Here is a 57,671-nt window from a genome sequence, read left to right as displayed (position 1 = left end):
TGCAATAACATAAAGCCGATAATGGTTTTGATGGTGCCTTTGATAACTACCGTCGCGCTCTTTCTGAGCAGGATGTAACCGAGCATGGTCACAATACCCAGCAGCAGCGGTGCGTTGGTCATTACCTGATTAAAAAATACGGTAAAGAGTGTGTAGAGCATTTCCATAAAACTCTCCGTCTGACCTTGTTTAATCTTTTTGGCGCTAACGTTGCGCTGAAAAGTGAGGGACAGATGCACCCTAATGCTCACATCGAATCAGGTAAAGATTCACAATGATTATTTGTGAGCAGTCTCGCAAGTTATCGTCATGTCGGAAATGTTCACCCAAAAGCCATAAATCCTCTTTTTATTTATATTTCAGCTTATTAACTGAAACTGGCTTCTATAAAAACGTTCTTCATGCGCATTATCTTTTAAGAATCCGTTGTCATCCCGATCAGTAAATCTTCGTTCAAAGTCATTGTCATGACGATATTTCGGTGATAACTTCCGCACAAACAAATCACATATAATCATCAAATGATTTATTGTGACACTTACATCACACTGATATGACGATGAGGGAACACCATGAGCAAAGTAGAAACGATCAGCCGCGAATCCTGGATCCTGAGCACTTTCCCGGAATGGGGCACCTGGTTAAACGAAGAAATTGAGCAGGAAAAGGTCGCGCCGGGCACCTTTGCCATGTGGTGGCTGGGCTGTACAGGGATTTGGCTGAAATCCGAAGGCGGCGCGAACATTTGCGTGGATTTGTGGTGCGGCGTCGGCAAGCAAAATCACAGCAGCCCGCTGATGAAAACCGGCCACCAGATGCAACGCATGGCCGGTGTGAAGAAGCTGCAACCCAACCTGCGCACCACGCCATTCGTACTTGATCCCTTTGCGATCCGCGAGATCGACGCCGTGTTATCCACGCACGATCACAACGATCACATTGACGTTAACGTCGCCGCCGCCGTCATGCAGAACTGCGCCTCCGACGTGCCGTTCATCGGCCCGCAAACGTGCGTGGATCTGTGGATGAGCTGGGGCGTGCCCGCTGAGCGATGCATCGTGATGACGCCGGGGAAAGTCGTGCGTATCAAAGATGTGGAAATTCATGCGCTGGATTCTTTCGATCGCACGGTACTCATCACCCTGCCCGCCGACCAAAAAGCCGCAGGCGTTCTGCCGGACATGATGGATCAGCGGGCGGTGAACTACCTGTTCAAAACGCCGGGCGGGAACCTGTATCACAGCGGCGATTCGCACTATTCCAACTATTACGCCAAACACGGTAATGAATATCAGATAGACGTGGCGCTCGGCTCCTACGGCGAAAATCCGCGCGGCGTGACCGATAAAATGACCAGTGTCGATATGCTGCGCATGGCGGAATCGCTGAACACCAAAGTAGTGATCCCGTTCCATCACGATATCTGGTCGAATTTCCAGGCCGATCCGCAGGAAATCCGCGTACTGTGGGAGATGAAGAAAGACCGCCTGAAATACGGTTTTAAGCCGTTTATCTGGCAGGTCGGCGGCAAATTCACCTACCCGAATGACAAAGACAATTTCGAATATCACTATCCGCGCGGGTTCGAGGATTGCTTCACCACAGACACCGATTTACCCTTTAAATCATTCCTCTAAAACGTTGTGCGATCAGGCGGAGGGGATTCACTCCGCCTCATCATAAACAATGTTATTGCCATTACTGCTCGTTTATAATCACGCGGTAATCATTCTGATTCGATTTACTCGCGGAGCCACCATGACTGAGCCACAACGCCACAATGCCATCCTTGATCTTTTGCAGCGTCAGGGCCAGATTTCTGTCGCTGATGTGATTGATCACTTTGATATTTCTCCGGCGACAGCGCGTCGTGACATCACAAAACTCAATGAATTAGGCAAATTACGCAAAGTGCGTAACGGTGCCGAAGCCGTCAATCAGCCGCGTCAGAACTGGACACCGCTGAATATCCACCAGACCCACAATCTCAATGAAAAAATGCGTATCGCCAAAGCGGCAGCTGAACTGTGCCAGCCGGGCGAAAGCGTGGTGATTAACTGCGGTTCGACGGCGTTTCTGCTCGGGCGCGAAATGTGCGGGAAAGACATTCAGGTAATCACCAACTATCTGCCACTGGCCAATTATCTGATTGAGCAGGAGCACGACAGCGTGGTCATCATGGGTGGGCAGTACAATAAAAGTCAGTCGATCACCCTCGCCCCGCAGGACGGCGACGCCAGCCTGTATGCTGGCCACTGGATGTTCACCAGCGGCGCGGGGCTGACGCCAGATGGCCTCTATAAAACCGACATGCTGACGGCGATGGCCGAGCAGAAGATGCTGAATTATGTCGGGAATCTGGCGGTGCTGGTCGATAGCAGCAAAGTCGGCCAGCGTGCCGGCATGTTGTTCAGCCGCACCGAACAGATCGACGTGCTGATCACCGGCAAAGAAGCCAGCGCTGAAATCATCGGGCAGTTGCGCGAGAAAGGCGTGAAAGTGGTGCTGGTTTAACGGATACCCGCGCAGTTTGTCTGGTCTTGATCGGCGAATAGTTAGGTAGAATGCGCGGATAACTGACGAATGAGGCCCGGCCAAATGGAACAATTTGAAGCAATCAGCGTGGAACAAGCGCACACCCGTCTGACATCAGGCGAAGCAGTGATGGTCGATATCCGTGATCCGCAGACATTCGGCGCAGGTCATGCACCCGGCGCATTCCACCTGAGCAATGACAGCATGCGTGCCTTTATGGATCAGGCCGACGCCAAAAAACCGGTCCTGGTGATGTGCTACCACGGCATCAGCAGCCGCGGTGCGGCGCAGTTTCTCATCGGTCAGGGTTTCGAATCCGTCTACAGCGTTGACGGCGGTTTTGAAGCCTGGTCAAAAACCTTCCCTCAGGATATCGAAGCCTGATTTTCCGTTGTTTTAACCGGCGCAGACGCACTTTCCTTTATAACCAGCCCGATCGGTCTGCGCCTAAAATGTTCTTAAGCGGAAAAAGCTACACATCTTCAGTCTTGATATAATTTCCTTCTACCAACGACAGGATTTCAAGATGAAACATCTGAACACTTCACGTTCTTTAGGGATGCGTACCCTCGCCGTTCATGGCGGCCAGCAGCCCGATGCCCAAACGGGCGCCATCGCGACGCCAATCACGGCGTCTTCTGCATTTTCTTACCCCGATTTTGACAGCGGCGCGCGCCGTTTCAGCGGTGAAGAGCCGGGCTACATGTACAGCCGCTTCGCCAATCCGACGGTGACCGTTTTCGAGCAGAAACTTGCGGCACTGGAAGGCGCTGAAACCGCCGTGGCCTGTGCCAGCGGCATGGCGGCGATCAGTGCCACCTTGTTTGCCCTGCTGGTGCCGGGCGATGAAATCATTCATATCGGTACGCTGTACGGCGGTACCGAAGGCGTGGTGCGTAATCTTCTGCCGCGTTACGGTATCAAACCGGTTCATGTCGCGAACGTCGCCGAACTGGAAGCCGCATTCACCAAAAACACTAAAGTGGTGCTGGTCGAGACACCGGCAAATCCGGGGCTGGATATCGCGGATCTGGCGCAAATCGCCCGTCTGTCGAAAGCCGCAGGGGCAGTGAGCGTCGCCGACAACACTTTTGCGACACCGTACCTGACGCGCCCGCTCGAGCTGGGTATTGATATCGTTCTGCACTCGGCGACCAAGTACATCAGCGGTCACGGCGATGCGACCGGTGGCGTGGTCGCCGGTGCAGCGGCGCTGATTACGCCAATCCGCACCCTGAGCCTGAAACAGTTCGGTGGTTGCCTCAGCCCGTTTGAAGCCAGTTTGCTGATCCGTGGATTGAAAACGCTGCCGCTGCGCGTCGAAGCCAGTTCACTGAGCGCGCAGGCCGTGGCGGAATTCCTCGACGGACACAGTGCGGTCGACACTGTCTTTTATCCGGGACTGAAACAGCATCCGGGCCATGCGGTGGCCTCGCAACAGATGAAACTGTTCGGCGGGATTATGGCCATCGAACTGAAAGGCGGGCTGAACGCCGCACGGACGTTCCTCGATAAGCTGAGCATCATCACGCAGGCCGTGTCTCTTGGTGATACGGATTCGCTGGCCTGCCACCCGGCATCCACCACCCACAGCGCCGTCGCACCGGAAATCCGCCGTCAAAGCGGTATCACCGACGGACTGGTTCGCATCAGTATCGGTATCGAAGACACCGACGACCTGATCGCCGATCTGGAACAGGCACTGGAAGGCCTGTAAGGTTAATGATTGCAACATCGTTCAACCGCGATGTTGCATCAAATCCCGATCCATCTCACACCCGCGTTATTTTTTTCTTTTCCGCTGGCTTCACAGCATTTGTAAATTCCCCTCCTTTTACTGACTGACGTTATAATCGACTTCCCGTACGCTGGCAGATAAGGTATTGCCCTAAAATGACGGCAACAAATCAAACCATTAGGGAAATCGATTAACGCTATGGTGCGCATTCTTAACCTGAACAACCCTCGTCTCGCTCAGGCGTTTGTCGATTACATGGCAACGCAGGGATTTACGCTGACGATGAAACACGAAAGTCAGGAAGTACAGATCTGGCTGGATGACGAATCCCGTCTGGAAGAAGCCGAAAAACAGGTTGCACTGTTTGTCCGTGATCCGCTGCATCCGCGCTATCAGGAAGCCAGCTGGAAAACCGGCAAGGCGCAGCCGCATTTAAAGATGTCGCACACGCCATTCCTCAAAAGCCTGCGCAGCCGCGCCGGGCCGCTGACTATTGGCATGATTGTGCTCAGCCTGGCGGTGTTTATCCTGCAACAGCTGGTCGGTGATGCTTTGGTGATGAGCTGGCTGGCATGGCCGGACAGTTCACGCGTTTTCCAGGTCTGGCGCTGGTTTACCCCGGCGCTGATGAATTTCTCCTTTATCGCGCTGCTGATTAATCTGGCGTGGTGGTGGTATCTGGCCAGCCAGATTGAGATGCATCTGGGCAGCGGCAAGCTGTTTACGGTCACGATCGTTTCAGCTCTGATCAGCGGATGGGGCCAGTCGATGGTCAGCGGCGCCTGGTTCGGCGGTCTCTCCGGCGTGGTGTACGCGCTGATGGGTTACGCCTGGCTGACCGGCCAGCTGAAACCGGAAAGCAAGTTGTATGTGCCCGGCGGGCTGCTGGTGATTTCGCTGATTTTTATGTTTATCGGGTATGCTACGGGCGGCGCTGCCGTGTCCAATGCTGCACACGCGTTTGGTCTGGGTCTTGGCCTGGTGATGGCATTTGTTGATACGCGCGCACCGCGCAAAAAAAGCAAGTAGGGGATTCGGGTGAAACAAACACAACGCCATGATGCGATTATCGATTTAGTCCGCCAGCAGGGATATGTCAGCACCGAAGAGCTGGTCGAGCACTTCGCCGTCAGCCCGCAAACTATTCGCCGTGATCTGAACGATCTGGCTGAACAGAACAAAATCCATCGTCATCACGGCGGCGCGGCACTGCCGTCGAGTTCGGTGAACGCCGCGTATAACGACCGTAAAGTGATGTGGTCGGAAGCGAAAGCGCGCATCGCCGAACGCGTCGCCAGCCAGATCCCCGACGGTTCGACGCTGTTTATCGATATCGGCACTACGCCGGAAGCCGTGGCGCACGCACTGCTCAATCATAAAGATCTGCGCATCGTCACCAACAACCTCAACGTGGCGACGCTCTACAGCGCGAAAGATGACTGCCGTCTGTTCCTCGCCGGAGGCGAAGTGCGCGCCCGCGACGGCGGCATCATGGGCGAAGCGACGCTCGACTTCATCTCTCAGTTCCGCCTCGATTACGGCATTCTCGGCATCAGCGGCATTGATATGGACGGCTCACTGCTCGAATTCGATTATCACGAAGCACGAACCAAGCGCGCGATTATCGAAAACTCACGCTGCGTGATGCTGGTGACTGACCACTCCAAGTTCGGGCGTAACGCGATGGTGAACCTGGGTAAAATGGATTTGATCCACTATCTGTTTACCGACAAACAGCCGCCGGACAGCGTGAAGCAAATCATTGACAAGTACGACGTCCAGCTCGAACTCTGCTGATTTACCTGCCCCTGTGGAGCGTCGCGCTGGCGCTCCTGCTTTTTCTTCTTCCCCATCCCCTGCCCTAAACGAACAATTTCGAAAAATTCCACGCACGACCGCGTTCGGTTTCTTTCCCTTCTCCTCATTTTGCGCGAAACCGACACAAAAATGTTACCTTCATCACGCATAATTGTTTTTATTTGGTTAACGCTTGGCTTGTTTGTCGATTCTCGATTACAATCGTGAGCGAAAACGAACATAAAAGAGCTATTGCGAACATCTGGAGGAAGATGACGTGGAAACCAAAGACTTGATCGTAATTGGTGGCGGTATTAACGGTACCGGCATCGCAACAGATGCAGCTGGCCGCGGGCTGTCTGTACTGCTGCTTGAAGCGCAAGACTTGGCCTGCGCGACCTCTTCGGCCAGTTCTAAATTGATTCACGGTGGCCTGCGCTACCTGGAACATTACGAATTCCGTCTGGTCAGCGAAGCGCTGGCTGAACGTGAAGTACTGCTGAAAATGGCACCGCACATTGCCTTCCCGATGCGTTTCCGTTTACCGCATCAGCCGCACCTGCGCCCGGCCTGGATGATCCGCGCCGGCCTGTTCCTGTATGACCATCTGGGTAAACGCACCAGCCTGCCGGCCAGTAAAGGCCTGAAATTCGGCAGCGAGTCGGTGCTCAAACCTGAGCTGACCAAAGGCTTTGAATACTCAGACTGCTGGGTTGACGATGCGCGGTTAGTTGTCGTTAACGCGCAGGAAGTGGAAGAACGCGGCGGCGAAGTTCGTACCCGCACCCGCGTAACCCGTGCATGGCGTGAAGACGGTTTGTGGATGGTGGAAGCCGAAGATATCGACACCGGCAAAACCTTCACCTGGCGTGCCAAAGGTCTGGTGAACGCCACCGGGCCATGGGTAAAACATTTCTTCGACGACGGCCTGAAGCTGAAATCGCCGTACGGCATTCGTCTGATCAAAGGCAGTCACATTGTGGTGCCACGCGCGCACAATCAGCCGCAGGCGTACATTCTGCAAAACGAAGACCACCGTATTGTGTTTGTGATCCCATGGCTGGATGAGTTCTCAATTATCGGCACCACCGACGTGGAATATCACGGCGACCCGAAAGACGTGAAGATCGACGATAAAGAGATCGGCTATCTGCTGAAAGTGTATAACGATCACTTTAAGAAACAGCTGACCACCGAAGACATCGTCTGGACATACTCCGGCGTACGTCCGCTGTGCGATGACGAGTCTGATTCACCGCAGGCGGTCACCCGCGATTACACGCTCGACGTTCACGATCTGGACGGTAAAGCACCGCTGCTTTCCGTGTTCGGCGGCAAACTGACGACCTACCGTAAACTGGCGGAACATGCGCTGGAAAAACTCGGTAAATATTATCCGAAAGCCGGTCCGGCGTGGACCAAAACAGCCGTCCTGCCTGGCGGGAAACTGAATGGCGATCGCGATACTTACAGCGCCAATCTGCGCAGCCGTTTCAAATGGTTGCCGGAATCGCTGGCACGCCGTTATGCCCGCACCTACGGCAGCCAGACGGAGCTGTTCCTGTCAGATGCCACCAGCATTGAATCGCTGGGCGAAGATTTCGGTCACGGATTCTACGAGGCGGAGCTGCGGTATCTGGTGGAAAAAGAGTGGGTAAGCGAACTCGATGATGCGATCTGGCGCCGTACTAAACTCGGCATGTGGCTCGATAAAGCGCAGCAACAGCGCGTCGCCGAGTGGCTGCAAACGCATAAACAGCAGAAAAGACATTTGTCACTGGCATCGTAGTTTGCCCGTGTGCGAATCTACAATCCCCGGCCATTGTGTCGGGGATTTTTTTTATCTGCTTTTAAACTCAAATACTGCCGCCCGCCGAAATCGTAAACCCGACATCCACCATGCGCGGGACGACGTTTTCGCCGCGCAGTCTGGCCAGCAGGCGTTCGGCGGAAATCTGCCCCATTCTTTCTCGCGGCGTCAGGACGCTGGCGAGCGGCGGCTCCATCGCCTGTCCCATGTTGTGGCCGTGGAAACCGGCGATTGCCATTTGTGACGGAATACGCAGCCCCTGACGCTGGCACTCAAAGAATGCGCCTGCCGCAAGGTCGTCGTTGGTGCAGAAAATACTGTCGATTTGCGGCCAGTCTTTTTGCGCCTGACGCAATAATTCCGCGCCCGCGCTGTAGCTTGAGGAACGGCTGGTCATCACGCTGTACGGCTCAAGACCGGATTCGCGCATCGCCTGCTCGTAGCCCTGCTGTTTGATGATCGTACGTTCATCCTGACGTGCGCCGAAATAGACCACGTGACGATGCCCGCGCGCGATGATCTGCTGGGTCATCTGCCGTGCGGCTTCAAAGTTATTGAACCCGACCGCGAGATCGACGCACGGCGAGACGCAGTCCATCATCTCCACCACCGGAATACCGGCAACTTCGATCATTTTCAGCGTACGCGCGGTGTGATGGCGTTCGGATAAAATCAGCCCGTCGATATTGTAGGAAAGCAGCGACGTCAGCCGCTGTTCTTCGCGTTCCTGACTGTAGCCGTAGTGCGCCAGCATGGTCTGGTAGCCATGAATATCAGTGACGCTTTCAATGCCGCGCAGCACTTCGGCGAACACCTGGTTGGTCAGCGAGGGCAACAAGACGCCGATGGCGCGGCTTTTGGCGTTGGAGAGAATATCCGGGGCGCGGTTAGGGATGTATCCCAGCTCATCGAGCGCCGCCGAAATCTTTTCCTGCAACGCGCCGGAAACCTGTTCGGGATTGCGCAAATAACGGCTGACCGTCATTTTGGTGACGCCCACTTTATCGGCAACATCCTGGAGTACGGGTCTTTTTTTCTTCATGACAGTCAATGAGATGCGGCCGGTGAAAGAGTGAGGGATCAGAAGGTTATGTTAGCAAACATTCGCGCAGGCGGGTATCCGTTGCTGCGCGACATGCGAGGTGGATCAGGCCGGTAAACTGAGCTGGCCGCGAACCGGTTCGCCGGTGTTCGCTGAGAACTGTCCGGCCAGTAACGCCATCGCCCGTTGCGCCAGCGTTTCCAGCGGCCAGGCGATCGCCGGGATTGCAGACGCGCCCGGCGGCAGCGTGCTGTCGAGACTGAAGACCATCACCGCCTGCGGCACGTTACGCCCAAGCTGCGCGAGCTGACGCAGTGCGTCCTGCGCGGTGGCATCGTCCGGCACCAGCAGCGCGTTAAACGGCACATTTTGCGCCAGCAGTTGCGTCAGTGCCTGATCGCCACTGTGCACCAGCCGCCGGTCGTAAGGCAGTAAAAACTTCTCCAGCGCCAGATGATAACCCTGAAGGATTTGCCCCGCCGCATCGCTGTTTTCAAAATTGATCAGCGCGATCTGCCTGCGCCCCTGCTGTAGCACGTACTGACAGGCGGTTTCGGTGGCGAAGCTGCGGTCAAAATGAATGCTGCGCCCGGAGTCCGCATCCAGGCAGTCAATAGTGATGACGTTGTCAGGCAGCGCCGGAAGGGCAAAGCGCGCGCCGATCACAATCATCGCGTCACACAAACCACGCCCGATCTCATCCACGGAATGCGAGAGGCTGGCGGCGTCGGTGGCGAATCTGAGCAGTAAATACTTCTGATTGAGTCGCAGTTCTTTTTCCAGCGCATGCAGGTAGCCGGTGCTCTGATTGATGTTTTCCGCCGCGCAAATCACGCCGATGCAGCCGGTAGACTGCGTCGACAACGACTGCGCGATCATGCTCGGTTTGTATTGCAGCGCTTCCACCGCCTGCATCACCGCCAGGCGGCTCTCCTCTTTTACTCCGCGGCTGCCACTCAGGACACGGGAAACCGTCGCTTTCGACACGTTAGCCAGCCGCGAAACGTCGTTAATGTTTGCCATGTCGTTCCTTGTTTAACCGCGTTATCTGTTAGTCGAAGCCGTGTTCGGCGGCGACCTTCGCGAACCATTCGCCGCTTTTTTTCACCGTGCGTTTTTGCGTGTCGAGATCCAGCTGCACAAAGCCATAGCGGTTTTTGTACGCATTCATCCATGACCAGCAATCGATAAACGTCCACATATGATATCCGAGACAGCCACTGCCTTCCTGCAACGCGCGATGCAGCCATTTGAGATGCCCGCTGACGAACTCAATGCGGTAATCATCATCGATCCGCCCGTCCTTCTCAAAACGCAGCTCATGTTCCACGCCCATGCCGTTTTCAGAAATAAAACAGCGCGGATTACCGTAGTTTTCACGCAGGTTGGTCAGAATATCGTAGATGCCCTGCTCGTAGATTTCCCAGCCACGGTGCGGGTTCATCTTACGCCCCGGCATGACGTAGTTGTCAAAGAACCATTCCGGCATGAACGGGCTTTCCGGATTCACCATACTGTCGCGGCACTGAATGCGGCGTGGCTGGTAATAGTTGATGCCGAGCAAATCCACCACGCCCTGTTGCAGCAACGCTTTATCGCCATCCTGACAGGCCGGAAGCTGATCGTGCTTTTTCAGCAACTCTACCAGTTCTTGCGGATATTCACCGCGCAGCGCCGGATCGAGGAAGCTGCGGTTAAACATCAGATCGGCAATGTTCGCGGCTTTGAGATCCGCCGGGTTCTGTGAGCGCGGATAAGACGGCGTCAGGTTAAGGATAATACCGATTTCGCCGCCCTGCTGACGGACCCGATAAGCTTTCACCGCCAGCGCATGTGCCAGCATCGTGTGATAAGCCACGGTCGCTGCACGTTTGAAATCCACCACATTCGGATAATGGAAATCATACAGGTAGCCGCCTTCCACCGGCACAACCGGCTCGTTGAAGGTAAACCAGTGTTTCACGCGGTCGCCGAACAGTTCGAAGCAGGTATCGGCATATTTCTCATAGGCATGGACCACCTCGCGGTTTTCCCAGCCACCGATTTCCTGCATCGCCATCGGCATGTCGAAATGGAACAGGTTGATGAACGGCTGCACGCCCTGCGCCAGCATTTCATCGATCACCTGATTGTAGAAGGTGACCGCTTCTGGGTTCACCTCACCGCGCCCGTTGGGGATCAGGCGCGCCCACGAAATCGAGGTGCGGAATGTGTTGTGGTTCAGCTGCTTCAGCAGCGCGATATCCTCGCGCCAGTTTTTATAAAACGTCGATGTGTCCTGCGGCCCGACATCGCCATGAAAACGCGTCGGTTGCTGCGAATACCAGTGATCCCAGACCGTGGCGCTTTTGCCGTGGCTGAGGGTTTCCCCTTCAGTTTGCGGCGCAGAGCTGGCACTGCCCCACCAGAATTCTTTTGGAAATTGATATTTCATCGTCATCCTCGCTGTCCGTTAGCTTTTAGCTGTTTGCTGGCACGGCGTTACCCGCCGTTTGTGTAGTAGCCTTTTCCGCTTCCTGTTTCAGCAACGTACGTTCGTAGGCTTTCAGGAACGGGTAATACATTACTGCCGATAACACCATACAGAAAAGACACATAATTACCGGGCTGAACGCCCAATTTGCGGCCCATGACGCACCAATTGGCGCAGGCGTCGTCCAGGGCGTGAGCGACACCACCTGCGCGACCAAGCCAAGTTTGGTGGCGGTATAGGCGAAGACGGCGTTGAGCATCGGTACCAGTGTGAAGGGCAGGAAAAACACCGGATTCATGATAATCGGCGTACCGAACAGAATCGGTTCGTTGATGTTAAAGAAGCTCGGCACCACGCCCATTTTGCCAATGGTGCGCAGATGCACGGCCTTGCTGCACAGCAGTAAAATCGCCAGCGGCAGGGTCGAGCCGACGCCACCAATCAGCAGATAATGATCCCAGAAACCTTGCAAATAAATGTGCGGCAGCGGTGCGCCAGCCTGTAACGCGGTCTGGTTGAGCGCCAGATTGGTCATCCAGAACGGGTTCATGATGCCGGTGACAATCAGCGCGCCGTGGATCCCGGCGAACCACAGAACCTGACAGATAAATACCGAGATCAAAATCGCAGGCAGGGAATCCGACGCGGATACCAGCGGCGCCAGCAGATGCATGATGGCTTCAGGAATGATCATGCCGGTGGTGGACTGAATAAACAGGTTCAGCGGATGCAGCGTAGCGACAATCACGATAACCGGGATCAGAATTTCAAAGGAGCGCGCCACGCCGGTCGGGACTTCTTTCGGCAGGCGAATAGTGATGTTGCGGCGTTTGAGCAGCGCATACACTTCGGCGGCATAAATGGCGGTCAGGATGGCAGTGAAAATGCCTTCGCCGGAGAAATACTGGGTGGAGATTTGTTTGTCATGATACGGCGCAGCGACCAGCAGGAAGGCCATAAACGCCAGCAAACCGGTCATGATCGGGTCGAGTTTATAATGCTTACCGAGACTCGCACCGATGCCGACCGAGATGAAAAACGTCATCACGCCCATGCTCAGATACCACGGCAGCATCAGCTGTTCGCGGTATTTCAGCGACAGATCTAACCAGCCGCGCGCGAAGCTGTTGGTGGTATCGGGCGAAAAAGGCGGGAAGATGAACACCAGCATGAACGAGCCGATGATCATAAACGGCAGCGCGGCGATAAAGCCGTCGCGGATAGCAATCACGTGCCGTTGCTGGCCGACGCTTCCGGCCAGCGGCGTGATGTGCTTTTCGATGACGTTGACCATCGCCTGATAGAGACCACTCATACGCGGCTTCCTTCCTGTGCAATCAGCCCGTAAGCGAAGTCCAGCACGTTATCACCGCGCTGCATGCCGTAATCCATCATGTTGATGGTTTCGACCGGAATATTGAATTCAGCCGCTCTGGCGGATAAGTCGGCCTGCATGTAACGTACCTGCGGCCCGAGCAGCACCACCTGATAATCACGGAATTTCTCGTCAAACTCGCTGGCACCGAATGCTTCGATCTGCACTTCCTCACCGCGTTCAGCCGCGACCTCTTTCATTTTGCGAACTAACAAACTGGTCGACATACCCGCCGAACAACAAAGCATGATTCTTTTCATTTTGCTTTTCTCCCAGATGATGGATGTTCTGCCCGTTTTCTCTTGCTGAGGGTATTTGAGTCTCTTTGGAAACCGGTTTCCATGGGTGAAAGAGCGGAATGAGAGCGTGCTCATAAAATCGGGACTGGTTCGCATCAGGCTGTGAAAAGCATCACGAAGTTGAATAAATTATCAGCACGTCCTGGGATAAAGGACTATGCCGGACGGCCAGCGTCAGAGAGCAGACGTAAAAAAGGCGACCGGAGTCGCCTTTTGATTGGACACTATTTTCAGACCGGTGGCAGATCGAACAGCAGGATTTCACTGTCTTCATCGGCATGCACGGACAGCGCCGTTTCATCCCAAATCGCCAGCGCATCGCTTGGTCCGGCTTTCTGGCCGTTAATCGACACGGTGCCTTTCACCACCTGGATCCAAACGCGACGTTCTGCCTGAATCTGATACACAGACTGTTCGTCTTTTTTCAGCGCCCAGCGTGACAGTTCCATATCCTGGAACACTTTCAGCGAACCTTCGCGGGCATCCGGCGAAAGCACCAGCTGACGGCCTTGTGGCGCGTCGAACATACGCTGTTCGTAACGCGGTTCCAGACCTTTTTTGTCAGGAATGATCCAGATCTGATACAGATGCAATTTACGGTCTTTATTACCGTTGTACTCGGAGTGAGTCACGCCGGTACCAGCACTCATTATCTGGAATTCACCCGCCTGAATTTGCTCTTTGTTGCCCATGCTGTCCTGATGTTCCACGGTGCCTTCGAGCACGTAGGTCAGGATTTCCATGTCTTTGTGCGGGTGTTTACCAAACCCTTGTCCTTCGTCGATGAAGTCTTCATTGATAACCCGCAGTGCGGAGAAGCCCATGAAGTTCGCATCATAGTAATCGGCGAAAGAAAATGTGTGCCAGCTTTCCAGCCAGCCGTGACTTGCGTGACCGCGTTCTTGTGCTTTGCGTAAGTAGATCATGTTCAACTCTCCTCAATGTTTTCTCTAGTCTAGTCAACGGCCGGGAATAAGAAAGCGTAAAAATCTCACTCCTCTGTTCAAAAAATATGAACAAATGCAGATGGCTAAATTCAAAGGAATTGTTGGAGATTTAAGCGTTAACAGGAGAGGTTTTTCCCAAAATAGTTCGTGTTGGGAGAAGGCGGCAAGCGAGAGAGCCCTCGGGCGCATAGATTACTCTGTGAACGGGGTAAACGCGTGCAGCCAACGCACTACCGGCACGAGATATGAGGGGAAAAGGGCAAAAAAAAAGCCAGCACCCGGCTGGCTAAATAATACTGGAAGCAATGTGAGCAATGTCGTGCATTCATGGGGACCCGTTTGACCTTGGTGTGAGGCCATCCCCGGAACGCATGGCAATAATAATCATTATCATTCGCACTTGTAAAGCATTATTTTTAATCACACGCAGGATTGACACTTTTTCAATTCCTGATAAATCTAGAGGATATTCAAACAGTAACCACAATAAAAGGAGTGTCGCTATGAGCGAAATCGTTATCCGCCACGCAGAAACCACGGACGCAGAAGCGCTTCAACACCTCTACGCTCAGGTTCCCGTGTACAGCGACACTCTCCAGCTTCCGTATCCGCCTGCCGCCCTATGGGAAGGCCGTCTGGCTAATCCGTCACCGAACCGCTTCGCGCTGGTGGCCTGTATCGACGGCAAACTGGTGGGCAATCTGACGCTGATGGTCGAAGAGCCCTGGCGACGCCGCCACGTAGCCACGTTTGGCATCGGCGTAGATACCGGTTTTCAGGGAAGAGGCGTGGGCAGCAAACTTGTCGCGGCCGCGCTGGACCTGTGCGACAAATGGCTGCATATAAAACGCGTCGAGCTGACGGTGTATGCCGATAACGAGGGGGCGATCGCGCTGTATAAGAAGTTTGGTTTCAGCGTTGAAGGGCTCAGCCCGTGCTATGCGCTGCGTGACGGCGATTACGTCGACACGCTGCATATGGGCCGTATCCGTTCGTATTAATCGGTTTTGACACAGGCGCTGGCTTTCTGCGGGGACTGGCTTAACAGCAACCGCAGAACCAGCGCCATGGCGATAAAGACCAGCAACGCCGAGCCCAGGTAAATCGCATCAATCCCCGCCTGCGCCATCAGAATGCCCGCCAGAGGCCCGGTCACGCCCAGCGATAAATCCAGGAATGCCGAATAGGTCGCCAGCGCACTGCCCTGATTTTCCTGCGGCAATTTTTTGACAGCCACCACGCCCAGCGCAGGAAACACCAGTGAGAAGCCCGCACCGGTGAGAAACGCGCCGCCCATTGCCACCGCAGACGTCGGGGCGAAAAACACCAGAATCAGCCCGATGATTTCTACACCAAAGCACAGCAGAGAGACACGCAGTCCGCCGAAGCGGTTGATACAGTTGGGGAACAGCAGCCGCATACCGACAAAGGCCGCACTGAAAAAGGTCAGGGAAAACGCCGCGCCCGACCAGCCTTTGGCGTCATAAAACAGCGTAATGAAGGTGGCGATCACGCCGAAACCGGTAGACGCGAGGCCAAGCGCAAGCCCGTAAGGCAACACTTTGCCGAGCACCTGACGAAACGGGATCTGCGACGTGGCTTTCCCCGCGACCGGCGTTTTACGCCATGCTGCCAGCAGCGCAGTCAGCGCTACCGCAATGATGCACACCGAAAGCAGCGTCAGGCCGCCGAGGCTGAAAATCCACACGCCAAGCGGCGCACCGATAGCCATCGCACCGTAAGTCACCACCCCGCTCCACGAAATCACTTTGCCGATATGCAGGGAGCCGACCACACCAATGCCCCACAGTGTTGAGCCGGTTCCGGCAAAACTTTGCCCTGCGCCCAGCAGCAAACGCCCGACGCACAGCAGCGCCAGACTGGCTGCCGGTGATGCATCAAACCACAGCGCCAGCAGGTAAAACACGCCGCTGAGCAGGCACCCGCTCAGCCCGAACATGACGACTTTTTTTGGCCCGACTTTATCGGCATAACGCCCGGCGTGCGGGCGACTCAGCAGCGTCGCGAAGTATTGCAAACTGATCACCAGCCCTGCCCAGAACGCGCTGTAACCAAGATGGTCATGCACGTAACCCGGCAAAATCGCCAGCGGTAAACCGATGGTCAGATAGTTGGCAAAATTAAACACCAGAATCGAAAGAATACGCAGTGTGGTCTTTGAGGAAGGGGCAGGAGAAATCTCGGGCGAAGCGGGACCAGGCATGGAAATCAGCGTCTCACGAAAGAAGGTTTAGCCGTTATAAGAAACCGCGCAGGAGCGTTGACTTTATGGGTATTTGGCTATTTTCGCAACAGATTGAACCGCCGTTTTATTCAGCCTTCCTCTTACTGCCACAAAAGTGACACATCGCTGTCACACGCGCTGCTTATGGTCGGATTACTTCAACCGGAGGACATCCTATGTTCAGCATGGATACCCTGTTTCAGGATCTCGACCCGCAGCACAAAACCCCTTCCTGGCAACGCCGTCTGTTAAAAACCCTGTTCCGCGAGAAAGAATTTCACCGCTTTGCCGACCAATATCAGCACCTGAAAGGGATCGATATGGTCGAGCAGGTGCTTGAGCAGTTTAACATTCGCTGTGAACTGACCGAACGCGACCGCGAGCAGATCCCAAGCTACGGCCCGGTAGTGGTCGTGGCGAACCATCCGATTGGTACCCTCGACGGCCTGGCGCTGCTGCATGCTGTAGCCTCGGTGCGCCCGGACGTGAAAGTGGTCGCCAATCAGCTGCTGTCGCTGGTTTCGTCGCTCGGCAGCCTGATGATCCCGGTGGATAACATGGGCAACCGCACGCGGCGTCATCAGGTGACGCAGATGCAGGAACATCTGGAGAATCAGGGCGTGCTGATTGTCTTTCCGGCGGGTGAAGTCTCGCGCCTGAGCTCGAAAGGGGTGCGCGACGGTAAATGGCACACCGGTTTTATCCGCCTCGCTGCCAAAGCCCGTGCGCCAGTGGTGCCGGTGCATATCAGCGGCAGCAACAGCGCGTTATTTTATTTCAGTTCAATGGTTTACCGCCCGCTCAGCACGCTGCTGCTGGTGCATGAGATGTTCGGCCAGCGCGGCAACAGCCTGACGCTGAAAATCGGCGCGCGCATCCCTTTTTCCAGCTGGCACGACGGACAAATGCTGGTGGGCGATCTGGCTGCACGTTTTCGTAAACACGTTTATCGTCTCGGCGCTGGCAAACCGGGTCTGTTCCATACTGAATCATCGATTGCCCGCGCCGAAGACCGCGCGGTGCTAAAACATGCTCTGGAAGCCAGCGAAGTGCTGGGCAAAACGCCGGACGGTAAGATGATTTATCTCTACCGCCGCCACGGCGAAGACACCGTGCCGATCCTACGCGAACTCGGGCGGCTGCGAGAAATTGCCTTTCGCGCCGTCGGGGAAGGCAGTGGCCGTCGTCGCGATCTCGACGGGTACGACGACGATTATTTCCATTTGGTATTGTGGGATCCGCAGGCGCTGGAAATTGTCGGCGCGTACCGGTTTATTCCAACTGCCGATCAGGTCGCCAGCAAAGGCCTGAACGGTATTTACAGCCAGAGCCTGTTCCAGTACGGGCATCAGATGGATCCGATTCTGGCGCAGGGAATTGAGCTCGGGCGCAGCTTTATTCAGCCTGCGTATTGGGGAAAACGCGGGCTGGATTATCTGTGGCTGGGCATCGGTGCCTATCTGGCGAAGTATCCGCAGACCCGCTATCTGTTTGGCCCGGTGTCGATTTCCGGCGGAATGCCGCTGCCCGCGCGTGATTTGCTAGTGGCCTTCTATCGCTTGTATTTCGCCCCTGCTCTTCCGCTGGCCACCTCCCGCCGTCCCTATCCGGCTTCACTGCCGGACGTGTTAGCGCAGTTTTGTGGTGACGATTATCAGGAAGATTTACAGCGTCTGAAACGTCTGCTGGCCAATCTCGGGAGCAGCATTCCGGCGTTGTATAAGCAGTATTCCGAACTTTGCGAAACCGGCGGCGTGCAGTTTATTGATTTCGGCAGCGACCCGGAATTCAATCACTGTATCGACGGGTTAGTGCTGGTCGATCTCAGCCGCTTAAAACCGGCAAAGTTTGAACGTTATATCGCGGTACATCAGTAACTTATCCTCTTCTCACTTCTGCACTTTTCACTCTTCGGACGCGTCCTACAACCATGAAGGACGCGCCTGACTGTTGATGGTTTCTTCATCGCATATAGTCGCTGGCAACAAACTCAGCGGATGAAGAGACACCCCACTCATGAACAAAATCTATCGCGTTATCTGGAACAGCGCCCTGCGCTGTTTTATGGTCACCTCTGAACTGGCGACCGGGAAAACCAAATCCAGCTCCGGCACTAAGGTTGGCATGATTACCACCGCCGTGCTGCTGACGTCCTTTACGGCGACAGCTGCACCGAACGGCCAGGTGGCCGTAAACAATGCCTCGGCCACTTACGATGATTATCAGGTCGCCACGACGGCCAACTCGCAATATGCTCTCTGGGCCGCAAACAATGCTGACCTGACCTTTACCAATAATCAGGCGTCCACCACCGGAAGCGCAGCTTATGCTGCACTGGTGCAGAGCGGCTCAACGCTGAATCTGGATAACGTGCAACTCGGCACGTTCGGTACGAATACCCACGTGCTTTATGCCACTGCCGCCACCGTCAACGCCAACAACCTGCGTATGCTGGCTGTCGGTGCGGGCACTTATGGGATTAATCTGCTCGGTAACAGCGTATTTAATGGCACCGACGTGAAGATTAGCAGCACCGCAACCGGCATTTTGGTGGCCGATTCGACACTGGATATCGATGGGTTAGAGATAATCACCAGCGGCGCTAGCGGCTACGGCATTCGTTACACCGGTGCCGCCGCCGATGCCAATGTCAAAAATGCCACGATCAATACTGCAGGTGACACCGGCGTGGGCATATTAGCTCAGGCGGGAAGCATGACGGGTAATAACATCGCCATCACCACAACGGGGAATAATGCCCGCGGTATATTCATGCAGGGCGCAGATACCCAGCTGAATATCGATACCCTGAGCATCGACACGCAGGGCACCAACAGTTATGGCATTCAGAGCGCGATGACCGGCAACGGCGCACTCCATGTCAGCAATGCGACCATCAGCACCGCTGGCTACGGTGCCAGTGGGATCCTCGCCCAAAGCGGTACCACGACAGCGAATAACGTCGCGATCACCACTACAGGCGTCAGCGCACGCGGTATTCTGGCGTCGGGGACAGACGCACAGGTGGTGGTTGACGGCGGTACGATTACGACATCGGGCGGCGGAGCCTACGGTGTTCAGGCTGCGGGGGGTGCCAGCGTTGACGTCAGTAATTTGGACATCACCATTAACAATACCGGGCAGTTAGATGTCGGTGGTGCAGCCGCTCTGGTGGCGACAACGGGCAGTACGCTGAAAGCCGACTCCATCAACATCACAACTAACGGCAACGCGGTGTGGGTATCTGATAGCCAGTTTGATGGTAATAACCTGATTATCAATAAAACCGGTGGATACCACGGCCCGGCAGTCTGGAGTTATGGTACGGGCATAATGAACCTGACCAATAGCCAGATCACCCTTAATACACCCGCGTCTTATGGCGTGGTGAGCGACGGTGAATCCGCCACGCTCAATAACGTGAGCATCAAAAGCGACGTCGGCGGTTGGGGTGTCGAGACCCGTTTTAACTCTCAGCTGAACGCCAAAAACGTCGATATTGTAATGAACAACGCTAACGGCGAACTGACCACTCTGCCTGAAGCGGGGATCTGGAACCGTAATGGCACAGGTCTTACAACATCAAGCTTTGAAGATTCCCGCGTCGTGGTGAACGGCAGCAATGCCACCGGCATACTGGCGAGCACCGGAGAGCAGCAAATCGCCTTAAAAAACACGCTGATTTCCAGTGATAACACGGCAGTGACGGTACTCGCAGGCTCTTCGTTCAACCTGACCGCAGATGGCTCAACGCTGAGCGCCAAAAATCTGCTGGTCGGCGGCCAGGCAAATGACGCTGGTGACACCGTCGGTTATATCAACATTAACGCCACCAACGGTTCGATACTGAGCGGAGACGTAAGCATCGACCGCGATGTGAACAGCAAAACCGCGCTTTCCCTCGATGCATCCGCATGGAAAGGCGTATCCACTGGCCTGCATACGCTGAACCTGAACAACGCCAGCCAGTGGACGGTTACCGGTGATTCCAACATCGGCGCGCTGAACCTCAACGACAGCACCGTGATGTTCAGCCACTTTGATGACAGTTTCGAAACCGTCATCGTCGAGGGTGATTACACCAGCAGCGGCGGCACCTTAGTCATGAACAGCGTGCTGGCGGGCGACAACTCGGCGCATGATTCCCTTAAGGTCACCGGCAACACCGCCGGTGACACCAACGTGGTCATGAACAAAGCCGGTGGCAGCGGCGCAGAGACCATACAGGGTATCGAAGTGATTTCGGTGGGCGGCAATTCCGACGGCGAATTCATCCAGAAGGGCCGTATCGTGGCCGGTGCGTATGATTATCACCTGATGCGCGGCCTCGGCGAACAGGCGAAAAACTGGTATCTCATAAGCGACGTGGCGCCCGTCGATCCGGTGAGTCCCATTGATCCTGTGGATCCGACAGTTCCTTTGGATCCTGTAAATCCGGCCAAACCTGTGGATCCTGTGGTACGCCCTGTTGTGCCGACGAAAATGATCACCCGTCCGGAAGCGGGCAGCTATCTGGCAAACATGTCGGCGGCGAGCAATATGTTTAACCTGCGTCTGCACGACCGTGGCGGCGAAACGCTGTATACCGATGCGATCACCGGTGAGAAGAAAACCACCAGCCTGTGGATGCGTAACGTTGGCGGCCACAACACCAGCAAAGACAGCAGCGGTCAGCTGGATACGCAGACCAACCGCTACGTGTTGCAACTCGGCGGTGATCTGGGCAAATGGTCATTCGACGGTACCGACAGCCTGCATATCGGCGCGCTGGCCGGATACGGTAATGCACAGAGCACCACCGACTCCAACGTGACCGGCTACCGCTCGAAAGGTCAGGTCAACGGCTACAGCCTCGGCGTGTACGGCACCTGGTATCAGAACGCCGAAGCACAGACCGGCGCCTACGTGGACAGTTGGGCGCAATACAGCTGGTTTAACAACAGCGTGAAAGGCGACGGTTTGCCGCAGGAAAGCTATAAATCACAGGGCGTGAGTGCATCACTGGAAGGCGGTTACAGCTGGAAACTCGGTGAAGACAGCAAGAAAAACAGCTACTTCATTGAGCCTAACGCGCAGGTTATCTGGAGCAACATCCAGGCGGATTCACTGACCGAGAACAACGGCACCCGCGTCAGTACGCAGGGCAACGGCGATGTACAGTCCCGCGTCGGGGTTCGCGCTTCGATGAAAACGCACAGCGAAAAACAGCAGCCGGTGTTCCAGCCGTATCTCGAAGCGAACTGGATCAACAACAGCCAGAACGCGGGAGCGACACTCAACGGCGCCAGCATCGGACAGCGCGGCAGCAAGAATATCGCCGAAGTCCGCGCCGGTGTTGACGGGCAACTGACCCAGCGGGTCAATCTGTGGGGCAATATCGGCCAGCAGATGGGCAGCGAAAGCTATCGTGACACCAGCGCCACGCTTGGGGTGAAAGTCAGCTTCTGATGTAAAGACGTTAGATATACTTGAAATATCAATTTAAAGGGCTCACGTGTTGAGCCCTTTTTTATGGAGTAAGTTTTTCAGAAAACCGTGCTCGGATATTTCGCAGCCATCAGACTGACTTTATGGGCAGGTTCCCCGATAGTCGTCCGCCATTGCCATTTTCAGCAACAGGTCATGGCCGATATAATTGCTCCAGTTGAAAGAGTTCTGTAAGACAACGACCGCATTCTTATGCTTTTTATCGAAACCAATATAACTTGAGTACCCGCCAATATAACCAACCTGATAAGTGATCACCTGATTATCTTTATGGTCAGTAACCCACGCGATATTGGCTGCTTCGATATTACGCTCGAAATAAATCTTTTCAGACACTCTTATCGCCGAATTAAGCTCGCTTGGTTCTGAATCTGTAATATGCGCACGGAGGTATTTCAGCAAGTCGTCAACGTTACTGTATAAGTTCGCCGCAGCGACCATATTATTCGTGAAATACCAGTCGGGTACTACTTTGCCACGGCGGATAAATTTCGGCTGATCGCCCGCATGGCCTATTGCGCGATACGGATACGCTTTCAATGTCGGGCCGTGAAAACTGGTACTGCCCATTTTCAGCGATCTGAAAATAAAGTCATAAGACAGCTGCTGGATATCTTCGCCGGTCTTTAACTTCAGTATGTATCCGAGCAGCGCATAACCCAGATTAGAATATTGAGGCTCCGGCGTTTGCGGACGTTTAAACGAGGAGAGATCGTTCAATACCGCATCGCTGTCCAGTTCGTTATAGAAGTTATCACCGGTGTAGAGATACTTAAGGAAGCTCTGCAACATGTCTTTGTTCATGTTTTGGCGCGGTAAACCCGAGGTGTGGGTCGCCAGTTGCAACAAGGTAATGTTCTTCGCATCGTCACTCAGCGGGGTGTTTTTCGGCAACAAATCAGACAGTTTATCGTCCCATTTCAGCAGCCCTTTATCCACCAGCCCCGCCACGACTTCACCGGTCACGCCTTTACTGATTGAACCCAGCGCGAACAACGTTTCTCCGTCGATTTTGTGAGCCTTGACCGCATCGGTATAACCGTAGCCCCACGTCCGGGAAGTACCGTCATTGCGGATGATGCCTATCGCCAGTCCGCTGGCCTTTTCCTTTTTGATGTACTGGGAAACGATGCCATCGACCATCCCGTCGATATTTTTCGTGCAGGCAAGCTGCTTCACCGCCTGGGGACTTTCCTCCACCTGCATCTCAGACAGCGTGCCGCATGAGGTCAGCAGCAAAGGCAGCAGGGTACTTAAACCGGCCAGTCTTCCCGATACTCTTTTCATTGCATTGATTTATCAAGCGAAGTAGTACCGGAACAATGACGGGTGTACATCAGACGACCTTGCGAAAGTGGGGGACGCACGCCGGATGGCGCACTGCAGGCCGCACACTGAGTGATTTCGTTGATTTTTACAATCGGAATGTGACGCGAAAAACCAACATCAGGAAACCGTAAACACTCAGGCAGGCTCTGAAATCTCGTGGAACCCGCTGATAAAACCTTCCAGCGAGCGCCTGGCCTTTCGTCAGAGCAGAGTGTGAGGTCACAGATTAGATAAACGCGATGTCATGGATGACAGTCTTTTGAGTGTTATTAACAACAACCTGAGTTTTTTAAATAAACCGAAAAATAGAAACTCATTTTATTTTGGAAATTCATGGTAGCGGGCTTCGTCGTAAAAAAAGGCCGATCGTCAGATCGGCCTCCTTCATTTCACGCTATGCAAAAATGCTATGCCCAATCAGGCAGAGGTCGCAGGTTTCTGCTCAGAACTCGCCTGAGCATTTTGCAGCATACGTCGAACCGGAATGATCAGCACAAACAGCACCGCTGCGCAGATCAGCAACGCAATGGAACAGCGCGCGAAGAGATTCGGCAGCATATCCAGTTGATCGGCTTTCACGTGACCGCCAATCAGACCCGCCGCCAGATTACCCAGCGCACTGGCGCAGAACCACAGCCCCATCATCTGCCCGCGCATTCTTTCCGGTGCCAGCAGCGTCATGGTCGCCAGACCAATCGGACTGAGGCAAAGTTCGCCCAGGGTCAGCATCAGAATACTGCCTACCAGCCACATGGGTGATACGCCTGCGCCGCCGTTGGTCAGCACATTTTGTGCCGCCATCATCATGATGCCAAATCCCGCAGCCGCACATAAAATACCGATGATGAACTTGGTGATGCTGCTTGGACGCACATTGTTGCGCGCCATCATCGGCCATGCCCAGCTAAATACCGGCGCAAGAATGATGATAAACAGCGCATTGATTGACTGGAACCATACGGCCGGGATTTCAAAATCACCGATCATGCGGTTGGTGTAGTCATTGGCAAACAGGTTGAATGAGGTCGGCTTTTGCTCGAACGCGGACCAGAAGAAGGCAGCAGAAACCAGCAAAATAAAGCAAACCAGTAACCGGGCGCGTTCTTTGCGGTTCAGGCCGGCAAACACAAACAGGTAAATAAAGTAGAGGGCCACCGAGGCGGCAATCACGTAGACCAGCACACTGGCGACCGCGACCGGATTGATCACAATCACGCCCTGAGCAATCAGCGCAACGACGATCGCCACACCCACCGCCAGCGCCAGTAACCATGCGCCAACGCCCTTTTTCTTCGCCACCGGGTTATTCCAGGTGGAATCTAAACCGACTTCGCTGTCATAGCGTTTCATCGACGGCACGGCAAACAGGCGGAAAATCACCAGTGCGATCAGCATCCCGATACCACCGATACCAAAACCCCAGTGCCAGCCATGGGTTTTTATCAGCCAGCCGGAGATCAGCGGCGCGATAAATGACCCCATGTTGATGCCCATATAAAACAGCGAGAAACCGCCGTCACGACGCGCATCGCCTTTTTTATACAGCGTGCCCACCATGACTGAGATACAGGTTTTGAACAGGCCAGAGCCGAGGACGATAAACATCAGGCCGATAAAGAACAGGCTGTCGCCCATAAAAGCAGAGAGCGCAATCGACAAGTGGCCGAGAGCAATAAGGATCGAACCGTACCAGACCGCTCTTTGCTGCCCGAGCCAGTTATCCGCCAGCCAGCCACCCGGCAGCGCGGCGAGGTACATACAACCCGCGAAGATACCGACGATAGCCGAGGCGTTTTCACGCGCGAGCCCCATGCCGCCTTCGTAGACCGTCGCCGCCATGAACAGGATCAGTAAAGGACGGATCCCGTAAAACGAGAAGCGCTCCCACATCTCTGTGAAGAACAGCGAGCGCAGCGGATAAGGATGGCCTAAGAAGGTCCGGCCTTCATTTTTACTACCAGAGGAATGCATAAATTCTCCAAAAAGTCTGACGGAGTGTTTGCGAACACTGAACTGCGCGGCGGCTGTCTGGTGGGCCGCTCATCATCATTCAGCCATTATTATTTGATAACAATTGGGGGTTATCTCTAGTGCCAACCGCAGGACTTTAAGATGAAAAGTCGACCATTGTCCACTTTTACAGACTTTTTGACGGTTGATAGGGGAAATGACGGTGAGGAAAATACGTGGCATTGAGATGGATAAAAGTTATGCGGGAGCACATCACTGCCTCTGGGCTGATGGAGTGATGTGCTAAGAATATTGAATATTTATGATTTTCGCGTAGACACCAAATCCTGCGCACACGCCCACGCTGAACTCCATGCCCACTGGAAGTTATAACCCCCCAGCCAGCCGGTGACGTCTACCACTTCGCCGATGAAATACAGACCGGGGACTTTGGCCGCCGCCATCGTTTTCGAGGAAAGCTCTTTGGTATCGACACCACCGAGAGTCACTTCCGCCGTGCGGTAACCCTCGGTGCCGTTCGGCTGCACCTGCCAGTTCTGCAGTTGCTCAACCAGTTCGGCCTGTTGCGGCACGTTCAGCTGTTTCAGCGTGACGTCCGGTAGCTGACCGAGGGTTTGCAGGCATTCGACCAGACGCTTCGGCAGTTGCATCGCCAGCGTGTTTTTCAGGCTTTGATTCGGATGTTCCTGTCGCTGAGCGTTGAGAAACGCCGCCAGGTCAGTGTCTGGAAGTAAGTTAATGCTCACAAACTCACCCGGTTGCCAGTAGCTGGATAGCTGTAAAACCGCCGGGCCGGACATGCCGCGATGGGTAAACAAAATGCTTTCGCGAAAAACGGTGCCATCCTGCGCGGTCAGCACCGAAGGCACCGACACGCCGGACAATGTCTGCAAATGGTCGAGCAGCGGTTTATGCAGGGTAAACGGCACCAGACCGGCGCGGGTCGGTAAAACTTTCAGGCCAAACTGCTCGGCCAGACGATAACCGAATGGCGTTGCGCCCAGACCCGGCATGGAAAGCCCGCCGCTCGCCACCACAAGTGAGTGAGTACTTACAGTTGAGCCATTCACTTTGATAATAAAGCCGTCTTCAGTTTTCTGAACGTCGGAAATCTCGCTACGCAGACGTACATCCACATTCCCCAGCTCGCACTCTTTATCGAGCATAGCGACTATCTGTTGGGCGGAGTCGTCGCAGAATAACTGGCCGAGCGTTTTCTCATGCCAGGCGATGCCGTAGCGGTTGACCATGTCGATAAAATCCCACTGGGTGTAACGCGCCAGTGCGGATTTACAGAAATGCGGGTTTTCCGAAAGATAGGCAGCAGGTTCGGCATATAGATTAGTAAAATTGCAGCGTCCGCCCCCGGACATCAAAATTTTGCGTCCGGTTTTCTTGCCATTATCCAGCAGCAGAACCCGGCAGCCACCCTGTCCGGCCTGCGCTGCACAGAACATGCCTGCCGCACCCGCACCAATGACTACCACATCAACCTGTTCCACTTTTGGCCTCTCTTTTCGTAAAATTCAGCTACGTTTTAAATAGGATACGCTCTGCTTCTGGGCCGATTTTGCCCGCCATGCGCCGCGGATTGTAAGTGACTGACAGGGGTTACACCAGTCGCAGCAGGGTTTTATGGCGCTAAGTAAGCAAATGTTTCAATTAAGAAAGGGTAAATAAATCACTGATTATTATTGATTTAATCTCCGCTTCGGCTTTTTTTGACCCGTTTTTAATCAAAAAAATGTCATATTTTCCTTTTATAGACACCCTGTTCTCGCAGATAATGCGCGGCGTTCATGACCACTAACTGGCGTAACAATTATGCTGCATCTATTTGCCGGGTTGGATTTTCATACCGGTTCGTTATTGATTCTCGCGTTACTGTTTGTTCTGTTCTATGAAGCCATCAACGGTTTTCATGATACGGCCAATGCAGTAGCAACCGTCATCTATACCCGGGCAATGCGTTCGCAATTAGCGGTCGTGATGGCAGGGGTATTTAACTTCCTTGGCGTCATACTCGGTGGTTTGAGTGTGGCTTATGCCATCGTTCATTTGCTTCCAACCGATCTTCTGCTCAACGTTGGTTCCACGCATGGCCTTGCCATGGTGTTCTCGATGTTACTGGCAGCGATCATCTGGAACCTCGGCACCTGGTATTTTGGTCTGCCGGCGTCCAGCTCCCACACGCTGATCGGCGCCATCATTGGCGTAGGGTTGACCAATGCATTGATGACTCACACCTCCGTGGTCGATGCATTAAACATTCCTAAAATGATCGGTATTTTTGCCTCTCTGATTATCTCGCCTCTGGTGGGGATGATTGTCGCAGGAACCATGATTTTCCTGCTGCGTCGCTACTGGAGTGGCAATAAGAAACATGCTCGTATCCACCTGACGCCTGCTGAACGTGAAAAGAAAGACGGCAAGAAGAAGCCACCCTTTTGGACCCGTATCGGCCTGATCCTGTCGGCTATTGGCGTGAGTTTCTCTCACGGCGCAAACGATGGTCAGAAAGGTATCGGCCTGATCATGCTGGTCCTGATTGGTGTGGCTCCGGCAGGTTTTGTGCTCAACATGAGCGCCACGGGTTACGATATCACTCGTACCCGCGACGCCGTGACGCACCTCGGACAGTACTATCAGCAGCATGTTGATGCAGTACCGCACGTGGTCGCGCAAACGCCTCTGGTGCCTGCGCCAGACGTGAATATCGCACCGACCGACGCTACGAAAGTGTTCCACTGCGACAGCAGCCACGCACTCGACGCTATCGGCCGCGCGCAAACGCTGCTGACCAATCTGCCGTCTTACAGCGCCCTGGCACCGGATGAACGCAGCCATATGCGTCGCCTGCTGATGTGTGTGTCTGATACGGCCGATAAAGTGGCGAAGCTGCCGGAAACTTCGCCTGCGGACAAACGCTTCCTCGGCGAATTGAAAACCGACATTCTTCAGACCGTCGAATATGCTCCGATCTGGATCATCATCGCGGTAGCACTGGCGCTGGCGCTGGGTACCATGATTGGCTGGAAGCGCGTTGCGACCACCATTGGTGAGAAGATCGGTAAGAAAGGCATGACCTACGCACAGGGCCTGTCTGCGCAGCTGACGGCGGCGGTGTCTATCGGCGTGGCAAGTTACACCGGTATGCCAGTCTCCACCACGCACGTGCTGTCCTCTGCGGTTGCGGGCACCATGATTGTGGACGGCGGCGGCGTGCAGTCTAAAACCGTGAAGAACATCGCGATGGCATGGATTTTAACCCTGCCGGTCTCGATTGTACTTTCCGGCCTGCTGTACTGGATTGCGCTGAAGCTTATCTGATAAACGTCTGAGCTGCGGTTCAGGTAAGAAAAAGGCGACCTTGTGAGCAATCACAGGTCGCCTTTTTGTTTCCTTTTTCACACATCCTCACAACGATTATTCAGGGTTAATACCAGATGAGCATCGCCAGCATACTGATGAGGATAAGCCCCACCAGCGCGGTCGTCAGAACAAACTGACCACGAACTCTCTCACAACGACGGATAAACTCAGGGTCGTGATGTTCAACGTAACGCTGAGCATAAATATATCGCACCAGCCTTATCTGCTTGCTCGGTTGGCCGTGAGACGTAAAGAATCCACCGCCATCCACGTACTGATACAGCAAGGGATCGCATCCCCGAAGCACCACCAGCAATGCGCGCAGAGAAGAGTAATAGCGCAGCATATTCACCACACACACAAAACATAAAGCCCAAAATAGCGCAACGGGACTGATCATGATTCCCCCTCAAGGAGAACTCACCCCGCGCGATGCGGCCCGCAATCGGCCACACACCCGACGTTTCGCCCTGCCTTTCCGCGATTTCACACCCCCGGACACAACGCGGTCCGCCCCTTTTCACATCACAGAAAATTGCCAAAGCAGGAGAACCCTGCATTCATTGAGTGTAGGAAACGAATCTGGAAATGGGGACGCTGGCTCATATTATTTCTATCTATGCTTTATCAGATAAGGAAATGGGATCTGTATGCTTGATTTCTTTAACCATTTTGGGGCTATACTAAAAGCATGAGTTTCGCATGATGCTGATATTGCTGTTAACCGACTTATGGAAGGAGTTTTCTTATGGCTTACAAACACATACTCATTGCAGTAGACCTGTCGCCAGAGAGCAAGGTTTTAGTTGAGAAAGCCGTCTCCATGGCGCGTCCGTATAACGCCAAAGTGTCCCTGATCCACGTTGATGTGAACTATTCGGACCTGTATACCGGCCTTATTGACGTCAATCTGGGCGACATGCAAAAACGAATTTCGGAAGAAACCCACCACGCGCTGAATGAATTGTCGCAAAACGCCGGTTATCCGATTTCCGAAACCCTGAGCGGCAGCGGCGATCTTGCGCAGGTGCTGGTCGATGCAATCAACAAATACGGCGTGGATTTAGTGCTGTGCGGCCATCATCAGGATTTCTGGAGCAAACTGATGTCCTCCGCGCGCCAGCTCATTAATACCGTCCATATCGACATGCTGATCGTCCCACTGCGTGACGAGGAAGAAGAAGCGTAAATCGCCAAAGCGTTGACGTAAAAATGCCCGCAGGTGAAAACCGGCGGGCATTTTTTTATCCAGAACGCAGGTGCGGTGCTTTCTGGTTTCTTTGCGATCTCGTTGTGTTCTTACAGCGGCGTATAAATATCAAACCGGTGGCTTTTGGTCACCACGGCGGCTTGCGCAGGAATATCGGCCATCGGTGGCGCGTAATCCGGGCGTTTTACCACGATGCGCTTGGTCGCTAAGCGGCGCGCCGGTTCCAGCAGACCATCGGCGTCATCATCCGGACCCACCAGCCCCTGAAACACGCGCATCTCTTTCTTCACCAGCGCACTTTTCTGTTTGTGCGGATACATCGGGTCGAGATACACCACTTCCGGTTTCGGCGAAAGCTCAGAGAGCGCCGTCAGGCTGGACGCATGCAGCAGCGTCATACGCTCACGAAGCCACGGTCCGATTTCCGCATCGCGGTAACCGCGCGCCAGCCCGTCATCGAGCAATGCTGCCACCACAGGATTTCGCTCAAGCATCCGGACTTTGCAACCTAATGACGCCAGCACAAACGCATCGCGGCCCAGTCCAGCCGTCGCATCCACCACATCTGGCAGATAGCGCCCTTTGACGCCCACCGCTTTCGCCACGGCTTCACCGCGCCCGCCGCCGAATTTGCGACGGTGCGCCAGGGTACCACCGACGAAATCGACAAAAATCGCGCCGAGTTTTGGCTCGTCGCGTTTGCGTAATTCCAGACGTTCAGGCGTAAGAACCAGCGCCATCACCGCGTCGGGGTCAGACGTCAGATTCCAGCGCTGCGCCAGAACAGATAAGGCGCCTTCGTCGGCGCCTTCTTCACACAGTAAACACACACTCACAGGCAGAGGTTATCCTTTGATACCGTAATGGCGCAGCATAGCATCCAGCTGCGGTTCACGCCCGCGGAAGCGCTTGAACAGCTCCATCGGCTCTTCGGAACCCCCACGTGAAAGGATATTATCGAGGAATGACTGACCGGTTTCGCGGTTGAAAATCCCTTCTTCTTCGAAGCGGGAATACGCATCAGCTGACAACACTTCTGCCCACAGATAGCTGTAATAACCGGCCGCATAACCGCCGGCAAAAATATGGCTGAACGCGTGCGGGAAACGTCCCCAGCTCGGTGATGGCACCACGGCAACCAGCTTCTTGATTTCACTCAGGGTTTGCAGGATCTGCGCGCCTTTTGCCGGGTCATATTCCGCATGCATACGGAAATCGAACAGACCGAACTCCAGCTGACGCAGAATAAACAGCGCCGCCTGATAGTTCTTCGCCGCCAGCATCTTATCCAGCATCTCTTTTGGCAGCGGTTCGCCCGTTTCGAAATGGCCGGAGATGAATGCCAGTGCGTCCGGCTCCCAGCACCAGTTTTCCATAAACTGGCTCGGCAGCTCGACGGCATCCCAAGGCACACCGGAAATACCGGCGACTCCCGGAGTATCGATGCGGGTCAGCATATGATGCAGGCCGTGACCGAACTCATGGAACAGCGTGGTAACTTCGTTGTGGGTGAACAGCGCCGGTTTATTGCCGACCGGTCCGTTAAAGTTGCAGGTCAGGTAGGCGACCGGCTTTTGCAGCTCACCGTCGGCTTTACGCATGCTGCCGACGCAGTCGTTCATCCATGCACCACCGCGTTTGTGCTCGCGGGCGTACAGGTCGAGATAGAAACTGCCGCGAAGTTCGCCGGTTTCATCAAACAGATCGAAGAACCGCACGTCTTTGTGCCAGGTTTCCACGTCTTTACGTTCTTTAGCGGTGATGCCGTAAATGCGTTTCACCACTTCGAACAGCCCTTCCAGCGCGCGCTGTTCAGGGAAATACGGACGTAGTTGCTCATCGTTGATGGAGAACAGATGCTGTTTCTGTTTTTCGCCGTAGAACGGCAAATCCCAGGCTTCCATCTCATCAACGCCGTAATGTTCTTTCGCGAACGCGCGCAGCTGAGCCAGTTCCTGCTCACCTTGCGGACGCGCACGGGTCGCCAGACCACTGAGGAAGTCGATCACCTGTTTCGGGCTTTCGGCCATTTTGGTGGCCAGCGACATATCCGCGTAAGAATCAAAGCCCAGCAACTGCGCCAGTTCGTGACGCAGTGACAAAATCTCCGCCATCACTTCGCTGTTGTCCCACTTACCGGCATTCGGGCCCTGATCGGACGCGCGGGTACCGAACGCGCGGTACATTTCTTCACGCAGCGCGCGGTTTTCGCCGTAGGTGATGACCGGCAGATAGCTCGGGATATCCAGCGTCAGCAACCAGCCTTCCTGCTCTTTGGATTCGGCCAGCGCTTTCGCCGCCGCCAGCGCGCTTTCAGGTAAACCTTTCAGATCATTTTCATCAGTGATGAGCTTGCTCCAGCCCATCGTGGCATCGAGCACGTTGTTGCTGTAGGTCGAACCGAGCTCAGACAGTCGCGCAGAAATTTCACCATAGCGTTTTTGCTTTTCCTGCGGCAAGCCAATGCCGGAAAGCTCGAAATCACGCAGCGCGTTATCAATGGCTTTTTTCTGCGCCACGGACAGCGTAGTAAAATGCTCGCTGGCTTTTAAATCGCAATACGCCTGATACAAACCGGCGTGCTGACCCGCCCAGGTACTGAATTCAGACAAAATCGGCAGGCACTGCTCGTAGGCTTCGCGCAGCTCCGGGCTGTTTTTCACCGCATTCAAATGACCGACCGGTGACCAGATGCGCCCCAGACGGTCGTCGCTTTCCGCCAGCGGCTGGCACAGATTTTCCCAGGTATACGGTGCGCCTTGCGCGACCACACGTTCGATGGTCTGACGGCTTTCTTCGATCGCAGACTTCATCGCAGGGACAATATGTTCAGGTTGGATCGCAGAGAAAGGCGGCAGGGAGAACGGTTTTAAGAGCGGATTCGACGCGTTTTGCTGTTCAGTCATAGGGCCAGTCCTTCGTTATAGCGTTGGGGGTGATACGCCTGTGGCGCACCACGCCGTGAATTCGGGTCGTCTTAAAGATGACGTAACTTCTAACATGCGGTCAAGGGATGGGGAAATCAATGGGGGGCGGCGATTTCGCCCGCCAGCCACAGACATTCATGTTTTCAATGAGTCCAGTCCGTTACATCAGGCTGCAAGTAGACCTGCTTCGCATTTTTGATCTTTCCCCGTACCCGCCCGTTAAACCCTGTTTACAGCAGGGTTAATCCTGTTATTTTCATCTGGCATACGCCAGTTTAACTACATCACGATTAAGGGAATAAACGGATATGAAAGCACTCAAAATTGTCACGATAGGCGGAGGCTCAAGCTACACACCGGAACTGATCGACGGTTTTATCCGGCGTTACAATGAAATGCCTGTCTCGGATTATTATCTGGTCGATATCGCCGCCGGTGAGGAAAAGCTGAAAATCGTCGGGGCGCTGGTGCAAAGAATGGTGAAAAAAGCCGGAATACCGATGACGGTGCATCTGACCACCGACCGCGAGGCCGCACTGCGCAATGCGGATTTCGTCACCACGCAGTTGCGCGTCGGCCAGCAGGAAGCGCGTATTCACGACGAGGCGATCCCGCTGAAATACGGCGTTCTCGGGCAGGAAACCACCGGCGCAGGCGGGTTTATGAAAGCGCAGCGGACCATCCCCGTGCTGTTAGATTTATGCCGCGATATGGAAAGGCTTTGTCCGGATGCATGGCTGATCAACTTCACCAATCCGGCCGGTATTGTCACTGAGGCCATTGAAAAATATTCGCGCATAAAAACGCTGGGTATTTGCAGCGGCGCGAACAGCATGATGATGGATATCGCGAAGGTTTATGACGTGTGTCGTCAGGACGTTTATGCCCGCGTAATGGGGCTGAACCACCTCATTTTTGCCGATCAGATCGCCGTCTAAGGCCACGACGTTACGGCAGAATTCATTGAAAAACTGGCGCAGGGCAATGGCCAGAATCAGCAGAAAAATATCCCCGATACCGGATTAATGCCTGCTTTTATCCGCGCGCTCGGGTTGTATCCCCTTTCCTACCTGAAATATTTCTATCTGCAGCGTGAAATGGTGGCGCACAGCGTGGAGGACAGCCAGATGCGCGGCACGCGTGCAGAGCAGACGCGGGAAATTGAACGCCATCTTTTTGAAATCTATAAAAACCCGCGGCTGGATACTAAACCGAAAGAACTGGAAAGCCGTGGGGGCGCGTATTACTCCGATACCGCCTGTTCAATCATCAGCGCGATTTTTAACAACAAACAGGAGATCCACGTCGTCAACACGCTTAATCGCGGCGCAACGCCCGATCTGGATGAAAACAGCGTGATTGAAACGAACGCGGTGATTGATCGTCAGGGCGCGCACCCGCTGGCCTATGGCCGTTTACCGGCGAAAATACGCGGTCTGATCCAGAGCGTCAAAGCCTTTGAAGAACTCACGATCGAAGCTGCCGTCACCGGCGATTATTCCACGGCATTAATGGCGCTTTCGGTGCATCCGCTGATCCCGTCAGTGGATATCGCGGAAAAAATTCTCGATGAATACCTCGCGGTTAACCGGCCTTTTCTGCCGCAATATTAACAATGACAGGCATATAACATCATGATGAAATTCATAGAGTCACGGCTGGTGCCCTGTCTGGTGAAAGTCGGGGATAACGTTATTCTGGTTGCGGTGCGTAACGGTATTACCCTGACGCTGCCGTTTATTATCTCCGGCAGTATTTTCCTGATTATCGCCAACCTGCCGATCCCCGGCTGGACTGAATATTTAGGTCAGTTTGGCACGGCGCTGAATGCCCCGGTTCTCGTCACCTTCGGGGTCATCGGTTTAATTTCGGCAATGGGCATCAGTTATAATCTTGCGAAACATTATAAGCTCGACGGGCTGACCTGCTGCGCTATTACTGTGGCCGTTTTTCTGATGGCGCAGTTGAATGATGATTACACCCTAAATGTCGATAATCTCGGGGCTTCAGGGTTATTTTCGGCCATTATTCTTTCCATTCTGACCGTCTATATCATCCGCTTTTTCATCGAACATAAAATCTATATCCGTCTGCCGGACAATGTCCCCCCTGCCGTTCTGCAATCTTTTGTCAGCGTCATACCCGCCATTGTTTGCCTGGCGCTGGTGTGGTTTGTGCGGGTGATTTTGAATTTTGATATTAACGCGTTTTTCACGCTGACCCTCAGCCCGCTGGTTATCGGGCTCGGCACGCTGCCGGGCATGCTGATTCTGGTGTTTCTTATCTCGTTGCTCTGGTGCTGCGGCATTCACGGCACCAACGTACTTTCTGGTATTACCGCACCGATATTTCTCAAGTTTATTGTTGAAAATACGCAGGCGTATCTCAGCCACCAGCCGATCCCGCATATTTTTGCCGAGGGCTTTTATAATTTCTTTATCTGCACGGGCGGTTCCGGCGCAACCATGGGGCTGGTTCTGGCGATGATGATGTCGAAAAGTCGTTATTATAAATCGCTGGGCAGAATGTCTTTTGCGCCCTCGCTATTTTGTATAAATGAACCGGTCATTTTCGGTGTTCCGATGGTGTTTAATCCGTTGATGATGCTACCGTTAATCATTACGCCCATGCTGCTGTGTACGATGTCTTATTTTCTGATGGCATTTAATATTATTGGCCGCCCTGTATTGCAGATCCCCTGGACGATGCCGCCATTCCTGAATGCGTATTTTGCCACCGGCGGGAATATCCCTGCGGCAATCTGGTCAGGCGTCATGATTATTATTTCGACAATCATTTATTATCCTTTCTTCCGGCTGATGGAAAAGAAACAGCTGGCACAGGAAGAGGCAACAATCCCTGCGGCGGCAGCGCAGGCCAATGCATAAACGCGGAACACAGAAGAAGGAAATATCATGAAGATAAACTGTGCGTTTGTAGGATTCGGAAAAAGCGCGACACGCTACCATTTGCCCTACGTTTTGCAGCGACGCGATACTTTTCAGGTTAAAACCATTTTCGATATCACTCGTCATCCGGACATTGAAAAAGAAGAGGCTTATCAGGGCATCCGCTTCACATCCGATCTGAACGATATTCTGCTCGACGACAGCATTACGCTGGTGACGCTGTGTACGCCGCCGCAAACCCATTTTGACTACGCCAAACTGTGCCTGGAGCACGGTAAAAATGTCATTGTCGAAAAGCCGTTTACACGGACGCTGGCAGAAGCGCAGTCGTTATTTGCGCTTGCGGCGGAAAAAGGACTGACAGTGACACCTTATCAGAACAGGCGTTTCGACAGCTGTTTTCTGGCCGTAGAAAAAGTCATCAGCAGTGGCGTGCTGGGTAACATTGTCGAGTTAGAAAGTCATTTCGATTATTTCCGTCCTGACGCGTTCGATGCACCGGCAGATTATACCCATGGTGCGTTTTACGGGCTCGGAGTTCATCTGGTCGATCAGGTCGTCAGCCTCTTCGGTCGGCCCGAATGCGTGCATTACGACATACGTTCAGTGCGTAATAAAAATAACCCTGACGACACATTTGAACTGCAACTTTATTATGGCGAAACAAAAGCCATTATTAAATGCAGCCATCTGGTGATGCAGCCTTACCCGAAATTCATCCTTCACGGGGAAAAAGGCTCATTTATTAAACAAAATATTGACCAGCAGGAAACGTGTCTGAAAGCCGGGAAATTACCGGAGACGTCAGACTTTGGTCAGGAAACGGAATACGGTGTGTTGAAATATCTGGATGCACAGGGGAAAGCCCTCACCGAACGTGTTGATGCGGGCAACGGCGATTATGGACGCGTTTACGATGCCGTGTATGCCACGTTATGTCAGGGGGCACCGCCGTATGTCTCTGTAGCGGATGTGATGACCACCATGGAAATTCTGCACCGTGCATTTGAACAACCCACTCCGGCGCTTGTCAGACTCAGCTAAAACGCCTGCCAGCCGGGAGTTGAGGCTTCCGGTTGGCGGTGCGAATGTCTATACTGTTCGAAAATACACCACAACATGAAGAAGTTACCCCCATGGTCGCCCGTTATATTGATATTAAAAACAGCCTGAAACAGGCGATACTGAATAAAGAATATCGGGTCGGGGACAAAATTCCTTCTGAGCGGGAACTGGCTGTGCGTTATGAAGTGACGCGCGTAACACTGCAAAAAGCCATGCATATGCTGGAGCAGGAAGGCTTTATTGAGCGCATTCATGGCAAAGGTATGTACGTCACCAAAGTTATTGAAGACAACGTTTATCTGCTCAATAACGGCACCAGCGATTCTATTCTCGGTTTTTCGCGCGAATTTAAAGATAACGTCAAAGTTTCCAGTCGCTTAATCAGCCTGAAGACCCTCAAAGCGGATGACTATATCGCCGGTCAGCTGGATATAGATGAAAATGACGACGTGCATTTTATCCGCCGCGTCAGACTGGTGGACAATATTCCGGTACTGGTCGAAGACTCCTATATTCCCTGCGCGGTCGTCGACATTATTCCCGAGTACATTTTACAGAATGCGTCTTTATATGAATTTATTGAGAATAAAGTCGGCCGAAAAATTAAATTCTACAACTCAGTGATCGAAGCCTCGCTGTTTGACGACACGCTTTCAGCACTGCTGGAGAGTGAATCCGGCCTGCCGATGCTGAAGGTGTCGGGGATCACCAAACTGGAAGACGGCAAAACCTTCAACTACTCAATCAGTTATAACCGCGCAGACAAATTCAAAATTAAGAACAGCTGGGTCGGTAAGTGAGATTGCATCTGCAACGTGAAGTATGAAGGATGTAAACAGTTTATACTGTCGGCATTACGCCAATCCGGAACAATAAAGTTATGCTGAGTTACCGCCACAGTTTTCACGCAGGCAACCATGCCGACGTACTGAAACACACCGTGCAGAGCCTGATCATCGAGTCTCTGAAAGAAAAAGATAAGCCCTTCCTTTATCTCGACACCCACGCGGGTGCCGGGCGTTACCAGCTGAGCGGCGAACACGCCGAACGCACGGGTGAATATCTGGAAGGTATCGCGCGCATCTGGCAGCGTGACGATATTCCTGAAGAACTGGCGGCCTATATGTCCGTCGTCGGCCACTTCAACCGCAACGAGAACCTGCGTTATTACCCTGGTTCGCCGCTGATTGCCCGTCAGCTGTTGCGAGAAGAAGACAAACTGCAACTGACCGAATTGCACCCGAGCGATTTCCCGCTGCTGCGCAGTGAATTCCAGAAAGATGACCGCACCCGTGTTTCGCGCGCCGATGGTTATCAGCAGCTAAAAGCTCAGTTGCCGCCACTGTCACGCCGTGGCTTTATCCTGATGGATCCGCCATACGAACTGAAAACCGATTATCAGGACGTGGTCAAAGGCATTCAGGAAGGCTACAAGCGTTTTGCCACTGGCACTTACGCGCTGTGGTATCCGGTGGTCATGCGTCAGCAGATCAAAAAAATGCTGCGCGATCTGGAAGCCACGGGCATTCGCCGTATCCTGCAAATCGAACTGGGCGTGCGCCCGGACAGCGATCAGCGCGGGATGACGGCCTCCGGCATGATTGTCATCAATCCGCCGTGGAAACTCGAGCAGCAGATGAAAAACGTCCTGCCGTGGTTGCTGAAAGTGCTGGTGCCCTCCGGTACAGGTCACACGACGGTCAAATGGGTCGTGCCTGAGTAATCCCACCTTCTGTTGTGCCGGAGCCTGTTTTCAAAGGCTCCGGCTATCAAACCTATCGCAATCATTGATCCAATCTTTTCCACAACCAGCTAAACTCTTGGGCAATTATTTAGATTAGCGACGCCGGTATGGCGTTCTTCATTTTTCACAATTCATGGAAAATCCGATGACCAAACATTATGACTATCTGGCAATTGGCGGCGGCAGCGGCGGTATCGCATCAATCAACCGTGCAGCCATGTATGGGAAAAAATGCGCGCTGATCGAAGCTAAAGAGCTGGGCGGCACATGCGTCAACGTGGGTTGTGTCCCGAAAAAAGTGATGTGGCACGCCGCGCAGATCGCCGAAGCTATCCGCAACTACGGCCCGGACTACGGTTTTGATACCACCGTTAACAGCTTCAACTGGAAAACGCTGGTCGCCAACCGTACCGCGTACATCGACCGTATCCACACCTCTTACGACAACGTGCTCGGTAAAAACAACGTTGATGTGATCAAAGGATTCGCGCGTTTCGTTGACGATCATACTGTTGAAGTGAACGGCGAGAAGATCACCGCAGATCACATCCTGATCGCTACCGGCGGTCGCCCGAGCCATCCCAATATTCCTGGTGCTGAATACGGCATCGACTCCGACGGTTTCTTCGATCTGACCGAAATGCCGAAACGCGTTGCTGTCGTAGGTGCAGGTTATATCGCGGTTGAAATCGCCGGTGTGATGAACGGTCTGGGGGCAGAAACTCACCTGTTCGTGCGTAAACATGCGCCGCTGCGTACCTTCGATCCGCTGATGGTCGATACGCTGGTGGAAGTCATGGAAGCCGAAGGCCCGGCACTGCATAAAGAATCCATTCCGAAAGAAGTGGTGAAAAATGCCGATGGCAGCCTGACACTGAAGCTGGAAAACGGCGAAGAATTTGAAGTCGACAGCCTGGTCTGGGCGATTGGCCGCGAACCGGAAACTGACAATTTCAATCTCAAAGCGACCGGCGTGAAAACCAACGAAAAAGGCTATATCGTCGTCGATAAATTCCAGAACACCAACGTAAAAGGCATTTACGCTGTGGGCGATAACACCGGTGCGGTCGAACTGACACCAGTGGCCGTTGCGGCGGGTCGTCGTCTTTCCGAACGCCTGTTCAACAACAAGCCGGATGAGCATCTGGATTACAGCAACATCGCCACCGTGGTCTTCAGCCATCCGCCAATCGGCACGGTCGGCCTGACAGAACCGCAGGCCATCGAGCAGTTCGGTGAAGACAACGTGAAAGTCTACAAATCGCAGTTTACCGCTATGTACACCGCCGTCACGCAGCACCGTCAGCCGTGCCGCATGAAACTGGTGTGCGTCGGTAAAGACGAGAAAATCGTTGGCATCCACGGCATCGGTTACGGCATGGACGAAATGTTGCAGGGCTTCGCGGTCGCACTGAAAATGGGCGCAACCAAAAAAGACTTCGACAACACCGTCGCGATCCATCCGACCGGCGCGGAAGAATTCGTTACCATGCGTTAATGGAGGAAAATCCTCCCTGCACCTTTGTAACGTTGAAAAACTGGCCGTAACAGGCCAGTTTTTTTATATCTGGCATCACTCCCTGACGATCGTCACCGCTACAGATCTAACGCGTTCTTCACCGCATCTGGCATCGAGGGACGCCCGTTAGTCAGGCAGGTGGCAACAAAAGTGGCGTCGGCGAAAACGATGCCTTCAACTTTGATCTGCTGAACGAAGTTAACGCGATTACGTTTTTCATTTCTCTCAAGTACGCATGTCACTTCAACCTGATCGCCTTTTTTCAGGCTTTTACGAAAGCGCATGGAGTACTCTAATACCATGTACAGGTTGCCCTGAGTAAATTCCGCTTCGATATCAATTCCCAGTGCTTCTCGCATGTAGGCGTGGCGCGCCCACTCCATGTAAAACGGATAGTACAAACCATCCACCACACCCTGAAAATCGATATGGGCCTCATCCACTTCATATTGTTTACTAAACATTTCTTCGCCTTATTCCCATAGTTGCGTAAATGGTTACGTAACAAAGCATCAGATATACAGCAGTAATTTCATTAGGTAAAAACCAACATGTTTCAAGATGATACCAATCAGAAACTATTTGTTTTGGATACAAAAAGGCCCGAGATCGCATGATCTCAGGCCTGTTTGTTTTAATGCATCGTTATTTTACCGGTAATTCCAGCACATCTTTAGTGGTTTTTATTTCAGCGAAAACATCCGCGACACCGGCCAATGCAGCGCGTTGCAGCGTCGCGTGATCGACGATTTTATTATCCCACGTTGCCAGATCGCGGGTTGCCGTCGCATCCTCCGGGATGATCACTTCATAACCCAGTGGCACGGCGTCACGCGCGGTGGAAGACACACACATGTGCGTCATCAGGCCAGTGACGATGATTTTTTTGATGCCCAGCGCTTTGAGCTGTTTATCCAGATCGGTGCCGACGAACGAGCTTGGCGTTTCTTTGGTGATCACCCGATCGTTACCCGCTGGCTGCAAATCTTTATGGAATTCAGCGAATTTACTGCCCTGGGCAAACAGCGGACCGTTAGCCGGGCCGATGTGACGCACAAAGAACACCGGCATTTTATGCTGATGGGCAAATTTGACTAAACTTTGGGTATGGGTCAGCGCCTTCATGCCGTCGGGGATCGGCATTTTGCCGCTGAAATATTCATTCTGAAAATCGATCACAATCAGCGCTGTTTCATCCGCAACCAGGGACGTGGTCGCCTGCGCGCCGCTCATGGTGCGGATTGTCGGCGCCTGCTCGGCGGTCAGCGTTTTGGCAGCGAAAGCCATGCCGGAAGTCGCCATCGATAAAGCCAGTACGCTGTAAGCCATTAATTTTTTCATCAGTATTCATCCTGTTGTTAAGATTCGCCGGGAGACGTTTCCCCTTTGCGGTACGGGATGCATTGTGTAGATTTACACCGCTGCTCAACAGCCACACAGGTGACGAAAAGCAGTCGTTTTAGGCCAAAACCACCATTAAGGAGCAATTATGTCGGTTATCAGGGTCGGTATTGTGGTGTTTGACCAGATCATTCCATTTCATCTTTCCGTCCCTTGTGCGGTGTTTGAAAAAGCCCTGAGCGCGGACGGCACGCCGCTCTACCAGTTGCAGGTCTGTTCGGCAGAACCCGGCCAGCTGAGAACCAATGCCGGGTTTTCAATTGTTGCTGAGCATTCTTTGGCCGTGCTGGAACGGGCAGATATGGTGATTGTGCCGAGCTGGAATGATCCGGATGTGCCGCCGCCTCGCCAGCTGACGGATGCCTTAATTCAGGCACATCGCCGTGGCGCGAAGATTATCGGTCTGTGTATGGGCGCGTTTGTGTTGGCCGCTGCCGGATTGCTTAATGGCCGCCCGGCGACAACGCACTGGAACTGGATGGCAGACTTTTTGCGGCTCTACCCGTCGGTCTCCGTCGACCCTAACGTGCTTTACGTCGATGACGGCGATATTGTGACCTCCGCTGGCACCGCCGCCAGCATCGACTGTTGTCTGCATCTGGTGCGCCAGCAGTGTGGCGCAGAGACGGCGAACTCCGTGGCGCGGCAGCTGGTGGTTCCGCCGCACCGGCAAGGCGGGCAGGCGCAATTTATTGAACAGCCGGTTTATAACACCGTCAGCGGCGACCGGTTTATGCAGGCACTGAGCTGGGCGTCTGCGCATCTGCAAGAGGATCTGACCGTCGATGTCATGGCCGAAAAAGCCTGCATGAGTCGTCGCAGCTTCACCCGTCGCTTTCAGCAAACCACCGGCACAACCGTCACACAGTGGCTGCTGAATCAGCGTCTGGCCGTGGCGCAGCGTTTTCTCGAGAAAACCGATCAGCCTGTCGAACGCATCGCACAGGAATCCGGCTTCACCTCCGCCCTTTCAATGCGCAGGCACTTCCAGCAGCAGTTCAAAACCTCGCCGTCTTTATACCGCCGGGAATTCCGGCTAAATGTGGAGTAGCGGGTAAAAAAGACACCTCAATCCAATAAAATAATCTTCGGCGTGTCCGGCGCAAACAGCGGTTTACAGAGGATTTTGTAGCTGTCGCGGTCAAAATGTGGGACGGCAATATCAAACTCTTTTGCGGCTTCCAGCGTTTTTACCGTACCCAGATAGAACCAGTGATTGATGACGTGATAATCCGTCTGACCATTCGCTTCTTCGGCGATGGCAATGCGACCGGGATAGGGCCAGCTGCGGATTTTCAGGGCGCTGAGCGCATTCCTCAGACGTTCGTGATGCGCCTCCGGCGTTTCTTTTCCACAGCACACACCGGCGCATTTTCCGAGAGAAAACCGGAAACACGCGCGGTTTTTAGCCAGTTTTTCCAGCCCCAGCGCGCCATAACAAAGCTTCTCCTGATCGGCGATATCCCGGATTTTCTCCACCGCAGACATTTTTGTTTTGAACAGCCCAAACAGGTCTTCGCTGTGGGAGAAATCCACTTCATTGCTGAACACAATATTGGCGGTAAATCCCTGAAGCCGGATGGAGCAAAGTTTGCGGGCGGTACGCAGCCGTTTATTAAACAGCGGACGCCGCGATTTGATCAGATCCGATTCCAGCAGCAATGCGCCGACTTCACCGATAGTCTGGACATAATCGATGTCGCGCGTCATGTGCAACAATTTTGCCTCAGCGGGATTGCGGAAATGCGACATCACGCGGCTGCGGATATTTACGCTTTTACCGATATACAGCGGAAAAGTCTGGTCATCACCATAGAAAATATACACACCACTGCTGCCAGGCAGGTTCTCTAAAGTATGACGAAGATGTTCAGGATACTGATAAAGCTCGGTAAAAAGCTCTTTCTCGGGATTCCACAAATTAGCTGACCTGCTGTTGCCTGATAAAAAACGTATAAAAAATATTCGACAAATAATACTGTCTGTTTATACAGCTCGCAACCCTGCTGGATAAAAAAAGCACGCCCGGCGAAGGAAGTGCCATTTCTTTTGAGCACCGCCTGCGGTTATGTCACCGGCAGTTTATCCAGAATGGCCTGCGCGGTGTTCACATCCGTCACTAAGGAATTGATCATCCCCGAACGTACCGCGCCGATAATCCCCGCGGCTTTTTCTGGCGTGGCGGCGACGCCAATGGTCAGCGGCGTTTTACGCAACTGCTCGACGGAGGCGGCAATCATCCGCTCCTCGCCTTCCCAGTGCAGCAACTCGCCGGACTCGGTGAAGTAATGGCGCAGCACGTCGCCCGCCGCATCGCTCAGCGCCTGCTCGCCCGGCGTGGCGGTGGTGGATTCACTCGGTTTTGGCGTGTGCGTCAGACCGATGCCGACAATCGCCGCATCGAGGCGATCCCACAGCGAAATGATTTCCTGCACGCTGCGATCGGCGAGAAATGCATCGCGCAGCGGCGCTGAAGAAAGATAAGGCGCATGTAAGAAATACGGCGTGCCTTCCATCTGTTCCGCCGCCCGGCGCACAAACTCAGTGATCTGGAAATGGGGCGCAGACTGTTGCATCCCGCCGTTCAGCGCCACGGTCATGATGCCGGGCAATCGCGGCATACCGGCCAGCGTCACTTCGCGCACCGCCCTTCCCCAGCCAATGCCCAACACCGAACCCGACCCTAATCCCGCGTCCTGCAACAGTGAGGCCAGCGGTGTCGCCAGCGCGCCCAGCACATTTCCCGGTGGCGCATCGACCACGTAAGCCTGCTTTAATCCGAGGCGTTTGACCAAATCTGACGTCATGTCTTCCGGCGAAGATAATCCCACTACTTCGATGCGCACAATGCCCGCCGCACGGGCCTTATTGAGCAATCTTGAGATGGTGGCCGTTGAGACATCCAGCTTGCGAGCAATCTCCACCTGAGACATATCAGACTCGTAATGCAGCTTCGCCACTAAATGCATCATGGCACGCGTTGCTGCAATATCTTGCAAAATTGGCTCTTTCAGCTTGAAATTCCTTTCAGTAATGAATTACACTCAAATCGTCGATTGAGGGATTATTGCGCAACACCTGTAAAAATGCAATGTGCCGGATCGGGCTTCAACCCTTGTAAACCGGCGTGTTACGCGATTTCCCACCCCTTTTTAGTCCAGGGTAAAGACAGAACGTCCAGTGTAATCGAGATTTTTTCATCTGTAATAAATTTCACGCAAAGGAGAGTTCCATGTCAAAAATGTCTACTTCAGAATTACGCAGCTATCAGCAGATTTGTGGCAAGAATGGCGCAATGCTGGTGATCGCCTGTGACCAGCGCGGTGCCATGCGCAGCCTGCTGGCCAGCGACCCTCAGCAACAATCGGCGATTTCAGAACATGAACTCGGCCTTATCAAAGCGGACATCACCCAATATCTCGCCAGCAAAGCTTCCTGTGTACTGGTTGATCCGGTGTGCGCCGTGCCACAACTGGTGGACGACGGCATTATCGCCCGCGACACTGCCCTGCTAATCGGACTCGATGCGTCCGGCTGGGATAATTCGCCGGAAGGCTACCGTCTGTCGCGACTGGTCGCCAATGTGGATGCACGCCGTGTGCGCGAGTTGGGCGCCACCGGTGGGAAAATCATGGTGTATTTGCGCTCCGATCAGGAAGAAGCTAACCGCCACAACATTGAAATCCTGCGTCAGTGCATCGACGATTTTGCCCGCGAAGATTTGCTGCTGGTGGTGGAGTTCCTGACCTACAAACTCGATAACGAAACCGAGGAAGAATATAAGGAAAAAGTCCCGTCGCTGATTTATGGTGGAACGAAGATTTGTCTGGAATGCGGCGCGAAAGTACTGAAGCTGCCTTATCCGGGCTCCAGACAGGCCTGTGCAGATATCACCACACTGGCGGGTGACGTACCCTGGGCGGTGTTGTCAGCGGGCGTTGATCACACAACCTTCCTCAAGCAAGTGGCTGACGCGATGAGCGAAGGGGCATCAGGCGTTATTGCCGGGCGTTCACTGTGGAAAGACTGCATTTCTCTCGACCGCAGCGCGACCAAATCCCGACTGGAATCACTTGCCGTGCCGCGTCTGAACGAGCTTCAGGCGGTGATCCAACAGTATTTCCGCGCCCCCGCGCACAACCAAACTGAACAGGTGGAACATGTCTGAAAACAGAAGCGCCTCACGAAATGGCTTTGCCGGAAAACGCGTTGTCCTGGTCAACGGGATCCCCGCATCGGGTAAAAGCCGGCTCGCCGTTGAGCTTTCTGAACACAGCGGCTGGCTGCAACTGTCGCTGGATGGCATCAAAAATCCGTTCCTTCAGCGACTGCAAAATGTCGATCGCCCGTTTAACCGCGTGCTGGGTCAGGCCAGCTATCAGGTGATTTGGGATATCGTCGCCAGTGCGCCACAGGGCAGCACCTTTATTGTCGATGCCTGGTTCGGTTTCCAGCCGAAAGACGTTTTGCAGGCATATCTGCAACAGGCGGGCGTGACGCAGGTGGTGGAAATCTGGTGCAAGATTGATGCACAACGCGTGGCTGACCGCTTTTCTTCACGGCTTGGCGAACGGTTACCGGGGCATGTTGGGGCAGAATATATTCCCGAATTAAAAATTCTTGCAGGAAATGCGCAGCCCATGGCGCTGGGGCCGGTATATTCTCTCGATCAGAATAATGTCGATGAAAATAGACCTGTAAATATTGTTGTTATTCACGAATGGATAATGAATTCATTCCATACACAAACCCAATAAAGTAAACAGGGGAATATTACGTTACTGAACAAAAAAAACAGACTGATGTGTGTTTTTTGGCTCAATCATTTATTACGACACATCGTTTTACATTCTTATCTTTGATAAATGAAAGTTTAATTAATAGCAAACAGGGTTGGACAGATCACAGTTTTTATTTAATTTAAATATCATACTGAGAAAAGACCCTATTCATACGATGAGGTAATATGTTAAGCGACTGGATCAATGAAAGTAATATACAGATAATTCCGAAAACCGATGACTGGAAAAGTGCCGTGGCTTTCGCGGTGCAGCCATTAATTGATTCCGGTGCGGCAGAAAGCCGTTATCTGCAGGCGATATATGATATGCATCGGGAAATCGGTCCTTATTATGTTTTGGGCGAAGGCATTGCAATGCCTCACGCCAGGCCGGAAGAAGGGGTTATCAGAACGGCCCTGTCGCTGGTGATTGTTTCTGAAGGTGTTGAGTTCGGCAGTGAAGATAACGATCCGGTTTACGTTATTTTCGCGCTGGCCGCTGTCGACAGCCATTCGCACATTGAAATGATCGCCAGTCTTTCTCATCTGTTCTGCGACGACGAGGCGGGGAAAAGATTAAAAGAGAGTAAAAACAAGCAGGAAGCCTTAGAGATCATCCGACAGTTTTAGACGTGAAGTGAAGAGATATGAACATAACTCGTGATTCATCACCTACAAAATGCGTAAGGAATTCTCATGAAAAGATTATCGATTTTAGCCGTCTGCGGCGCAGGTCTGGGCAGCAGCTTCGCCTGTGAAATGAGTATCGAAGCCGCGTTAAAAGATTTAGGCGTCGAAGCGGATTTATCACACTGTGATATTTCCAGCGCCACGTCCACCCGTGCCGATATTATTATGACCGGTGAAAATTTCCGCTCGCAGTTCCAGCATTACACCATCAGCGCCAATATTATTTATCTCAAGCGACTGGTGGATAAAAATGAGATTAAAACCAAGCTGACGCCGGTACTTCAGGAAATGGGTCTTCTTACTGTCCAATAATAAAAACATTGCTATCCAATAGAACAACTCTACATCTCTACTACAGGGGACGCTTATGTCTTTCCTTCACTTTATTGTTAATGATGTATTAGGCCAGGCATCAATATTAATATCGCTGATCGCGATGATCGGTTTGATCGCATTGAAAAAAAGCCCCGGACAAATTATCACCGGCACACTAAAAACATTGCTGGGATTTTTAGTCTTACTTTCCGGTGCAGGAATTATTGTGAATGCGCTGACCTTTCTGGGGGAGATATTCCAGAAAGGCTTTAATATGCGCGGCGTGGTGACTGACGTCGGGTCGATTGCCGGGATCGCACAACAAACGCTGGGGCGAGAAACCGCATTAATTATGGTGCTGGCGTTTATCGTCAATATTCTGATTGCCCGCCTGACGCGCTTTAAATATATCTTCCTGACCGGTCAGGCTTCCTTATGGATGGCGACCGTCTGTTCGGTCATCGGCTATATGGGCGGCCTGCGCGGTGCGGAGCTTATCATTACCGGCGGCGTGATAGCCGGTGTGATGGCGGTGGGTATGCCTGTTCTGGCGCAGCCGATTGTGCGCAAAATTACCGGTTCGGATGACTTTGCGCTCGGCCATTTCTGCACCATCGGCTATATCGTGCAGGCCGGGGTGGCGAAAGTCACCGGTGACGTCAGCAAAAGCACCGAAGACTTCGAGCTGCCGCAAGCCTTCTCATTCCTGCAGGACACTTATCTGTCGATGATGGTGGTGATGATCCCGATTTATCTCATCCCCGCTATCGCCGCCGGTCCGGACGTGGTCGCGCCGTTCTCTAACGGCGTCAACTATCTGGTCTACGCCTTCCTGCAATCGATACAGTTTGTGGTGGGCGTGTATGTGCTGCTCTCCGGCGTCCGTCTGCTGCTGGCTGAAATCGTTCCGGCCTTCCGCGGGATCGCTCTGCGCATCGTTCCGAACGCGATTCCGGCGCTCGATTGCCCGGTGCTGTTCCCGTACGCCCCGAACGCAGTCATCATCGGTTTTATTTCCACCACTATCGGGTCTGTCATCGGCATGTTCCTGTTCCCGAGCCTTGGGCTGGCGATGATTTTACCGGGCATGCTGACCAACTTCTTCGCAGGCGGCACGGCGGGGATCTTTGGTAACGCCGTGGGCGGACGTCGCGGCGCGATTATCGGCGGCATCTTCCACGGACTGTTTATCACCTTATTACCGGCGCTGTTGTTACCGCTGCTCGGCAAATTCGGGTTCTCGAACGTGACGTTCAGTGACTCGGACGTCATCAGCGTCGGGCTGGTGTTCGGCCATATTCTCAACTTCTTCCACTAAGCGACCCTGAGGATTTTCAGAGATGGATACACGCATTGAGCAAATTTTAGCGCAGCAGCTGCCACCGCAGGAATCGGCCAAAGCGCTCAACGAGCTGGGAAAGCAATATCAGGAACAACAGGAACTGGACGCCGCCATCGCCTGCTGGGAACAAAGCATGGCCTGTTACGGCAAGCCGGGCTTTGCGCAGGCGCAGCTGATGAAAGCGTACAACGCGCGGCGACGTGAGTGCTCACAAGCCGGTGACGGCAAAGGGCTGGAAACCTTTTCCCAGAAGATTGATGCGCTGATGCAGCAAAGTAAGGACGCGATCCGCTACGGATTCTGAGCGGACGGAGAAACGAAAAAAGCCAGAACACGATGTTCTGGCTTTTGCTTTTTAAAGATATTGATAATCTTAAGGATTCAGCGATTTTGTCCGCTGTGCAAAACTCTTACGCAATTTCTGCAATTTAGGTGGGATCACCGCCATGCAGTAACGGTTTTGCTGCCCCGCACCATCCCAGTAATTCTGGTGATAGCCTTCGGCCACATACACTTCGCCCAGCGGTTCGATGCTGGTCACAATCGGCTGACTGTGATCCGGCTGCGCGCGCAAAATGGCGGCTTCCGCTTCGGCCTTTTGCACGTCATCGACCGGGAAAATCACCGAGCGATATTGCGTGCCGACGTCGTTGCCCTGGCGGTTAAGCTGGGTCGGATCGTGCGTGACAAAGTGGATATCCAGCAGATCACCGTAGCTCAGTTTTTCCGGGTCAAAACCCACACGGATGGCTTCCGCATGGCCGGTGGCACCGCTGCAAACCTGCTCATAGGTCGGGTTGGGCCGCGCACCGCCGGTATAGACACTTTCTACTGACTCTACGCCGATGACGTCTTTGAATACCGCTTCCGTACACCAGAAGCAGCCGCCGCCGAAAATAGCGTATTCGATTGTCATAAAGACTCCTTCACGTTGAGTACAAGGTAAATATGAGGGCATAAATATAAGGATAAAGGTATCACAACAAAATAAAGCCCACTGGTATTTATCAGGAAGGTCAGAGCGTCTTAATGGATAAAGTCATTTACCTTGTAAATAATAGTGGTATTGCGTCTGATTGATCTGCTTATTTATTCGTGGCAGTATCATTGCGATTGAAATACACGGAATTCCCACATGAAAGACGTTATTGAAGGTTTCCTCAGATTCCAAAAAGAAGCGTTCCCCCAACGCTCTAAGCTCTTCAAAAAGCTCGCATTAAATCAAAATCCTAAAACACTTTTTATTTCGTGTTCAGACAGCAGGCTGGTACCCGAATTAGTTACCCAACGTGAACCGGGTGAACTGTTCGTTATCCGAAATGCCGGTAATATCGTGCCGCCATTTGGACCTGAACCTGGCGGCGTTTCCGCGACCGTCGAATATGCCGTTAAAGCACTGGGCATAAAGGATATTGTCATCTGCGGGCATTCCAACTGCGGGGCAATGAGCGCAATCGCCAACTGCACCTGTCTGGATCACATGCCTGCGGTCGCCCACTGGCTGCGTTATTCGGATGCGGCAAAAGCCATCAACGAAGCCACTGAACATGAAACACCGGAAGCCCGCGTAAACGGGATGGTGCATCAGAATGTGGTAGCACAGCTCGGTAATCTGCGCACGCACCCTTGTGTGGCGGTCGCTTTAGCCAAAGGCGAAATTACCCTGCACGGCTGGGTTTATGATATTGAATCCGGCTCTATTGAAGCCTATGACGGCAAGACTTTCATCTCGCTCTCCGATAACCCGGAAGTCACCGCCTCATAATACCTCCCAGCCGGGGGCCAAATAGCCCCCGGCAGACCGCCCGACCCTGCCCATTTTCTCACCGGAAAAGCTCATGCCGATAACCGCGTTAAACCGTCTGGCCGATTTGCCCGCCGCACAGTGGGACGCACTGGTGCCTGCGCAACAACCGTTTCTCAGCCACGCGTTTTTATCCACGCTGGAAGAGAGCGGCAGCCTCGGGCCGAATTCAGGCTGGAGGTCCGAACATCTGCTTTGGCAGGAAAACGGTGAAATCCGCGCCGCCATTCCGGGTTACCGCAAGCGTCATTCGTACGGCGAATATGTATTTGATCAGGGCTGGGCAGATGCGTGTCAGCGTTCGGGCATTGCCTATTATCCGAAATGGCTGGGCGCGGTGCCGTTTAGTCCGGTGACCGGCGCGCGTTTGCTCGGCGATGAAACAGCGGCCGTCCGTCTTTTACAGGCATTGCCGGAATATCTGGTGGAAAATGGCCTGACCGGCGCACACATCAATTTCACCGACACCCGCGCCAACCGGCTGCTCGGCGAAGAACCCCTGTGGCAGCACCGGCTCGGCTGTCAGTATCACTGGCAAAACCGCGGCTACCGCGATTTTCAGGATTACCTCGACGCCCTGACCTCACGTAAACGAAAGCAGTTTCGCAAAGAGCGCGAACAGGTCGCGGCGCAGGGCATCGAATTTGTCTGGCTCAAAGGGGCCGAAGTGACCGAGGCGCAGTGGGATTTTGTCTACCGCTGCTACAGCAACACCTACGCGGTGCGCGGTCAGGCGCCGTATCTGACCCGTGATTTTTTCAGCCTGCTGGCGCAGCGGATGCCAGAGGCGATCCGTCTGGTCGTCGCGCAGCAAAATGGCCGTGACGTGGCGATGGCGTTCAGTCTGATCAGCGGCGATACGTTTTACGGACGTTACTGGGGATGCCTCGCCGAGTTTGACCGGCTGCATTTCGAGACCTGTTTTTATCAGGGAATGGAATACGCGATTGCCAGCGGGCTGGCACGGTTTGACGCGGGTGCTCAGGGCGAACACAAATTACTGCGCGGCTTTGAGCCGGTGATCACCGACTCGTGGCACTATTTACGGCATCCGGGTCTGCGCGATGCCGTAGAAGATTTCTTAGTAGAAGAGCGTGCCGGCGTGCAGCGCTGGGCGGATGAAGCCCGTGAGATGCTGCCTTACCGGCACAGCGCCGAACCTTAATCCATCCCGACAAATCCACCGGTCTGATGCTGCCATAAACGGGCGTAAAGCCCGCCGTGCGCCAGCAGTTCGGCGTGATTGCCCATCTCGACAATCTGCCCTTTCTCCAGCACCACCAGACGATCCATTTTGGCAATCGTCGATAAGCGGTGCGCGATGGCGATCACCGTTTTGCCGCCCATCAGCGTCTCCAGACTTTCCTGAATTGCCGCTTCCACTTCGGAATCCAGCGCCGACGTGGCTTCATCCATGATCAGAATAGGGGCGTTTTTCAGTAGCACGCGCGCAATCGCGATACGCTGACGCTGCCCGCCGGAGAGTTTCACACCGCGCTCACCGACATGCGCATCCAGCCCGGTTCTGCCCTGTGAATCATACAGTTGCGGAATAAACTCATCAGCACGCGCCTGGCGGACCGCCAGCAACAACTCTTCTTCCGTCGCCCCCGGTCGGCCATAAAGCAGGTTATCGCGAATGGAACGGTGCAGCAGCGAGGTATCCTGCGTGATCATCCCGATCTGCGCGCGCAGACTTTCTTGCGTGACGTCGGCGATGTTCTGCTCATCAATCAGAATACGACCACCGTCGATGTCATACAGGCGCAGCAGCAGGTTCACCAGCGTCGATTTCCCCGCGCCGGAAGGCCCGATCAGGCCGATCTTCTCGCCGGGGCGGATCGCCAGATCCAGATTCTGGATCACCCGCGCGCCCTTCCCGTAGTTAAAGTTAATATGATCGAAGTGGATCGCCCCGTGATCGACCTTCAGCGCTTTCGCCTGCGGTTTATCCGTGACGGTCAGCGGCTGCGCGATGGTGTGCAGGCCATCCTGAACCGTACCGATATTTTCGAAAATCCCGTTCACCACCCACATGATCCAGCCGGACATATTCACAATGCGGATGACCAGCCCGGTGGCCAGCGCAATCGCCCCGACGGAGATGAGAGATTGCGTCCATAACCACAGCGCGAGCCCCGTACTGGCGACAATCAGCAAACCATTCAGTGTGGTAATGGCGAACGCCATACCGGTGAGTAAACGACCCGCCAGTTGCGTTTTGTAAGTCTGTTCGGTGATCGCATCACGGGCATACTGCTGCTCCAGATCGCTGTGGGCGAACAGTTTGAGCGTCGCGATATTGGTATAGCCATCGACGATGCAGCCCATCAGTTTCGAGCGCGCCTCGGAGGATTCCACCGAACGCTGCTTCACGCGCGGCACGAAGAACCACAGGCAAATGGCGTAGCAGAAAATCCAGATAATCAGCGGGATCATCAGCCGCCAGTCGGCTTCGGCGAACAGGAACAGCGCACTCGCGGCGTAAATCACCACGTGCCAGATGGCATCGACCATCTGCACCGCCGAATCCCGCAGCGAGCTGCCGGTCTGCATAATGCGTTGGGCAATACGCCCGGCAAAATCACTCTGGAAAAAGTTCAGGCTCTGCTTAAGCACATATTTGTGGTTTTGCCAGCGCACCATGCTGGTCATGCCCGGCGTCAAAGTCTGATGCACCAGCAAATCGTTCAGCCCGAAAAATACGGGCCGCAGGATCATCGCGACCGCCGCCATCCAGAGGAGTTCCCCCATATGCTCGGAGAAGAAACTGCCCGGCGGCGTGTCTTTGGTGAGATCGATGATCTGGCTGAGATAGCTAAACAGCGACACTTCAATCAGCGACGCCACCAGCCCGACCACCAGCAGCACGGCAAAACTCGGCCAGACCTGACGCAGATAATAGAGATAGAAAGGAAAGACTTTGCCTGGCGGCTCCCCGCCCGGCGCCTCACGGAAGATGTCGATCATTCGCTCGAAACGGCGAAACAGCATGGTGATCCCCTTTTTAATTGTCCCTAAAAAATACCGGCGCTGATATTTTCCAGCGCCGTAAAGGGGAAAGCTTAGTGCAAATCACACGCAGTGCCGCCGGTTATTTCTTCAGCACCGCATCTTTTTGCAACAGCGACAGCACGAACGCCAGCACCATCACACCGGCGGAAATCTGATACACCGAGTGCAGCGCTGAGGCGAATGCCTGTAAATAATCATCGCGGATGGCCGCCGGTAATTGCTGCACCGCCTGCGCGCCCAGTGAGTGCGGGAGCTGCGTGCCTTCGGGGATCAGCTTCTCCAGCTGCGTGCGTAAACCGTGGGTGAACAGTGCGCCAAACGCCGCCACGCCGATAGAGCCGCCGATAGAACGGAACAGCGTCACGCTGGATGTCGCCACGCCCAGTTGTTTCATCGACACCGAGTTTTGCACCGCCAGCACCAGCACCTGCATCACCATGCCCAGACCGAAGCCAAGGACGCCGATATACAAATACAGCTGCGGCAGCGTGGTGCTCAGTTTGAGATTGCCGAGCATCAGCATGCCGATAAAACTCAGCAGGGTGCCGAAAATCGGGAACATCCGGTAGCGACCAATGCGACTGATAATGCGCCCACTGACAATCGAACTGACCAGAAGCGCGCCCATCAGCGGCAGCAGTTGCATCCCGGCCTGGGACGGCGACGAGCCTTTTACCACCTGCAAATAAAGCGGCAGGAAGGTCATCGAGCCCATCAGCGACATCCCGATGATAAAGCTGATGGCGCAACTCAGCAGGAATGTGCGGTCGCGGAACAGCCCGAGCGGAATGATCGGCTCCGCCGCCAGCGTCTCTTCATAAATGAAACCACCGAGGGTCACCAGGCCAAACGCCAGAATGCACCACAGCTGCGGATCCGACCACTGATAGACCGTGCCACCTTCGCTGGTAAACAGAATGATGCTGGTCAGCGCCGCCGCCAGATAGGCCGCGCCAAGGAAGTCGATTTCGTGGCGAATACGCGCGGTTTGGGATTTAAGCGCGACACCGATTACCAGCAGCGCAAAAATACCCAGCGGCAGATTAATGTAGAAAATCCAGCGCCACGACATATGCTCCACCAGAAAACCACCGATCAGCGGGCCGATGACCGTCGCCAGCCCGAACACCCCGCCGAACAGCCCCTGATATTTTCCGCGCTCAGCCGGCGGGATCACATCACCCACCGCGGCCATGGTGACCACCATCAGCCCGCCGCCGCCCAGCCCCTGCAATGCACGCATGAGGATCAACTGGGTCATGTTCTGCGCCAGCCCGCAGAGAACCGAGCCGAGCAGGAACACCACAATCGCCGTTTGCAGCACAATTTTGCGGCCCAGCAAATCACCGAACTTACCGTACAGCGGCACCACGATGGTCGACGCCAGCAGATACGACGTCACCACCCACGAAAGCTGATCCAGGCCGCCCAGCTCACCGACGATGGTCGGTAATGCCGTTGAGACAATGGTCTGGTCGAGCGCGGCCAGCAGCATCACCAGTAACAGCGCGGAGAACAGAAGCTTGATCGAAGGCTTCGCTTGCGTCACTTCGCTCTGCGCTGAGTTCATAGTTGTCATGAATGCAATCCTGACTTGTAATTAATTAACTGTATAATTAATATTGACGCATCACTTTCATCCGGTCAATGGATCACCCCGCTCATGACAGACAGAAAAATCTCAGAAAAAGCGACGACAGCACAAAAGGTTCAAAAAGAAGGCGTAACAACCCCACGCCGTCCGGGTCGCCCGAGCGGGGTTAAAAAAGGCGTGGATAAGCGTGAACTGCTGCTGGATGCCGCCCTGAAACTCTTTGCCCAGTCCGGCATCGCCGAAACACCGCTGAGCATGATCGCCAAAGAGGCGGGTGTGACCACCGCGATGCTGCATTACTATTTCAATACCCGCGAGCAGCTGCTGGACGTCCTCATCGATGAGCGTTTTCAGCCGGTGCGCGCCGGTTTCAGCGATATCTTTGATATCCACGCCGACGATCCGCTGATGGCGATCACCTCAATGGCGCAGTGCATGATCGATGCGGCAGTAAAATATCCCTGGGTCGCCCCGCTGTGGGTGCGCGAAGTGATCAGCGAAAGCGGCATGTTAAAAAAGCGGATGGAAGAACGTAATGGCGATAAGAATCGCAAAATCGTGCACGACTGTATCACCCGCTGGCAAGCCGAAGGCCGCCTGAATCCGGAACTCGATCCGGCGCTGCTGTTCATCACCCTGTTCGGCCTGACGCTGTTCCCGCTCGCCTCGATGAAAATGCGCCAGGGCGCCCCCTCACCGATTTCCCCCGAAGCGCTGCGTAAACACGTTTCAGTGTTGCTCTTTCATGGGGTGGCGCCGCAGAAGCTATGATTAGCGTTAATTAATTTTATTAAATTGTTAGTCTTTCAATGAATAAGAGATCAAACATAAGCTCTTAAATCTGGTTTTATTTCCCTACATTATTTTAAAGAAGGAAATTAATCTAATCCTGAGACGCAGCAATATGCGAAATTGAGAACGGATATTCTCTCAAGGCTGTAGCAAGGAGTTGCTGTTTATGGACTGGCATTAACGTTGTACCAGGAAAGAACCCTCCTTTATTTGAATATGTTGCCCTTGAAAAACTATGTGATACATATCCCCCTTCCTTAGAATTTAATGAAGTTGAACTAAACTTAAGTTGTGCAAATGAATCATTTATTTTTATTAATGAAAATCCGTAACAATAAAGTTCAGGAAGTTTATTTTTACGCATGACAGCAGTATGATGTGTCATACCGACTGCTCTGTTGGCCAACCAATTTCCTTCCTTGTAGGTTTTGAAAGGTGTCATCATTCCCCTGCTCTCTCCCGGCGCACCTGAAGCATAACGATTCATTCCTTTGCTAGAAAAGTTGTTTATAACATCATCATCGAGTCTGTCACCCCTTTCCTCAAATATATTTACTGGGGAAATGTAAATCCCTGTTGGTTTAGTGCAAAAAACACCAATAAACCATTGGCCTGACTTAGCCAATTTAAAATCCTCGAAATCAATTTCATTATACATATAGTTCATTTATATATTCCATAAAATACATTAACTAAGATTATAAAGACCAGCTCCAATATAACAAAACTCACAATAAATTAGAGATTTTTTAAATAAAACACATGATTTATTATTTAAGGAAAAGTAACTCATGACAGATTAAATTTGGCCTCATGTTCATCTAGAGGTACTTCCCGATGGCCTCAAGGAAAAGATAGCGTTGAACCGCAGAAGCCTTAGATTTGAACTTTATCCGCTCCGAGAATCAGCGCACATCTCGCTTAAATACCGCATTTTTGTATCGAAAAATACTGCGCAGACTCGACTATTATCATTGGCTAGCGTCATCATCAATACATAGGGAATGCCTTAAGAATGAAGGGAATGCCGCCGCTGATCCTCGCGCTGCTCGCCAGTTCGTTAGTACTTACTATCGGGCGTGGCGTCACACTGCCGTTTATCACGATTTACCTGACCGAGCACTACCATCTGCTGCCGAAAAGCGTCGGGATTATCCTCGGTGCCAGCCTGGCAATCGGTATTCTCAGCGGCCTGTACGCCGGTTATCTGGTGGATAAATTTAATCACCGCACCCTCATCACCGTATCCATCAGCTCTTTCGGCCTGAGTTTTTTACTGCTGCCGGTGCTGCCGAACGTCACCGGCGTTCTGCTGGTGCTGGCACTGCTTAACGCCTCTTATGCGCTGCTAAGTATTACGCTTAAAGCCTGTATCGCCAGCTGGCTGCCGATCGAGAAACGGGTAAAGGCATTTTCGATGAACTACACGCTGGTAAACGTCGGCTGGGCGGTAGGCTCTTCTCTTGGCGTATGGCTGGCGGGGTTTAGCCCGATGCTGCCATTTGTGATTTCCGGCGTACTGGCCCTCGGGACGGTAATTTCTCTCGGCTGGGTGTTGCGCAATATTCCTCACAAGCCGCCGCAGACCGGGCAGGAACAAAAACCACTGCCAAAACCCAATTTGCGCCAGACACTGGGCATTCTCGCCCGCGATCGCCGCCTGATTTACTTCACGCTGGGCAGCACGCTCGGCTCAGTCGTCTTCGGCCAGTTTGCCGGATATCTCTCGCAATATCTGATACTGGTGTCGAATGCGGAGTTTGCCTATAAAATCATTGGCGCGGTGATGATCACCAACGCCGTGATTGTTATCGCCTTCCAGTACGTTTTAAGCAGCCGGATGAAGCAGCAAACGCTGCTGAAATGGCTGTTTCTCGGCACGGTATTCTTTATCGTCGGGCTGATCGGATTTATGACCGCCGGAGAGTCGGTACTGTTCTGGATGATTGCGATGGCGATTTTCAGCTTCGGCGAACTTATCGTCATTCCGGTGGAATATATGTTTATCGACTTTATTGCCCCGGAAAACATGAAAGGCAGCTACTACGGCATGCAAAACCTGAGCAATCTTGGCGGCGCAATCAACCCGGTCATGTGCGGCTTCCTGCTCAGCTACACCGCACCGGCGGTGATGTTTATCGCAC

51 protein-coding genes and 1 pseudogene (2 of these 52 cut by a window edge) are annotated in these 57,671 nt (G+C 53.5%); 30 read left to right on the top strand and 22 right to left on the bottom strand.

Translation table 11 applies throughout. The features are described 5' to 3' along the window. Positions 1-167 carry the 5' end (the start) of a PTS ascorbate transporter subunit IIC gene (gene ulaA / locus TU92_RS12350; protein WP_112167521.1) on the bottom strand. It extends 1,237 nt beyond the left edge of the window, so the window shows 167 of its 1,404 coding nt (coding positions 1-167); it begins with the start codon at positions 165-167; its stop codon lies beyond the left edge, outside the window. Positions 168-572: 405 nt separating this feature from the next. On the opposite strand from ulaA, the gene ulaG reads away from it, so the two are divergent. The 7 genes from ulaG (at position 573) to glpD (ending at position 7,859) form a co-directional block, all read left to right on the top strand. Beyond that, positions 573-1,637: an L-ascorbate 6-phosphate lactonase gene (gene ulaG / locus TU92_RS12345; protein ID WP_112167520.1), complete on the top strand. Its 1,065-nt coding sequence runs from the start codon at positions 573-575 to the stop codon at positions 1,635-1,637. 121 nt (positions 1,638-1,758) lie between these two features. Next, positions 1,759-2,514, top strand: coding sequence for an HTH-type transcriptional regulator UlaR (gene ulaR / locus TU92_RS12340; RefSeq protein WP_112167519.1), 756 nt, complete (start codon positions 1,759-1,761; stop codon positions 2,512-2,514). Positions 2,515-2,598: 84 nt separating this feature from the next. Further along, positions 2,599-2,919: a thiosulfate sulfurtransferase GlpE gene (gene glpE / locus TU92_RS12335; RefSeq protein WP_112167518.1), complete on the top strand. Its 321-nt coding sequence runs from the start codon at positions 2,599-2,601 to the stop codon at positions 2,917-2,919. Between the two features lie 142 nt (positions 2,920-3,061). After that, positions 3,062-4,252, top strand: coding sequence for a trans-sulfuration enzyme family protein (locus tag TU92_RS12330; RefSeq protein ID WP_112167517.1), 1,191 nt, complete (start codon positions 3,062-3,064; stop codon positions 4,250-4,252). 219 nt (positions 4,253-4,471) lie between these two features. Continuing rightward, positions 4,472-5,302 (top strand): rhomboid family intramembrane serine protease GlpG, encoded by an 831-nt coding sequence (gene glpG, locus TU92_RS12325; RefSeq protein WP_112167516.1) that lies wholly within the window; start codon positions 4,472-4,474, stop codon positions 5,300-5,302. Between the two features lie 9 nt (positions 5,303-5,311). Continuing rightward, a complete protein-coding gene (locus tag TU92_RS12320; RefSeq protein ID WP_112167515.1) occupies positions 5,312-6,070 on the top strand; it encodes a DeoR/GlpR family transcriptional regulator in 759 nt (252 codons plus the stop codon). A gap of 277 nt (positions 6,071-6,347) precedes the next feature. Next, positions 6,348-7,859, top strand: coding sequence for a glycerol-3-phosphate dehydrogenase (glpD, locus tag TU92_RS12315; RefSeq protein ID WP_112167514.1), 1,512 nt, complete (start codon positions 6,348-6,350; stop codon positions 7,857-7,859). 67 nt (positions 7,860-7,926) lie between these two features. Here glpD and gntR read toward each other — a convergent pair whose 3' ends face one another. The 6 genes from gntR to TU92_RS12285 form a co-directional block, all read right to left on the bottom strand. Next, entirely contained in the window at positions 7,927-8,922 is a 996-nt protein-coding gene (gene gntR / locus TU92_RS12310) for a gluconate operon transcriptional repressor GntR (RefSeq protein WP_112167513.1), read from the bottom strand. A 105-nt stretch (positions 8,923-9,027) separates the two neighbouring features. Then, positions 9,028-9,945 carry a LacI family DNA-binding transcriptional regulator gene (locus TU92_RS12305; RefSeq protein WP_112167512.1) on the bottom strand — a complete coding sequence of 306 codons (918 nt, stop codon included), beginning with the start codon at positions 9,943-9,945 and terminating at the stop codon, positions 9,028-9,030. Between the two features lie 28 nt (positions 9,946-9,973). Continuing rightward, a complete protein-coding gene (locus tag TU92_RS12300; protein WP_112167616.1) occupies positions 9,974-11,356 on the bottom strand; it encodes a glycoside hydrolase family 1 protein in 1,383 nt (460 codons plus the stop codon). A gap of 25 nt (positions 11,357-11,381) precedes the next feature. Continuing rightward, positions 11,382-12,710: a PTS sugar transporter subunit IIC gene (locus tag TU92_RS12295; RefSeq protein ID WP_112167511.1), complete on the bottom strand. Its 1,329-nt coding sequence runs from the start codon at positions 12,708-12,710 to the stop codon at positions 11,382-11,384. Beyond that, a complete protein-coding gene (locus TU92_RS12290) occupies positions 12,707-13,030 on the bottom strand; it encodes a PTS sugar transporter subunit IIB (protein WP_112167510.1) in 324 nt (107 codons plus the stop codon). The genes TU92_RS12295 and TU92_RS12290 overlap by 4 nt, the downstream gene beginning before the upstream one ends. A 269-nt stretch (positions 13,031-13,299) precedes the next feature. Then, positions 13,300-13,995, bottom strand: coding sequence for a pirin family protein (locus TU92_RS12285; protein WP_112167509.1), 696 nt, complete (start codon positions 13,993-13,995; stop codon positions 13,300-13,302). Between the two features lie 524 nt (positions 13,996-14,519). Here TU92_RS12285 and TU92_RS12280 point away from each other — a divergent pair. After that, the gene (locus TU92_RS12280) at positions 14,520-15,017 is read left to right on the top strand and encodes a GNAT family N-acetyltransferase (RefSeq protein ID WP_112167508.1); all 498 of its coding nucleotides are present in this window, start codon (positions 14,520-14,522) and stop codon (positions 15,015-15,017) included. Here TU92_RS12280 and TU92_RS12275 read toward each other — a convergent pair. Next, positions 15,014-16,240 (bottom strand): MFS transporter, encoded by a 1,227-nt coding sequence (locus tag TU92_RS12275; RefSeq protein WP_112167507.1) that lies wholly within the window; start codon positions 16,238-16,240, stop codon positions 15,014-15,016. The genes TU92_RS12280 and TU92_RS12275 overlap by 4 nt on opposite strands. Positions 16,241-16,437: 197 nt before the next feature. On the opposite strand from TU92_RS12275, the gene olsF reads away from it, so the two are divergent. Both olsF and TU92_RS12265 read left to right on the top strand, forming a co-directional pair. Beyond that, positions 16,438-18,138 carry a bifunctional ornithine lipid synthase OlsF gene (gene olsF / locus TU92_RS12270; protein WP_112167506.1) on the top strand — a complete coding sequence of 567 codons (1,701 nt, stop codon included), beginning with the start codon at positions 16,438-16,440 and terminating at the stop codon, positions 18,136-18,138. Between the two features lie 139 nt (positions 18,139-18,277). Beyond that, on the top strand, positions 18,278-21,709 hold the full coding sequence (locus TU92_RS12265) for an autotransporter outer membrane beta-barrel domain-containing protein (protein WP_112167505.1): 3,432 nt from the start codon (positions 18,278-18,280) through the stop codon (positions 21,707-21,709). Positions 21,710-21,829: 120 nt separating this feature from the next. Here the strand turns inward: TU92_RS12265 and TU92_RS12260 are convergent, their stop codons facing one another. From TU92_RS12260 to TU92_RS12250, 3 genes are all read right to left on the bottom strand, one after another. Further along, the gene (locus TU92_RS12260; RefSeq protein WP_112167504.1) at positions 21,830-23,035 is read right to left on the bottom strand and encodes a serine hydrolase domain-containing protein; all 1,206 of its coding nucleotides are present in this window, start codon (positions 23,033-23,035) and stop codon (positions 21,830-21,832) included. A 459-nt stretch (positions 23,036-23,494) separates the two neighbouring features. Then, entirely contained in the window at positions 23,495-25,048 is a 1,554-nt protein-coding gene (locus TU92_RS12255) for a peptide MFS transporter (protein ID WP_112167503.1), read from the bottom strand. Between the two features lie 299 nt (positions 25,049-25,347). Beyond that, positions 25,348-26,550, bottom strand: a complete 1,203-nt coding sequence (locus TU92_RS12250; protein WP_112167502.1) for a BaiN/RdsA family NAD(P)/FAD-dependent oxidoreductase — start codon at positions 26,548-26,550, stop codon at positions 25,348-25,350. 322 nt (positions 26,551-26,872) lie between these two features. Between TU92_RS12250 and pitA the strand changes: the two genes are divergently transcribed. Further along, a complete protein-coding gene (gene pitA / locus TU92_RS12245) occupies positions 26,873-28,378 on the top strand; it encodes an inorganic phosphate transporter PitA (RefSeq protein WP_112167501.1) in 1,506 nt (501 codons plus the stop codon). Between the two features lie 106 nt (positions 28,379-28,484). Here the strand turns inward: pitA and uspB are convergent, their stop codons facing one another. After that, entirely contained in the window at positions 28,485-28,820 is a 336-nt protein-coding gene (uspB, locus tag TU92_RS12240) for a universal stress protein UspB (RefSeq protein ID WP_112167500.1), read from the bottom strand. Positions 28,821-29,168: 348 nt separating this feature from the next. Between uspB and uspA the strand changes: the two genes are divergently transcribed. Further along, a complete protein-coding gene (gene uspA / locus TU92_RS12235) occupies positions 29,169-29,609 on the top strand; it encodes a universal stress protein UspA (RefSeq protein WP_014333460.1) in 441 nt (146 codons plus the stop codon). A 110-nt stretch (positions 29,610-29,719) separates the two neighbouring features. Here the strand turns inward: uspA and rsmJ are convergent, their stop codons facing one another. Then, the gene (rsmJ, locus tag TU92_RS12230) at positions 29,720-30,466 is read right to left on the bottom strand and encodes a 16S rRNA (guanine(1516)-N(2))-methyltransferase RsmJ (RefSeq protein ID WP_112167499.1); all 747 of its coding nucleotides are present in this window, start codon (positions 30,464-30,466) and stop codon (positions 29,720-29,722) included. A 9-nt stretch (positions 30,467-30,475) separates the two neighbouring features. Continuing rightward, entirely contained in the window at positions 30,476-32,536 is a 2,061-nt protein-coding gene (prlC, locus tag TU92_RS12225) for an oligopeptidase A (protein WP_112167498.1), read from the bottom strand. A gap of 329 nt (positions 32,537-32,865) precedes the next feature. Between prlC and TU92_RS22545 the strand changes: the two genes are divergently transcribed. From TU92_RS22545 to gorA, 7 genes and pseudogenes are all read left to right on the top strand, one after another. Further along, a complete protein-coding gene (locus TU92_RS22545; RefSeq protein ID WP_279633902.1) occupies positions 32,866-33,495 on the top strand; it encodes a family 4 glycosyl hydrolase in 630 nt (209 codons plus the stop codon). 12 nt (positions 33,496-33,507) lie between these two features. After that, a pseudogene (locus TU92_RS22540) lies at positions 33,508-34,170 on the top strand (family 4 glycosyl hydrolase); the annotation flags it as partial. A gap of 21 nt (positions 34,171-34,191) precedes the next feature. Continuing rightward, on the top strand, positions 34,192-35,445 hold the full coding sequence (locus TU92_RS12215) for a PTS sugar transporter subunit IIC (RefSeq protein WP_112167497.1): 1,254 nt from the start codon (positions 34,192-34,194) through the stop codon (positions 35,443-35,445). Positions 35,446-35,472: 27 nt separating this feature from the next. Beyond that, complete coding sequence (locus TU92_RS12210; protein WP_112167496.1) at positions 35,473-36,510, top strand: oxidoreductase; 1,038 nt, start codon at positions 35,473-35,475, stop codon at positions 36,508-36,510. A 44-nt stretch (positions 36,511-36,554) separates the two neighbouring features. Further along, positions 36,555-37,331: a GntR family transcriptional regulator gene (locus TU92_RS12205; protein ID WP_244207772.1), complete on the top strand. Its 777-nt coding sequence runs from the start codon at positions 36,555-36,557 to the stop codon at positions 37,329-37,331. A gap of 80 nt (positions 37,332-37,411) precedes the next feature. Continuing rightward, positions 37,412-38,254 carry a 23S rRNA (adenine(2030)-N(6))-methyltransferase RlmJ gene (locus TU92_RS12200; protein ID WP_112167494.1) on the top strand — a complete coding sequence of 281 codons (843 nt, stop codon included), beginning with the start codon at positions 37,412-37,414 and terminating at the stop codon, positions 38,252-38,254. Between the two features lie 166 nt (positions 38,255-38,420). Then, complete coding sequence (gorA, locus tag TU92_RS12195; RefSeq protein ID WP_112167493.1) at positions 38,421-39,773, top strand: glutathione-disulfide reductase; 1,353 nt, start codon at positions 38,421-38,423, stop codon at positions 39,771-39,773. 98 nt (positions 39,774-39,871) lie between these two features. Here gorA and TU92_RS12190 read toward each other — a convergent pair whose 3' ends face one another. Further along, complete coding sequence (locus TU92_RS12190) at positions 39,872-40,258, bottom strand: acyl-CoA thioesterase (RefSeq protein ID WP_112167492.1); 387 nt, start codon at positions 40,256-40,258, stop codon at positions 39,872-39,874. Positions 40,259-40,439: 181 nt separating this feature from the next. Then, the gene (locus TU92_RS12185) at positions 40,440-41,135 is read right to left on the bottom strand and encodes a cysteine hydrolase family protein (protein ID WP_112167491.1); all 696 of its coding nucleotides are present in this window, start codon (positions 41,133-41,135) and stop codon (positions 40,440-40,442) included. 148 nt (positions 41,136-41,283) lie between these two features. Between TU92_RS12185 and TU92_RS12180 the strand changes: the two genes are divergently transcribed. Beyond that, positions 41,284-42,246 carry a GlxA family transcriptional regulator gene (locus TU92_RS12180; RefSeq protein WP_112167490.1) on the top strand — a complete coding sequence of 321 codons (963 nt, stop codon included), beginning with the start codon at positions 41,284-41,286 and terminating at the stop codon, positions 42,244-42,246. Between the two features lie 17 nt (positions 42,247-42,263). Here TU92_RS12180 and cho read toward each other — a convergent pair whose 3' ends face one another. Then, complete coding sequence (gene cho / locus TU92_RS12175; protein WP_112167489.1) at positions 42,264-43,115, bottom strand: excinuclease Cho; 852 nt, start codon at positions 43,113-43,115, stop codon at positions 42,264-42,266. 146 nt (positions 43,116-43,261) lie between these two features. Next, positions 43,262-44,194, bottom strand: coding sequence for a sugar-binding transcriptional regulator (locus TU92_RS12170; RefSeq protein ID WP_112167488.1), 933 nt, complete (start codon positions 44,192-44,194; stop codon positions 43,262-43,264). Positions 44,195-44,427: 233 nt separating this feature from the next. Between TU92_RS12170 and TU92_RS12165 the strand changes: the two genes are divergently transcribed. The 6 genes from TU92_RS12165 (at position 44,428) to TU92_RS12140 (ending at position 48,626) form a co-directional block, all read left to right on the top strand. Then, positions 44,428-45,363, top strand: a complete 936-nt coding sequence (locus TU92_RS12165) for a tagatose-bisphosphate aldolase (protein ID WP_112167487.1) — start codon at positions 44,428-44,430, stop codon at positions 45,361-45,363. Further along, positions 45,356-45,952: a P-loop nucleotide/nucleoside kinase family protein gene (locus TU92_RS12160; RefSeq protein ID WP_112167486.1), complete on the top strand. Its 597-nt coding sequence runs from the start codon at positions 45,356-45,358 to the stop codon at positions 45,950-45,952. Before TU92_RS12165 ends, TU92_RS12160 begins: the two co-directional genes overlap by 8 nt. 209 nt (positions 45,953-46,161) lie before the next feature. Further along, entirely contained in the window at positions 46,162-46,605 is a 444-nt protein-coding gene (locus TU92_RS12155) for a PTS sugar transporter subunit IIA (RefSeq protein WP_112167485.1), read from the top strand. 66 nt (positions 46,606-46,671) lie between these two features. Beyond that, on the top strand, positions 46,672-46,977 hold the full coding sequence (locus TU92_RS12150) for a PTS sugar transporter subunit IIB (RefSeq protein ID WP_112167484.1): 306 nt from the start codon (positions 46,672-46,674) through the stop codon (positions 46,975-46,977). Between the two features lie 55 nt (positions 46,978-47,032). Further along, positions 47,033-48,298, top strand: a complete 1,266-nt coding sequence (locus TU92_RS12145) for a PTS sugar transporter subunit IIC (RefSeq protein WP_112167483.1) — start codon at positions 47,033-47,035, stop codon at positions 48,296-48,298. Between the two features lie 22 nt (positions 48,299-48,320). Then, positions 48,321-48,626 carry a hypothetical protein gene (locus TU92_RS12140; protein ID WP_112167482.1) on the top strand — a complete coding sequence of 102 codons (306 nt, stop codon included), beginning with the start codon at positions 48,321-48,323 and terminating at the stop codon, positions 48,624-48,626. Positions 48,627-48,695: 69 nt separating this feature from the next. Here the strand turns inward: TU92_RS12140 and msrA are convergent, their stop codons facing one another. Further along, the gene (msrA, locus tag TU92_RS12135; protein ID WP_112167481.1) at positions 48,696-49,238 is read right to left on the bottom strand and encodes a peptide-methionine (S)-S-oxide reductase MsrA; all 543 of its coding nucleotides are present in this window, start codon (positions 49,236-49,238) and stop codon (positions 48,696-48,698) included. Between the two features lie 219 nt (positions 49,239-49,457). On the opposite strand from msrA, the gene TU92_RS12130 reads away from it, so the two are divergent. Together TU92_RS12130 and TU92_RS12125 are read left to right on the top strand one after the other, a co-directional pair. Continuing rightward, on the top strand, positions 49,458-50,087 hold the full coding sequence (locus tag TU92_RS12130) for a carbonic anhydrase (RefSeq protein ID WP_112167480.1): 630 nt from the start codon (positions 49,458-49,460) through the stop codon (positions 50,085-50,087). Between the two features lie 73 nt (positions 50,088-50,160). Next, positions 50,161-51,291, top strand: a complete 1,131-nt coding sequence (locus TU92_RS12125; protein ID WP_112167479.1) for a GNAT family N-acetyltransferase — start codon at positions 50,161-50,163, stop codon at positions 51,289-51,291. Here TU92_RS12125 and TU92_RS12120 read toward each other — a convergent pair. Beyond that, the gene (locus TU92_RS12120; RefSeq protein ID WP_112167478.1) at positions 51,288-53,120 is read right to left on the bottom strand and encodes an ABC transporter ATP-binding protein; all 1,833 of its coding nucleotides are present in this window, start codon (positions 53,118-53,120) and stop codon (positions 51,288-51,290) included. The two genes, TU92_RS12125 and TU92_RS12120, sit on opposite strands and share 4 nt — an antisense overlap. Before the next feature lie 100 nt (positions 53,121-53,220). Beyond that, positions 53,221-54,720: an MDR family MFS transporter gene (locus tag TU92_RS12115; RefSeq protein ID WP_112167477.1), complete on the bottom strand. Its 1,500-nt coding sequence runs from the start codon at positions 54,718-54,720 to the stop codon at positions 53,221-53,223. Between the two features lie 84 nt (positions 54,721-54,804). Here TU92_RS12115 and TU92_RS12110 point away from each other — a divergent pair, with 84 nt between their 5' ends. Next, entirely contained in the window at positions 54,805-55,506 is a 702-nt protein-coding gene (locus tag TU92_RS12110; protein ID WP_112167476.1) for a TetR/AcrR family transcriptional regulator, read from the top strand. 112 nt (positions 55,507-55,618) lie between these two features. Here TU92_RS12110 and TU92_RS12105 read toward each other — a convergent pair whose 3' ends face one another. Beyond that, positions 55,619-56,194 carry a hypothetical protein gene (locus TU92_RS12105; RefSeq protein WP_112167475.1) on the bottom strand — a complete coding sequence of 192 codons (576 nt, stop codon included), beginning with the start codon at positions 56,192-56,194 and terminating at the stop codon, positions 55,619-55,621. A 348-nt stretch (positions 56,195-56,542) separates the two neighbouring features. Between TU92_RS12105 and TU92_RS12100 the strand changes: the two genes are divergently transcribed. Continuing rightward, a protein-coding gene (locus tag TU92_RS12100) for an MFS transporter (RefSeq protein ID WP_112167474.1) crosses the window boundary here: on the top strand, positions 56,543-57,671 show its 5' portion. The gene runs 74 nt beyond the window's last position; the window shows 1,129 of its 1,203 coding nt (coding positions 1-1,129); the start codon lies at positions 56,543-56,545; its stop codon lies beyond the right edge, outside the window.

Source organism: Rahnella inusitata (assembly GCF_003263515.1).
GTDB classification, from domain to species: Bacteria; Pseudomonadota; Gammaproteobacteria; order Enterobacterales; family Enterobacteriaceae; genus Rahnella; species Rahnella inusitata.
This window is presented reverse-complemented; position numbering and strand designations above follow the sequence as displayed.

Bases quoted from the DNA above. Each gene is read 5' to 3' on its own strand.
- ulaG (WP_112167520.1), top strand. From the start codon at position 573: ATGAGCAAAGTAGAAACGATCAGCCGCGAATCCTGGATCCTGAGCACT.
- ulaR (WP_112167519.1), top strand. From the start codon at position 1,759: ATGACTGAGCCACAACGCCACAATGCCATCCTTGATCTTTTGCAGCGT.
- glpE (WP_112167518.1), top strand. From the start codon at position 2,599: ATGGAACAATTTGAAGCAATCAGCGTGGAACAAGCGCACACCCGTCTG.
- TU92_RS12330 (WP_112167517.1), top strand. From the start codon at position 3,062: ATGAAACATCTGAACACTTCACGTTCTTTAGGGATGCGTACCCTCGCC.
- glpG (WP_112167516.1), top strand. From the start codon at position 4,472: ATGGTGCGCATTCTTAACCTGAACAACCCTCGTCTCGCTCAGGCGTTT.
- gntR (WP_112167513.1), bottom strand. From the start codon at position 8,922: ATGAAGAAAAAAAGACCCGTACTCCAGGATGTTGCCGATAAAGTGGGC.
- TU92_RS12305 (WP_112167512.1), bottom strand. From the start codon at position 9,945: ATGGCAAACATTAACGACGTTTCGCGGCTGGCTAACGTGTCGAAAGCG.
- TU92_RS12300 (WP_112167616.1), bottom strand. From the start codon at position 11,356: ATGAAATATCAATTTCCAAAAGAATTCTGGTGGGGCAGTGCCAGCTCT.
- TU92_RS12295 (WP_112167511.1), bottom strand. From the start codon at position 12,710: ATGAGTGGTCTCTATCAGGCGATGGTCAACGTCATCGAAAAGCACATC.
- TU92_RS12290 (WP_112167510.1), bottom strand. From the start codon at position 13,030: ATGAAAAGAATCATGCTTTGTTGTTCGGCGGGTATGTCGACCAGTTTG.
- TU92_RS12285 (WP_112167509.1), bottom strand. From the start codon at position 13,995: ATGATCTACTTACGCAAAGCACAAGAACGCGGTCACGCAAGTCACGGC.
- TU92_RS12280 (WP_112167508.1), top strand. From the start codon at position 14,520: ATGAGCGAAATCGTTATCCGCCACGCAGAAACCACGGACGCAGAAGCG.
- TU92_RS12275 (WP_112167507.1), bottom strand. From the start codon at position 16,240: ATGCCTGGTCCCGCTTCGCCCGAGATTTCTCCTGCCCCTTCCTCAAAG.
- olsF (WP_112167506.1), top strand. From the start codon at position 16,438: ATGTTCAGCATGGATACCCTGTTTCAGGATCTCGACCCGCAGCACAAA.
- TU92_RS12265 (WP_112167505.1), top strand. From the start codon at position 18,278: ATGAACAAAATCTATCGCGTTATCTGGAACAGCGCCCTGCGCTGTTTT.
- TU92_RS12260 (WP_112167504.1), bottom strand. From the start codon at position 23,035: ATGAAAAGAGTATCGGGAAGACTGGCCGGTTTAAGTACCCTGCTGCCT.
- TU92_RS12255 (WP_112167503.1), bottom strand. From the start codon at position 25,048: ATGCATTCCTCTGGTAGTAAAAATGAAGGCCGGACCTTCTTAGGCCAT.
- pitA (WP_112167501.1), top strand. From the start codon at position 26,873: ATGCTGCATCTATTTGCCGGGTTGGATTTTCATACCGGTTCGTTATTG.
- uspB (WP_112167500.1), bottom strand. From the start codon at position 28,820: ATGATCAGTCCCGTTGCGCTATTTTGGGCTTTATGTTTTGTGTGTGTG.
- uspA (WP_014333460.1), top strand. From the start codon at position 29,169: ATGGCTTACAAACACATACTCATTGCAGTAGACCTGTCGCCAGAGAGC.
- prlC (WP_112167498.1), bottom strand. From the start codon at position 32,536: ATGACTGAACAGCAAAACGCGTCGAATCCGCTCTTAAAACCGTTCTCC.
- TU92_RS22545 (WP_279633902.1), top strand. From the start codon at position 32,866: ATGAAAGCACTCAAAATTGTCACGATAGGCGGAGGCTCAAGCTACACA.
- TU92_RS12215 (WP_112167497.1), top strand. From the start codon at position 34,192: ATGATGAAATTCATAGAGTCACGGCTGGTGCCCTGTCTGGTGAAAGTC.
- TU92_RS12210 (WP_112167496.1), top strand. From the start codon at position 35,473: ATGAAGATAAACTGTGCGTTTGTAGGATTCGGAAAAAGCGCGACACGC.
- TU92_RS12205 (WP_244207772.1), top strand. From the start codon at position 36,555: ATGTCTATACTGTTCGAAAATACACCACAACATGAAGAAGTTACCCCC.
- TU92_RS12200 (WP_112167494.1), top strand. From the start codon at position 37,412: ATGCTGAGTTACCGCCACAGTTTTCACGCAGGCAACCATGCCGACGTA.
- gorA (WP_112167493.1), top strand. From the start codon at position 38,421: ATGACCAAACATTATGACTATCTGGCAATTGGCGGCGGCAGCGGCGGT.
- TU92_RS12190 (WP_112167492.1), bottom strand. From the start codon at position 40,258: ATGTTTAGTAAACAATATGAAGTGGATGAGGCCCATATCGATTTTCAG.
- TU92_RS12185 (WP_112167491.1), bottom strand. From the start codon at position 41,135: ATGAAAAAATTAATGGCTTACAGCGTACTGGCTTTATCGATGGCGACT.
- TU92_RS12180 (WP_112167490.1), top strand. From the start codon at position 41,284: ATGTCGGTTATCAGGGTCGGTATTGTGGTGTTTGACCAGATCATTCCA.
- TU92_RS12165 (WP_112167487.1), top strand. From the start codon at position 44,428: ATGTCAAAAATGTCTACTTCAGAATTACGCAGCTATCAGCAGATTTGT.
- TU92_RS12160 (WP_112167486.1), top strand. From the start codon at position 45,356: ATGTCTGAAAACAGAAGCGCCTCACGAAATGGCTTTGCCGGAAAACGC.
- TU92_RS12155 (WP_112167485.1), top strand. From the start codon at position 46,162: ATGTTAAGCGACTGGATCAATGAAAGTAATATACAGATAATTCCGAAA.
- TU92_RS12150 (WP_112167484.1), top strand. From the start codon at position 46,672: ATGAAAAGATTATCGATTTTAGCCGTCTGCGGCGCAGGTCTGGGCAGC.
- TU92_RS12145 (WP_112167483.1), top strand. From the start codon at position 47,033: ATGTCTTTCCTTCACTTTATTGTTAATGATGTATTAGGCCAGGCATCA.
- TU92_RS12140 (WP_112167482.1), top strand. From the start codon at position 48,321: ATGGATACACGCATTGAGCAAATTTTAGCGCAGCAGCTGCCACCGCAG.
- msrA (WP_112167481.1), bottom strand. From the start codon at position 49,238: ATGACAATCGAATACGCTATTTTCGGCGGCGGCTGCTTCTGGTGTACG.
- TU92_RS12130 (WP_112167480.1), top strand. From the start codon at position 49,458: ATGAAAGACGTTATTGAAGGTTTCCTCAGATTCCAAAAAGAAGCGTTC.
- TU92_RS12125 (WP_112167479.1), top strand. From the start codon at position 50,161: ATGCCGATAACCGCGTTAAACCGTCTGGCCGATTTGCCCGCCGCACAG.
- TU92_RS12120 (WP_112167478.1), bottom strand. From the start codon at position 53,120: ATGCTGTTTCGCCGTTTCGAGCGAATGATCGACATCTTCCGTGAGGCG.
- TU92_RS12115 (WP_112167477.1), bottom strand. From the start codon at position 54,720: ATGACAACTATGAACTCAGCGCAGAGCGAAGTGACGCAAGCGAAGCCT.
- TU92_RS12110 (WP_112167476.1), top strand. From the start codon at position 54,805: ATGACAGACAGAAAAATCTCAGAAAAAGCGACGACAGCACAAAAGGTT.
- TU92_RS12105 (WP_112167475.1), bottom strand. From the start codon at position 56,194: ATGAACTATATGTATAATGAAATTGATTTCGAGGATTTTAAATTGGCT.